The sequence below is a fragment of the Thalassobacillus devorans genome (assembly GCF_011761345.1).
Lineage (GTDB): Bacteria > Bacillota > Bacilli > Bacillales > Halobacillaceae > Thalassobacillus > Thalassobacillus devorans.
On record NZ_JAASRY010000001.1, the window covers coordinates 744,838 to 801,406 of the forward strand.

Below are 56,569 nucleotides of genomic sequence, written 5' to 3' on the forward strand. Positions count from 1 at the left end.
GGCGATGTTCATTGCCAGGATGATCAGCGGTGCGGTAATTGCAGGATTGTTAGGAAAAGCACTCAGTGACGCGCTTGCTAAAACCGGTGTGCTTTACAATTTTGCCCTTGGAAAAGAGCATAGGAGAAATAAGCATGGCGCCGCATGATTTAGTTGAAATAAAAGACCTTAACGTCAGCTATGAAGAAGCAAAACAGCCTGTTTTGCATGGCTTGAATCTTTCCCTATCTAAAGGAGAAACCACGTTATTGCTCGGCCCAAGCGGCTCTGGCAAAAGCACATTGATGTACACCCTCAATGGTCTGTACCCTGAAGAATTAGATGGAAAGCTGACGGGGGAACGTCTTTACCGGGAACGCCCTTATGAATCGTTTAATCCAGGGGAATTAAGCAGAGGGATCGGTGTCGTGTTCCAGGAGCCCGAAAGCCAGTTTTGCATGCTGACAGTCGAGGATGAAGTAGCATTTGGATTGGAAAACCTCGACACGCCTCCTGACGTCATTGCTGAAAAAGTCGACAGGGCACTGGGATTGGTGGGCTTGTCAGATGTAAAGGAAGCGACGATTACGTCCTTGTCCGGCGGGATGAAACAAAAGCTGGCCCTAGCCTGTGTCCTCGCTATGGAGCCGGAATTAATCATTTTAGATGAGCCGACATCCCTGCTCGACCCCCACTCGAGGCAAGCGTTTGTGGAGACCGTTATCTCCCTTCAGCAAGAAAAAGGACTTGGCTTGCTAATCATCGAGCATAACCTCGATGAATGGCTGGCCTATGTGGACCGCTGCCTGCTAATGAATCGTAACGGAAAACTTTTTTATGACGGACCATTGGCACAAGGATTCCACGAGCATTATGAGACGATTAAAAAAGAAGGGATATGGATGCCGCATCTGTTTCGGACCGCCTATCAGCTGATGCAACAGGGTGTAATCAATGATAGAAAAGCGTTCCCTTTGGAATTAGAAGCTATCTCCCGACATATTCCACACGGATTTTTCAAGGGGAAAATTCCACTTTCATCGGCGATGCCTCATCTTTCCCTGGAAAATGTCAGCTATAAACACATCATTCATCCAGTTACGTCCACCATCCACAAAGGAGAGTGGGTGGCTATTGTGGGAGCTAACGGAGCGGGGAAGACAACGCTAAGCCTGTTGCTGGCTGGGTTGATGATTCCTTCAGGAGGAACAATCACACTGAATGGCAACTGCTTGGAAGATTATCGAAGTGAATCCTTATGGCAGGAAGTCGGCTACGTATTCCAAAGTCCCGAGCATCAATTTGTGGCCGATACGGTCTTTGAAGAAGTCGCGTTTGGGCTTCGTCTGCAAGAGCGGCCAGAGTCCGAGGTGGAGGAACGAACCGAGGTCATGTTGGAACACTATGGTTTAACGGCGCACAAAGATCGCCATCCTTATACGTTGAGTCAAGGTCAGAAACGTCGTTTGAGTATTGCGACGATGATGGTGGAGAACCAGGGGCTGCTGGTTTTGGATGAACCGACGTTTGGACAGGATGAACATTCGGCACAGGAAATTATAGCGCTATTGCAGCAACGGCAGCAGGAAGGTGCGACCCTGGTGATGGTTACCCATGATATGGAACTGGTTGATCAGCATGCAGACCGTGCACTTGTCATGGAAAACGGGAGCCTGGCTTTTGATGGTTCACCGGAGGAGTTATGGGAAAAAGGGGAGCACTGGCTGACTCACCACCAACTACAGCCGCCATTTCGTGTCCGGCTGGAACAAGCGGCAAAGAAAGGAGCAGATACCATTGAATCTGCAAGAGCTTAATCCCAGTGTGAAAGCGATCACGCTGATTGTGGCTGTATTTTTGCTCGCTTTCGTTTTCGATCCGATTACGCCGCTAGTATTTTCGCTTGGAATCATAACCATCACCTTTCTTTTCGGACACGTCTCTTTTAAAAGGTGGGCACTTTATTTTATCCCTTTCTTTATCATCGCTTTCGGGTTCTTCTGGACGACGCTTGTCTTTAGTGACAGCAGTAATCATTCAGGGAAGTTGATAGAGGCTGGTTTTTTAACTTTTCCACTGGAAGGATTTCAAGTTGCCGTATCACTCGCCCTGCGCGTGCTCGGTTTCGCTCTTTTATCCTTACTGTTCATATTGACAACAAATAAAACCGATTTTCTGCTCAGCTTAATGCAGCAATTGAAGCTGTCCCCGAAGATCGCTTATGGAGTACTTGCCGGCTACCGGTTTTTACCGCTGATGTTAACCGAGTTAAAAACGATCCGCATGGCCCACCGCATCCGAGGGATCCATCGTGGAAAAGGGATCAGTGGGCGGGTACGTGAACTGAAGCGTTACGTCATCCCGCTGCTCGCTAGTGCCATCCGAAAAGCAGAACGGACAGCAGTCGCTATGGAATCAAAAGGATTCACAGGCAGCAGGCAGCGCACCTTCTACCGGACCATGAACATATCCTATAAAGACTGGGTATTCCTCGGTATGGTCCTGGCCCTTTATGGAGTCAGTGTGTATACTTCTGTAAGCTGGGGTTACTTTGAATGGTATAACGGCCAATTATAAAATTTCTTCTTATTTTGTCACGAGAGAAACTGCTTTTAGTTGCTTAAAAGCAGTTTTTTTGGTTTGACTGTCATCGTTGAAAATGAACAATCAGCGTTTTGACAGAAGCGGAGAACCAGCTTATTTTTGATAAAAAAGGAAGGTTTTCATGATAATTAAAAAGCATGAAATGCCTATGGCAGTACTGGATTTGACAGCTATTCAAAGGCGGCTGCCCCCTAATCATCCAAAGCTGGGCAACATCCAATCAGACTTATCTTTATACGAATCCGGCTATCGGGGAGAACTAGCTTTAGACTATCATTTGAATATGCTCCATGATAAAGAAACGTTCCTTCTGCATGGCGTCAGACTTCATTCCCGTAATAATTTTCAAATCGATACTATGGTAATGACACCTTACTTTTTCCTGATTATAGAAGTGAAGAATTTTACCGGCAGCGTTCGATTTGACCATGGATTCGGGCAGATGACGCAATCCTTTTATGGGGAAGAACGTTCTTTTAAAGACCCGGTCATACAGGCAGAAAACCAGGCATTCCACATGCAGAGCTGGCTGCTCAGCCAGGGAATTTCCGGAATTCCAGTCGAAACGCTCGTAGTCTTTGTCAGCAATCACGTTCAACTTACACGACAAGGCGAAGGAGCGGTTGATGAGCGCATCATTCATGCCGGTAAATTACGGGAAAAAATTAGCGCGCTTCGTGATGTTTTTTCGTACCGCTTGCTTGATACCTCTGAATTACGAAAGCTGGCCAATCGTATCAAGCGACATAATCAACCGCTGCGTATGGATATGAAGAAAAAATATAAACTTGCAGCGGATGATATTAGGCCGGGTATCCTTTGTACAGAATGCGGCTCCCTCCCAATGATAAGAAAGCACGGATCCTGGCAATGTACCTACTGCGGCCATATGGATAACCAAGCACATATTAACGCATTAAAAGATTACAAGTTGCTTTTTAACGATTCCATAACGAATAAAGAAGCGAGGTGGATGCTGCAAAGCACGGATCGTCATATTGTAGGGAAACTTCTAACTAGACATGGTCTCCGGCACAATGGTATGCGGAAAAACAGGAGGTATTACTTGGAGTTTGATTATCAAACCGATTACGCTTATTTGCTGAAGTGAAGTGTCTCATATAATCAAAAACATGCTCTCTTTTTTCAGAATTTGTCTCTCTTTTTCAAAAAATTGTCTCTCTTATTTTTAAAAGTGTCTCACATGGGGCCATCATTTTCGCTCTTATCCCATGCTGTGTCTCATATACCAGGTTATTGTCTCACTTATAATTCAAAACCCAACCACACAAAAAAGGAAAAATCCCGCAGTACGGGATTTCACGATTTAGAACTAATTTGGTTTGCTGCCCACCCATGGACGGCCTCCCATTCTTCGCGGAGCACACCCATCCGGATAGAATCATAATATTTTCCTTCATAGATGCGGCATTTCCGCATCCGGCCTTCCAGTTTCATGCCAAGCTTTTCAGCGACACGCATCATCCGCTCGTTTTTCGACCACGTCGTCAAGCCGACACGGGCAAGCGGAAGGGAAGAGAAGAGGTGATCGATCCACAACTTCAGCGCCTCGCTGCCATAACCACCATTCCAGTACTCCGCCCGGTAAATGCCGATGCCGACCTCAAGCCACCTGGAAGGCTTATGCTCCCAGTAATAGCTGACGGTGCCAATAATTTCTCCCTTTACTTCAATAATCAGGCGGGAGTCAGGTTCCTCCGCACCTAATCGTTCTTTCCGCGCCCGCTCATAACTTCTGAAACTGTCTAACGTGTGCGGCTCAAGCGGGTAATAGGGTGCATCCCACTTTTTCCATTCCGGGTCCGTCTTTTTATAAATCAATTTCCATAAGGATTCATGATCTTTGTCTGAAATGCTTCGCAATGTCACGCTTCTGCCTGCGAGCAAGGTATCTTCAGCAGTCATACCATCACCCCCGCAATAATCCTTCTTCTTTATCCTATCATACTTGCACGGGTAATTACCCCTGTGACAAAAAAGTGTTTGCCACCAGTCGAGTCGGGTAATATAAATAGAAGTCATATGTAGAATCAGGAAGGGTTTTTCAGATGTTGAAATTAATAGCTTATACGAAAGAGGGAGAGTTGATTGAAGATAATACCCTGAATCCATTGAAGAATCGAGAGGATATTGGCTGGTATTGGCTTGATTTCGATCGCCCGAGCCGGGAAGAAACAGATCTATTAGATAGTTATTTTCACTTTCATCCGCTCGCGATAGAAGACTGCATTCATGATCTGCAGCGGCCTAAAATGGATTATTATGAAGATCATACATTGATAGTCATTCATTCCATTGATGCTAACACATTAAAAAAACAGGAAATCGATATTTTCTTTGGTGAAGACTTCATCATTACCTATCATAAAAGTGAATTGCCGATGATGAATCACGTAATGCGAATGGTAAAGAAAGAGCGTCCGAAATGGGAAGAATATTATGTACTGCATTATATCTTCGATTTGGTCGTCGACAATTACTTTCCTATCATCTATGAAATCGAGGATCATATTAATGAAATCGAAGATAATACACAAAATCTATCCATCGACAAACTGCTGGAGCAATTGTTCGACCGGCGCAGTGAACTGCTGACAATGAGGCAGACGATCCATCCGATGCGTGATCTGTTGTACCGGATTCTCAATTCCCATCATCTGGACGGTATGAAACAGGGGAAGGAATACTTTGCTGATGTCCATGACCATCTGATCAAGCTGGCGGATGTGATTGCATCAAATCGTGACCTTACCCAGGATATAAGGGACAGTTATTTATCATTGACTTCCCATCAGCAAAATAAAACCATGCAGGTGCTGACGGTAATCTCGGTCATTTTCATGCCGCTCACGTTCATCGCCGGGGTTTATGGCATGAACTTTGAGAATATGCCTGAATTGGATGAACCTTTCGCGTATCCACTTGTCTGGTTTATCATGATTGCCCTGTCCGTCGCCATGATCATCTGGTTTAAGAAAAAAGGCTGGTTCGATTAATCGTTAAAAAAGGTGCCCGTTTCCTCATCAGGAGGAAGCGGGCACCTTTTTCAGTTGGAAAGAAAGTTCCGTCCAGAGGAGGATACGAAATCACTCGGCTGGCCGTTATGGAAAAAATGGAAAATACCTATAATTAAGTTAAGAAAAATAAACGGAGGAGATAGACATGAACTTCTTAAAAAAATGGGTCGATAACACGAAGCGGAATCCGTATCGCGACGTATGGCTCAAAATGCAACGCCGGCACATCTGATTATCAATTATCCGGAAAGGAAGTGATGTTATGTATTTCAATGAATATGAAATCTCCAAAGAAGTGGAAGAACGCCGCCCGCGATAATTGCACCTTTCCCTCTTGTTGAAAAATAAGAGGGATTTTGTCTGTCTACAAGGCGTTGTGCATGTCCACCCTCTCTTCTGCATAGGATGCTGTGGGGGGCGGTGGATATGATAGCATCCTGGATGGTGCTGATGGTTATTTTGCTTATCTTATCGATTTCTGTCATAGGAAAAATACGGGCGATGGAAGAAAAGAGGTACGTAAACGAAATACGTATGGCTGTCATCATTTTACTCGTTCTTTATGTAAGCAGCTTGTTATCGTTTCTAAATATGGCGCTCGTACCTGTGTTAATAATCGGCGCAGTGGCTGCGGGCGTGGTGAGCCTTGTTATCCGTGTGGAAGCGAGTTTACAGTGGGGGGCGATGGTCCACGGGGTCATGGCTGCGATTATGGGGTGGATGGTTATCCCGATGCTCGGAGCGAATCAACAGGTGCAGTATATGGAAGTATTGTCTCTCCTTCTATTTATTTTAATGTCGGGCTGGTTGTTTTTAACGTTGGGAAAAGAAAGTAAGTCGTATAATAAGTTATTTTTATTTTGTTTTGTTGTCCTGGTGTTTCATGAATTCCTCACTTATGTCGCCTGGCCGATATGAAACCTGGGTAAGTTCAATAGGGGAAAAAACAAAAACAGGGGGTTGATAGGATTCGCTATCACCCCCTATATACTGGATTATTTCAGAATATCATGGTCGACGTAGCGTTCACCGTTTAGTTCACTGATGACATTGATCGCGACGTGGGCGCCGTGTCCAGAGGTGATGATGGTATGGACGCTGACGCCGGCGACGGTACCAGCTGCCCAGACATTTTTCTTGTCGGTTTTGCCCTGAGCGTCAGCTTTGATGATCTTAGCCACGCGAGGTTCTGTACCATCTTGCACCGTCAAGCCGGTCTCTTCTGCCAGTTTTGCCGACATGCCGGTAGCGAAAATGACGTGTGTCGCTTCATAGCTGTTATTCTCAGTTTTCAATGTATACCCGGAACCACTTTCCTCGATTGCATTCACTTCTTCTTCTTTTAATTCTGCCCCGAACTTCGTTGCCTGCTCCTGACCTGTTTTCAATAATTCCGGACCTTCGATTTTTTTTACACCATAATGATTTTCCACCCAGGCTTTCGCTGTAATGCTTTTCCCATGGTCGAACATAACAACCTTTTTTCCGGCTTTGGCGGCGAACAATGCGGCACTGGCACCAGCCGGTCCTGCACCGATAATGGCAATATCAAACATTAAATTCCACTCCTTTTGAAAACGTATTCACCTGCTATTATAACGAAACGTTCGATTATTTTGAAAATAATTGCTCTTTAGCAGGAGGTGATTACAGAATCATAAAAAAATGAACAACGCCCGTCTGGATTTCCAGGCGGGCGTTGTCCTAAGATGGAGAAAAGGATGATTTATGTGATAATCCCCTCATCAGAGGAGTTATCGCTGAATTATAGCAAAGGTCCGACTACATAATTAATTAAAAACCATAAGATTCCGAAGAAAATAATTAAATACGTTATATATTTGATAGCTGCTACGCCGACCTTGCTGGAATCTTTCTTTTTTTCTTTCCGTTCAATGTCTACGTCGCGATCGTCTGCCATGTTCGATCACTCCTTTTTTGGAAAGATAGCCTGCAATTTTTACACAACGATAGAAATATGCTGTTCTGCCATGGAACCGGAATACTTCACGCGTTGATCGGACTGTTTGATTTGTTTGCTCAGAATCTGCTCGATTTTTTCATGAGCCTTTTCCGCGTTATTTCCATCAATAATCATCTTAATCGATTTTTTCGTGTTCGCCAGTAAAAAGAATGACATCAGCTTCGGCATGATGCTGGCATCCGCAATTAACTGCCCCTGGTGTAAGTAGATTTCACATTCACTTTTAGATACAAATTTATGAATATCGATGATTTCAGAAGTAGTAACCGATTGATTTAAATGTATTTGATAGGATGTTAGTTCTTTCAAGCTAATCACCTCATAATTTTTTTGTGTTGGTTAAAAGTTACCCTGCCCTGATGCCTATCAAACATTACTCCTGTCAAATAGTACTTTTGACCCTGTGAACCTACTGCTGTCACCATCTTCTGCTCGTTCGCATACACTTCAAAAGCAGAGACACGTTGAGGGAGGAAAAATGCTATGTTCCCTATTTCACAAAGATGTTTAAAGCCGGAGCAGGAGGGCATAGTGATAATACTTACTTGTATTTCTAATACCGAACTGCTATATTAGTCTATAAAAAAATTCAGGCGGAGGGGTTGCTATGTCGAAAGTATCATTGGTTACAATTTTCAAACATCGCGTTACACAAAAATATTTGCAGCGCTCCGGTGTCAACCATGCCGTCTCCGTTGCCTATAATGCATTTGACCTTGCTTCCAGGCGGGGAGTCGATGTCGATTTAGCTGCCAAGGCAGCACTACTCCACGATATGGGACATTATGAATGGTATCGGGATGGAAAGTGGGATTACGAAGAGTACCGGCGGCACGATATCCACGCGATCAAAGGGGCAGAGCGTGCACATAAACTGTTGATCCGGCTCGGGGAAGACCGTCTTGTCGCAAAGGACGTGTCTCTGGCTGTACTGCTTCATACGGACAGTTACCTTCCATTTGAACTGGACGGCAAACGGACGGATCTCCAGCAGGTGGTGACAGAAGCGGATAATATGGATGAACAGCCTGGAGGACTTCACCATTATAAAGAAATGTCCCGTTCGGAAGCGATTAGGCTGCTGAAGAAACTTGATCAAATGATCGCTGAATTCCAGGCGGGGGATGCCTCGAGATCAACGACCGGTTAAATAGTATAACTTATTTTCATACTTTAAAAAGGTTTAACTTTGTTAAAGGATAAAAGTATAAGAAACACTAAGGCTTTCGCTATTAGGACTTGGCGATAAGCCAAGTGTTTCTAAAAATAGGCTTTACTTTTGTTAGGACTTTTTATATAATTTCCAGTGTAGGAAAAAAATTCCGAGAAAGCGAGGTCGAACACAATGAAAATGATGACTGTTTATTTCAACCAATTGAATAACAACAATCGATCGACCTCTGCACTATACGTCAAGTTTTAATATTCTGACTATATTTCTTTCGTGCATATCTGCCACAGGTCGGTCATAGGATTGACTTGTGGTTTTTTTAATTTCGTGTGCCCTGGATCTCAGCTATAGGCTGTGCAGGCATGCAAACAAACGTGAAAGCCACAGGTGTCCCCCTGTGGCTTTTTCTCATGCAGTTAAAGAATGCATAAGCCATTCTTAACTATAAAAAACCCTTTTAAAGGAGGTGGGTAACCATGACGATACCGTTTTTTATCTTTACGATCAGAATTGAAAAAAGGAAGAAAGCAGCTGGGACAAAAGATCAGAAATACCATCGCACCCCGGAAGAAGAATGGTTTGACCGTAAGATGATGTATATGTCCAGATTCTAAAACATAAGGGAGAGGAGTTTTATCATGATTGGTTACATGTTGAAATTCACCAGCTGGTCGAACGAGGAGTTGGGTGCAGATCACTAGTCCCTGAAGAAGGGAGGGAAAACGATGAGGATTAATATGCTTTTTTTCACCATTATCATCAAAAAGAAATCAAAGGAAGAAATTTCACGGCAAGAACGCCGTCAGCAGGAAATCAAGCGGCACATGGATGAGATGAAACTCAAACATTTGCAACTATAAAAAACTGACAGAAAGGGTGAGTTACGATGATTAAGATGATCAGGTTCATGCAATGGTTAAATGTGGAGAAGGATAGCGCGTAGCTGAACTCACTAGGTAACTATGGAAGGGGAATAAACTAATGAAATTGAATATCTTATTTTTCAATAAATCGATTGTCAAACGTACGAAAGCGGAATTGGTCCGGGAAGAGCTACATCACCAGCGGATCCAGCGCCGCCTTGACGATATCAAATTGAAACAAATCAATTACTGACATTAAAAGCGGGATCCCTGTGACAGGGGTCCCGCTTATAGTTGTAATACTTAGTAACCGTACTAAAAAAAGCTTGGGATGTCGCTTTCTGCAGTTGGGTATCCCCAAAGGACAGAGGTCAAATCGTCTTTCGTCAGACCCTGCTGGATAGCGAGCGCAAACAGGTTGACGAGGTGCTCCGCTTCGCTGGATAAAAAGTGAGCACCGATAATTTGCCCGGTGGAAGGGTTCATTAAAATTTTGGCGTAAGCACCAGGCTCTTTTGTTCGCTGATACGTAAAAAACTTAGTAATTGTTTTGGATTCCGCCTCGTACGGGATGTGATTTTCCCGTGCTTCCTGCTGGCTCAGTCCGACCGAACCGAGCGCCGGATAGGTAAAGACAATCGACGGTACAGGTTTTCGAAATGGTTCCTGATTTTCTCCGTGCAGGAGATGACCTGTCAGTCTCGCAGCCTCTGCTCCGGCAGTTGGTGTCAGTGGAGGCAGCCCAGTATCGGCGCAATCACCGGCTGCATAGATGTGCTGATGGGGGACGGATTGATGGTTTTCATTCACCTTAATACCTTTTTGGGAGTATTCGATTCCTGCGTTCTCCAGCCCAAGGTGATCGATATTCGGAGCCCGTCCTGCCCCGTGAAAGACCATGTCCGCTTTCATCGCATGTTCATGGTTGAATTTCTTAACATCTATTTTATAGCCGCTATCGAGTTTCGTAATTTTAGTTACTTCCGTATTCGTGTGAATTTCTATACCCAAATCCTTCGTATGTTCGATCAGTTTGTTGGTAATCTCAAAATCATGATTTTCCAGGACATTCCTTCCCCGGTGAATAATGAGTACTTCTTTTCCGAGACGAGCCGCCAGCTGGGCGAATTCAAAGGAAATATACCCGCCGCCTACAAACATCAGGCGGTCCGGCAGCTGGTCCATTTCAAAAAAATGATCACTGGAAATCAGATGATCAGAGCCCTCAAAAGGTAGGTCAGCAGGTTTCGCCCCGGTTGCGATCACAATGTATTTTGCCGTGACATTTTCCTCGCCGATCTTTAATGTGTGAGGATCAAGAAAGGTTGCGGTCCCGTGATATTGCTTGATACCCAGTGCCTGAAACTTTTCTTCTGTTCCTTGTGGGACCGGTTCGGTGAATTCATTTTTAAACGCCAGCAGGTCTTTCCAATTCAAAGATACCTCGCCGTCCAGCCCAAGACCTTTCACCCGCCTGGCATCATCAACAATTCTGCTTATGCCAGTCATTACTTTTTTGGGATCACACCCACGTTGCGGACAGGTGCCGCCAAACGGACGTTCATCAACCACGGCCACCTCCATGCCTGCTTTTTGTGCTTTCGTTGCCACGGTACTTCCGGCTACCCCGGTACCGATGACAATCACATCGTATGTAGTATTCATGTTACATCCCTCCATCATTTAGCTATTCATTAATTTACCCCTAATCCATAAATAAAAAACAGCCCTCGTCTTTTAATAATAGTTCAACAAACGTTAAGATTTTGACGCGTAGAAGTCACATTCCTCTTGTTATAATAAGGGAAATTGTTCAAAGATAAGAAAGTATAAAATTTCGCTGCGAAGTGTTGGCTAGCTTCAGCGCCCAGACTCTCGCGACATAAGCAACCCGTCTTGCGGAAGGAAAAAACGCCTTCCTCCAGCCGTTTTGCTTATGCGTGTCGTGTCTTTCAGGGCGCTTGCGCTTTTCTAATATCAATCATAATTTTACAAAATAGGATGGATTTACGTTAGAATGACAGATAAGAAGATTTTCAATAGATGTGCGACACGGAAAGGATTGTTGATATGAAGTTCGACCGCAAACCGATTCCAGTAACCGATGCAGTAACGAAAGTGATGGAGTATGCCCGATTTGGCGGGACAGAAGAGGTTTCCATTAACGAATGCGAAAACCGCATCCTCGCCGAGGACATTACAGCTTCTCATCCAATACCGCCATTCCATAAGTCTCCATACGACGGATTTGCATTGAAAGCAGAGGATACGAAGGAGGCTGGCTCAGACAACCCGGTCACCTTCCATGTCATCGAACAAGTCGGTGCCGGTCATCGGGCAAGTAGGCCAATCGAAAGTGGGGAAGCGGTCCGGATTATGACCGGGGCAGAGATCCCGGAAGGTGCCGACTGTGTGGCGATGTTTGAAATCTGCCAGACACAGGAAGAGAATGGCAAAAGCTATATGACCATCAAACGGCAAATGGAAGAAGGCCAGAATGTCATCGAAAAAGGATCGGAAACGTCACATGGCGATGTGCTTGTAGAAAAAGGAACAAATATAAATCCCGGTGTAAAAGCGCTACTCGCGACTTTCGGCTATCCGACCGTAAAAGTCGGCAGGCGGCCGGTGGTTGGTCTTTTTGCGACCGGAACCGAACTGCTCGACGTGGACGAAAAGCTGCAGCCGGGTAAAATCAGAAACTCGAATGCTTATATGATTGCCGCCCAAATCGAACGTGCCGGCGGGATTGTCAAGTATTATGGCAAACTGGAAGACGATTTCGATACGTGCTACCAGGCTGTAACAAACGCTTTCGCAGAAGTAGATATGCTGATAACGACCGGGGGCGTTTCGGTCGGTGATTTCGATCTGATGCCGGAAATCTATGAAAAGCTGGAAGCGCAAGTATTGTTCAATAAAATCGCGATGCGCCCGGGCAGCGTCACCACTGTGGCGGAAAAAGACGGCAAGCTGTTGTTCGGTCTCTCCGGCAACCCATCCGCATGCTATGTCGGGTTTGAATTATATACATTTCCAGTCATCCAGCGCTATTCAGGTGTGGCAAAACCGTATCATAGGAAAATAGCTGCCATTCTTGGAAAAGACTTTCCTAAACCAAACCCATTTACCAGATTTGTACGTGGGTATATCCATTATGAAGAGGGAAAAGTGCTGGTGAGCCCGGCAGGAATGGACAAGTCAGCAGTCGTTACGACGCTCGCGAATACTGATGCATTGATAATGCTTCCAGGAGGAACAAGAGGATTCGCAGCAGGTAATGCCGTACAGGCGATTCTACTTGAGGATTCCACAGGCCAGGCAACGTTTGAATAGCTCCTGTTAACGGGAGTAAAGGAGAAGTGATTTACTCATGACAGATACCCAATATATCCGGGACCGATTGAACCGCCCAATGAAAGATTTGCGGATTTCGGTCATCGACCAGTGCAATTTCCGCTGCACCTACTGCATGCCAGCCGAAATTTTCGGGGAAGATTATCGGTTTTTACCATTCAAAGAACTGTTGAGTTTCGATGAAATTGTCCGTCTTACGGAAATATTTGCGAAGTTCGGAACAGAAAAAATCCGTATCACCGGTGGCGAACCGTTACTGCGGAAGAATCTCAATCAGCTGATCAAACGCTTGTATGCTATTGATGGCATCAAAGATATTGCCATCACCACCAACGGTGTATTTTTGACGAAGCAGGCGAAAAAGCTGAAAGAGGCTGGCCTTGACCGGGTTAACCTTAGTCTCGATGCTATTGAAGATGATGTCTTTAAGGAAATCAATGGCCGCGGCGTCAAAACAAAGCCCGTGCTGAAAGGGATTGAAGCGGCACAGGAAGCAGGACTCCAGGTCAAGATTAATATGGTCGTGAAAAAAGGCCTGAACGATAGCCAGATTCTGCCGATGGCCCGTTACTTCAAAGATTCAGACGTTATCCTCCGGTTCATTGAGTTCATGGATGTCGGCAACCATAACGGCTGGAACATGGATACCGTCGTTTCTAAACAGGAAATCGTCGATCGTATCAGTGGGGAAATGCCCCTCGAGCCGGTCGAGCAGAATTATTACGGGGAAGTCGCCTCACGCTACCGTTATCTCGATGGCGGCGGTGAAATAGGTGTCATTTCCTCTGTAACAGACTCCTTCTGCGGCAGCTGCACAAGAATCAGGCTTTCCGCAGACGGCAAGCTATACACCTGCCTGTTCGCAACCGAAGGCTATGATATCAAGACGCCGCTTCGGGAAAATGCCAGCGATCACCAATTGATCCTGGAGCTGATCAAACTCTGGAGCGGTCGCACCGACCGTTATTCCGATGAACGTGCAGAAGGAAAACCGCTCAAACGAGAAAAAATCGAAATGTCCTACATCGGCGGCTGACAACGTCCACCATCTAAAATATCAGTCAAACGTAGTGTCATAAAAATATCATGGAAAAGCTTAGAGGCTCTTTATGTCTCTAAGCTTTTTAAAAACGTAATTTTTATGCCAAAAGTATTCTATATAATGCTTCGGGAAAATTCACCGTAGCTTCCGTGAAACTATTAAAAGGCTAAAGGGGGGAGGAAAATGACGAGACTCCAGCGGGAAAGGAAGGGCTGGCAAGACCCCGCAGAGCTTTTAGCTCGAGGAGGCTTGCCGCCTTCCCCGCGGAAAGCGAGTTATTTCCCGGACCCCTTCCTCAACTTTTGGCAGCGGAAGCAGCCGCCTGTCAGAGAACCTAAAATAGAAACTTTTTGCCGAATAGGGCTTGCTACTCTATAATGAAATCAGATACATAAAGTGGGAGTGGATGGGATGAAAACGTTCAAGCTTGTTTCCCTCGATCTAGTAGAAGAAAAAGCGGAAGACATTACCCAACGCCGCATCAAACTCATCGACGGGCTGATCATCAACCGGGAAGACGATAAAGGTCGATGGGTGATTGAAGCCTATGTTGATCAAAGCTATCAATCGTTTTTCGAAGAATACGTAGAAAATGAAGAAGAGCTTCTGGTTCAGGTCAAAATCACGAAAGAAAGCAACCAGCCGGCAACCTTTTTAGTAAAGGCAATCGATACGAATATTATCAGTGATAATATGAACGTCCTGTTCATGGGGTCCATTGTCGATCGCAGACAGGATCAAATTGAAAAAACATTGAAGCTTTTGATTGAAGAAGGCTTCCAGGGAGAAGATCTGCTGGAAGAATTTAAAAAACGTGGAAGTAACAACAATAAAAAATGAGTTTTTGGCCGTATCCTTTTTAAGGATCGGCCGATATTTTTTGCTTTCCAATGACTAAACACGCCACCATTTTGTTTTCGCGCCAAAACAAAAAGTCCTGCGACCGGCAGGACTTTTTATGTTTAGGAACCAACCGGCTGACGTGTGTATTCGTACGCTTCCAGCAGTAAATCGACAATATGCACCGCCCGGATTGTGTCAGATAATCCTTCCCGTTCGATGCCGAGCTTCATTTGCAATAGGCATCCGGGATTTGCGGTGGCAATTGTTTTCGCTTGCGTTGTTTCTACCTGTTTCATTTTATAATCAAGAATCTGCATCGACATTTCCGATTCTACAATATTATAAATTCCGGCAGAGCCACAGCAACGGTCGGCGTCATTCATTTCCACATACTGGACACCATCAATCGCATGGAGCAGCTGACGGGGTTCGAGAAATGTTTTCTGGACATTTTTTAAATGGCAGGAATCCTGATAAGTGACAACCTGATCGGGTAATTGTAAGGGAAGTTCATCGAACCCAAGCTCGACCAGAACACTTGAGATATCTTTAATTTTGGCAGCGAAGTCTTTTCCCCGCTCGGCCCAAGCCGGATCATCTTTGAGCAGATGATCATAGTCGTGCAAAAACGCCCCGCAGCCGCCGGCATTGGTAATGATATAGTCGGCGCCAGTGTCTTCAAAAGCAATGATATTCCGCTTGGCGAGCTCTTTTGCCTGCTGTTTTTCTCCGCTATGTCCATGAAGAGCCCCACAGCAAGCCTGACTGTCAGGTATGACAATCTCGCAGCCGGCATACTGCAGCAATTTCATCGTGGCATCATTCGTCGACATGAACATCGAGTCCATAAGGCAGCCGGAAAAAAAGGCAGCCTTTTTCTTTTGTGGTACGAGAGAAGGCAGGTGGTCGGGACGGTTTTTCAATTGTTTCAGCGAAGGTACTTCGGGCAGAACTTTTTCCATCGTCGCCAGGTTATCGGGAAGAATTTTCATGATCCCGGTGAGTCGGGCTGCTTTTTGCAGCCCGCTTCGCTGGTAAAAGCCTAACAGCCCCGTCATCGTCCGCATCCGGCCCTGGTTCGGAAACAACCCTTTGAAGGCGATATTACGGATGGCCTTTGTGGTCGCTGACAAATCGTGATTCTGGTAGATGATGTCCCGTGCCTGTTCAAGCAGATGGCCATAATTGACCCCCGACGGGCACACCGGCTCACACGCCCGGCAGCCAAGACACATGTCGAGGGAGCGTTTCACATCATCGTCCGGCTCAATATCCCCGTCGACGACCGCCTTCATCAATGCTATTCTCCCGCGTGGAGAGTGGGCTTCGTCATAACCACTTTCGATATAGGTTGGACAGCTGGGAAGGCAGAATCCGCAGCGCATACAGTTAAGCAGTTCATCGTAATCCATCTTCTCCTGAAACTCTGTCTGGATCCGCTGTCTTTCTTGTTTGGTAATCATGTGTGAACCACCACCCGTTTTCGTTCCGATTTGGCAAACATTTTTCCTGGATTCATGATATTGTTAGGATCGAACGCCTGCTTAATCCCTTTCATCGCAGCTATTCCCTCATCTCCCAGTTTCAGATGGAGGTAAGGAGATTTCATGGCTCCGACGCCATGCTCCCCGGTAATGGTTCCCCCAAGTTCGACCGCCTGATGAAAAATGGCTTCAAAAGCTTGCTCAACCCGGTGGATTTCTTCTTTATTACGCACATCTGTCAGACAGGTAGGGTGGAGGTTCCCATCCCCGGCATGACCGAAGGTACAAATGTCCACCTTGTATTCTCGAGCGATGTCATTGATCGCACGCACCATTTCCGCTATTTTTGAGCGCGGAACGGTAGCATCTTCTAATATTGTTGTCGGCTTCAACCTTGCCAAGGCTGAAAGTGCCGTTCTTCTTGCGGTACGAAGCGCATCGGCTTCCAATTCAGACTTTGCCACATCGACGCGGATAGCCTGGTTGTCCCGGCACAGGGCGGCAATCTTCTCAATATCATGGTCGACCACTTCTTGAGGACCGTCCTGTTCAATCAGCAGTACTGCTTCAATATCTGTCGGAAGGCCGATTTGCGCATATTCTTCCACCACCTTCAACGTAGGCCGGTCGAGGAATTCCAATGTCGTCGGTATAATTCGATGGGCGATGATGCTGGACACCGCCTCGGCGGCAGCTTCAATATCTTCATATAATGCCAGGATCGTCTTTTTCGTTTCCGGCATCGGGACCAATTTCATTGTCGCTTCGGTAATCACACCAAGTGTACCCTCCGACCCGACAAACAAACGTGTCAAATCATATCCAGCGACATCCTTGGCAAGCTTGCCGCCAGTATGGATGATATCTCCGTTCGGCAGCACTACTTCGAGTCCCATAACATAATCCCGTGTGACCCCGTATTTTAACCCACGTAGCCCTCCGGAATTTTCATTCAAGTTGCCGCCCATCGTCGATATTTTCATCGAAGATGGGTCTGGCGGGTAAAATAAACCCCTTGCTTCAACCGCGTTGATCAAATCCAGCGTGATCAAGCCCGGCTGAACCGTCACCGTCAAGTTCTCTTCATCAATCTCGACGATATCCTGCATGTGTTTGAATAAGAGGACGATTCCTCCTTCCACAGGAGTCGTACCTGCCGAAAGATTCGTTCCGGAACCACGTGGAACGACCGGTATATGATGTTCATTGCACAATTTCAGTACTTCCGCTACTTCATCGGTATTCCGTGGTGCTACCACAGCGTCCGGCATGGATTGGAACTGAGGAGTTGCATCATAGGAATATACAAGCAGACTGGCTCTGCTATCCTGAACATTATCTGCTCCGACAATCGAAATCAGCTCATGTTTCACTTTATCGTTTAACATAATAGAAAACCCTTTCATTCTTTTCTGTAGGGGAGGTTTTCCATCCCCTTGCCACTGTCATTTAACTATGTACCTGGAAAATTAGATAGTACTAACTCCATTCTACATGGAATTAAGCAGGAAATTGTAGTTCAATCGATAAATTTTTATGATTTTCTAGGAATTTTTCTGAGCACACTGCTATAATGGGTAGAAGATTCTCGCAGGGAATGTGGCAGAATGTCTGAAAAGGAGAAAGTTTATGGCAATGAAGTACGGAAGGAATTTGCGGTCGATCAACAATCTATCTCCGTTTAAACTGATCGCCTTATTCTATTTATTCGCAGTAACATTTTCATCGATATTATTGGCCCTCCCGGTTGCGCATCAGCCGGGAGTGGAATTAACGTTCATTGATATATTATTTACCGCTGTCAGTGCTGTCAGTGTGACTGGTTTAAGCGTAATAACTGTGGCCGACACGTTCAGTACCACTGGAATTATTATGCTCGCATTTGTGCTGCAGCTTGGCGGAATCGGTGTGATGAGTATCGGGACAGCCATCTGGATGCTGCTGGGAAAAAAGATTGGTCTCAAGGAGCGGCGGCTGATCATGACCGATCAGAACCAGACATCTTTCCAGGGGGTGGTCCGGTTAATCAGACAGATTTTCCTGGTTGTTTTGCTGATTGAGTTTATCGGCTTTCTTACACTTGGCACTTATTTTTTACAATATTATCCTCCGCAAGAGGCTTACCTTCAAGGTTTTTTCGGTGCGATCAGTGCCATGACCAACGGGGGGTTCGATATAACCGGGGCGTCACTAATCCCGTTTGCGGATGATTATTTTGTCCAATTCATTAATATGCTGCTTATTGTTGCAGGTGCTATTGGTTTCCCGGTACTTATTGAAGTTAAGGAATACTTATTCAATAATTCCAAGGGCCTGGACGCCAAAAAGTTTTCTTTGTTTGCGAAACTGACCTCTTTTACTTTCTTAATGTTAGTGATCATTGGAATGGCGTTTATCATCCTGTTTGAAATGAATCATTTCTTCAGCGATAAAAACTGGCATGAAATTTTGTTCTATGCCTTATTCCAGTCCGTGACCACCCGTAGTGGCGGTTTGGCGACGATGGATGTCAGCTTACTGACAGAACAAACAAAATTGTTCCTGTCTTCCCTTATGTTCATCGGCGCTTCTCCGAGTAGTGTCGGAGGCGGAATTCGGACGACGACATTCGCGCTCCTGGTCATTTTTATGCTTACTTATGCCAGAGGGCAGACACGCGTTCGAGTGTTTCGCAGAGAAATTCATGACGAAGATTTGATCAAGGCAGTTGTTGTTACCATCATGGCGGTAATCATTTGTTTTGCGGCAGTGGTGGCATTGACTATTACGGAACCGTTCAGCCTTGGAGATATCCTGTTTGAAGTAACTTCCGCTTTTGGAACCGTTGGCTTGTCTACGGGTATTACCTCAGGGTTATCCACTTTTGCAAAATTTGTATTGATGATGCTGATGTTCATCGGAAGGATTGGTATCCTGACTTTCTTGTTTACTTTAAAACAGGAGAAGAAGAAAACAGGGAACTATCATTATCCTAAAGAACGCATCATTATCGGTTAAAGGAAAAAACACACAAAAAGCGCCTCCTGACACCAGGAGTGCGCTTTTTGTGTTTTCTCAACTGCTATTAGCAGTAGAATGCTGCTCCTACAATGATGAGCAAAATAAACAACACTACAATCAACGCGAAGTTGTTGCCATAACCACCTCGGCGTCCGTATGGGTAACATTGGTACATGAAAAGCTCACCTCCTCGGTTGGTACACTGATACTATATGCAACCGGGAGTTTCGCGTATGGTCATTTACCCAGATATCGGTCACTTATCTCGATTCAGTCGGTCTGATAAGAGGCATCATGCGTAGGGTGGGAGAAGTTTTTTCGCTTGGCATAATAATTTTCCTCCATGAGTTTGCGGTTATGAGATGTATTCCATCCGATATCATTGGTCTCATGCACCCACTCATCACCGGACATGACAGCTGGATCGATTTCTTCGCTCCAGTGATTGAGCGGCGAATTCATGGAGTCATAGTAACTGTCTCCGATCGTCACCCCATATGGGTTCACAAATGGAGCTTTCCTTTTTTTCTTATCAACATTCGGTGCATTCACTTGATGTGGAAACGAAGTGAATGCTTCCATCTGCTGTTCGATATTTTCTTCACGCATCAGACATCCCTCCTTATTTCTATCCTCCCCATCAGCCGGCAGATTATGAAAAAATGCTCATGTAATTTCCTCCTGCTCGTACCCTTCTTATTTCTGTTGTACATCAAAAGAATTTCTGTTCCGGTGTTACATATTGAAGTTTAGTGATGTTTTATAAATGTGTTTCATGGTTTCCTAAGAAAACATAATACAGTTATGACCTTTGTCACATACAAAAGCTGCAACCGTTTTTATAATGGATGTAGAATCAGCCTACGCGACATTTCAAACGAAATTTAAAAAGTTAAGGGGGATCTTATGTCTATTTTACCGAAAACCAATTCACTCGGTTTTTTTGAAATCCGTCTGGAATCAATCGGTGGTCTTGGCGCCAACCTTGCCGGCAAAATGCTGGCAGAAGCGGGTGTGTTAGGGCATGGTTTGAACGGCTCTAACTTCTCATCCTATGGCTCTGAAAAAAAGGGGACACCGGTTAAAGCATTCATACGTTTTTGTGAGCCAGAGGTGGAAATCCGTGCCCATTCTCCGATTGAAGAGCCTCATGTTATCGGAATTTTTCATGAAGCTTTGTACAAAACCGTCGATGTGACAAGCGGTTTGCAGCCGGATGGCATTGTGCTGGTCAACAGCGAACGCTCCATTGAAGAAGTGAAAAAAGAGCTCGATCTTGATCACAGAACATTGGCGGTTGTCGATGCCATGACCATTGCTGTAGAAGAGAACTCTCGTCTCAATACCGCTATGCTGGGTGCACTTTATCGCGTACTTGATTTTTTAGATGTCGATAATATGCGGGATATCATCCGCCAGACGTTCGAAAACAAATATCCCCACCTGGTCGAAGCTAATCTTCGTACATTCAATCGAGGTTATGAAGAAGTAAAGTTTCAAAGCTTTGAAGTGCTTGCGGCCGTACAAAAACCGTTTGAGCGGAATCTGCCGCGCCTGGGATATGAAACCCAGGAAATCGGCGGAATCATCAGTGCTCAGGCTAACAGCATTGAAAAAGACTTGAGTGGTTCGAGACAGGGATTTATTCCAGCTTTCGAACTAGAGAAATGCATCAATTGTACCCATTGCGATACGGTATGCCCGGATTTTTGTTTTGTATGGGAGGAAGGGGAAGACAAGCGGGGACGGAAACAGATGTTTCTTCAAGGTATTGACTATAACTATTGCAAGGGCTGCCTGAAATGTATAGAAGTTTGTCCGACTTCCGCTTTAACCGAAATCCGTGAAACGCTTGGTTTTAGCGATGAGCATCGCGTTAAACAACATTTCCCTTATGCAGAAGGAGTGATGAAATGAATCACGTCATAACAAAACAGGAGAAATTGCAGGCGCCTGTCAACCAGCAGGTAAGTTTTGAATCCGGCAATGAAATGGCGGCAAAAGCTGCCGCTCAGATCAATTATCACATCATGGGTTATTTCCCAATCACTCCATCAACTGAAATCGCTCAATACCTGGATCAGATGAAGACAAGAGGCGAGCATGATATCCAGCTGATTCCAGCAGATGGGGAACATGGGTCGGCAGGCATCTGTTACGGTGCCTCTGTCAGCGGCGCTCGGGTTTTCAATGCGACAAGTGCGAATGGCTTCCTGTTCATGCTGGAGCAGCTGCCGGTACAGTCTGGCACCAGGTTTCCGATGGTATTGAATCTCGTCACCAGAGCCGTGAGCGGCCCGCTTGATATTCGTGGTGACCATTCGGATTTATACTATGCTCTCAATACGGGTTGGGTCATATTAACTGCTAACACACCACAGGCAGTTTACGACTTGAACATCATGGCATTGAAAGTGGCAGAGCACAGAGCTGTCCGTCTTCCGGTTATTGTCGCTTATGACGGTTTTTTTACCTCCCATCAAAAAAGAAAAGTCCTATCGTTCAAGGATAGAAAAATAGTAACCGAATTTATTGGCGAACGTCCGGCAGATTACCCGAATGCCATTGATAAAAATAACCCGGTCACCATCGGGGCTCATATGAATGGCGACGATTTGATCCATAATAATTACCAGCAGTCCCAGGCGATGTACAATGCAGAGAAGGTGTTTGAAGAGATCCGGGAAGAGTATGAAAAATTGTCAGGAAGGTCCTATCCGACAATTGAAACCTATGCCATGGAAGACGCAGAGGCCGCAGTATTTTTAATCAACTCAGCGGCTGAGACCGCAAAAGATGTGGTGGACCGTTATCGCAAACAAGGAAAAAAAGTCGGAGTCATCACTCCTAACATGATTCGCCCATTTCCAAAAGAAGCGATGAAAGTAGCATTAAAAAACGTGAAAGCGGTCCTCGTTGGAGAGCGGGCAGACAGTTATGGTGCTAATGGTGCCAATATGACACTCGAAATTAAATCAGCCCTCCAGGAGCTATCAGGAGCTCAACCGGTTGTGTTAAGCCGTATCTTTGGTGTCGGAGGAAAAGATTTTTATGAACAAGACGCAGAAGTATTTTTCGATGACGTATTAGAAGCAGCAGCAACCTCTGTTGCTGTGAAGCCGTTTGATTATCATGGCATTCATGCTGGTGATCAGAAAAAACGGCTGCTCCCGGTTATCAAGCCGCAGACAGGTTCTTATGATTCCGGACTGATCACAGTTATGCAAGACGCGGAAACCGAAAAATTGAAAGTGAAAGTTCCGCCGCTCCGACAACTGATGAGTAAACCGAAGCGGATTGCCTCAGGGCACGGCGCGTGCCCAGGCTGTGGGATATTCCCTGGTCTTGAATTATTTTTCAAAGGAATTGAAGGGGACGTGGTGGTTTTATTCCAGACAGGATGCGGTTACGTCGTCAGTGCGGCCTATCCACATACATCCCATAAGCAGACGTTCATCCATAACTTATTCCAGAATGGTGCAGCCACGCTATCCGGAACGGTGGAAGCCTTTTATGAAATGAAACGCCGGGGCGAAGTTGAAATCGGTGATGATTTCACATTCGTCATGGTAACCGGTGACGGCGGGATGGATATCGGAATGGGATCGGCTATTGGGACCGCCCTGCGCAACCATGGAATGATCATCGTGGAATATGATAACGAAGGTTATATGAATACAGGGTCCCAACAGTCTTATTCGACCCCAATCGGTCATATGACGTCCACTTCGAATGTCGGCAAGAACCAAAAGGGGAAAGCATTCCATCATAAAGACACGCCGCAAATCATGGCAGCAACGAACATTCCCTATGTGTTCACAGGAACAGAAGCATACCCGCAGGATCTCATCAAAAAAGCAGCCAAAGCCCAGTGGTATGCCAAACATGAAGGATTGGTCTATGGCAAGCTTCTGATTACCTGTCCGTTGAACTGGAAAAGTGAAGAGCGCTATGGTCAGACGATCATCAAAGCGGCCGTTGATTCCTGTTTCTTCCCTTTGTATGAAGTAGAAAAAGGGAAAACGACAATCACTTATAATCCGGAAGCCACAAACAAGCGCGAACCTGTCAGTGAATGGCTGAAGTATCTCGGTAAAGCGAAGCATATGCTGAAACCGGAAAATGAACAGCTCTATCACGCATTTGAAACAGAAGTAGATAAACGATGGAATCGTCTCAAAGCAAAACATGAATGCGAATACCTTTAAATAACTTTGCTCCGCAGGTCTTGTTCCGTAAAAAACCTATACCGTACAAACAAAACGCTTGGACTCCAATTTCCAGGCGTTCTGTTTTTATGAAAAAATACAAAGTCCTTCGCCATAAATACTTAGAAGGCATCCCAGGTTTTTCTAACATGAGGAAAGGAAAGAAAAAATATATATTAACGAACAGGGAAGGAGGGGAGCAATGAAAAAGGCAGCTGCAACGATCAAATTGACGGAGGGCTCTGTCTTGATAAATGCTGGCAAAAGATCTGTTTCAGTAGAAGTGGATGGCAAGAATCATGAGCTGCGGGCAGGACAATGGACCCTAGTGAGGTCAACATTCCACTTTGGCAGAGAGAAACATAACGTTTCTACCTCCCATATATATTGCTTTATTGAATGTTCTGGAGGAGCTCGCGTGGAAACCTATCCAATAATACGGCCTCCAAAAGGAGAAGCTACACTCCGCCTCATCCATGCGAATCCTCGTTATTCTAAGTTAAATGCAAAAGCGCGCTATGGCGATGCATTTCCTCCTATAAACCAAGGCGAATCGACGGAAGCTACCACCTTATACGTCCCCGTGGACATAGTGATCGACTTTTTTGACCAACGAGGGCGATTACTGGATTACTTTCATTACGTTACGGAAGCTGATCATACTTCTTTTCTTATCTTCGGACACCATCGGATTATGCTTGTTACGATAAAGGATAAATAGCAAACAGGCGATTCTCCTTATTGAGAATCGCCTGCTATGGTGGAAGTGAACTGGTTGTGGTAATGAAAAGCTGTTTCATTATTTAAGCTGCCGGTGCTGTTGTGGCTTCTTTTTTAGTAGTATATTGGCGGATAAAAGGAATTACCCAGCGATCCAAACCAATTTTTCCTGCGTTGTATCCAGCTACGGCGATGAAGACTGTCAATAAAACCATTTGAGCGTTCGTACTTACTGTTCCACTGAACAAGAAGGCAAAGTTCATAACTAATCCCATGATTGCTGCGAAGTTAGTGAAAATTCCTAGAATAAGTGCGATACCTACTAATACTTCACCCCACATGACAAGGAACGTAAAAATCTCTGCGTTAGGAAGTGCTACGCCTTCTAAGAAACTTGCCCACCAGGCCTGAACAGCAGGGTGTTCTCCGCTTGCATTACCGATAGCGCCCTGGATGAATCCGGCAGAATCGAAACCTCCGCCAGTCAATTTTCCCCAGCCTGCAGTCAGCCATGCATATCCAAGATAAACCCGAAGCACCGTAAGAATAGCTGCCGCAACATTGTTTTCTCTTAAAAAGTTATTAATCATGATTCCCACTCCTTAAATAGTGTTTTGTTCAACATTTCACATGATTAGCTAAAAGAAGAACACCTTAGCCGGCTGTTTGTGTTGGTGTTATCTTTTACAGTTACATCATATCACCTTTTATCAATCTTGAGATAACTTTGTGATGGATTTCACATTTTGGTAATAAAGTTGTGGCAAAACTGTGAATTGCTGGCAACGGTTGCACACATGAGAAATGGGGGGGACATATGAATTTGCTTGATTTAGAAGGAAAAGGCAGGTAAAATCTTAATAGACATATCTTCTGATGAAGAGCAATGATTGATTACTTATTTTATGAGCACACTGTTAAAGAGAATGGATTTGGACGATCCTTTCTACAGTTTCGGAGGTGAAGCAAATGTGGGAGGTAACATTTTTTATTATTTCAGCACTTATCATCCTTTTGAACATCGGATATTGTATCTTTGATAACGGTTGATTCCTGACAAGGAAATCGCAGCGAAAGTAGTTCAGTTTAGGAGTACAAACAAGCATTGTACCCCACAGCTGAACTACTTTTTTATTTGTAAAAGATAAAAGCTAAAGCTCCCTTTAACTGAAGATCAGTTTCGTTACTTTTACGGGAGAAAATGGGGACTTGGAAATAACTCGCTTTCCGCGGGGAAGACGGCAAGCCTCCTCGAGCTAAAGCTCTGCGGGGTCTTGCCTGTCTATCCTTTCCCGCAGGAGTCTCGTCATTTCCAAGTCCCCATTACCATAAAAAGAGTAACGAAACCATCCTAGTATATACAATTAGACCATTCATAAAAAAAGGAGCGTTATTTTTACAACCCTGCGCAAATTGTTGTAAATCGATTTTAAATATACTTTTATGGCAAAGGGGCGTAGGGAAACGGTGAGACTCCTGTGGGATAAGCGGGAGCGCTGAGGCCCCGCAAGGCGAAGCCTGAGGAGACTCAGCACACGCCCACGGAAAGCGAATCGTTTCCCGAAGCCCCTAAACTCCAATAATCATTTTGAAATTGAGTCTTCCACAATTCGGCCATTTTATTGAAAATGGTTCTTGTGAGTAAAGTTTTTTAAATAGACCAGCACCACTTTCCTTCTCCTTTCGATTATAGAATTGAAAGGAGGTGAGGGACATGGCAGTGACAAGCGAAAAAGTAGGCTCCCTGTTGCGTATGGTACTGGAGAACGGACAGGACGACCGAGGAAATTTTATTTTCAAAAGCAAAAACTTTAATAACGTTAAAACAGAAGCAACAGCAGAACAGTTGTATACGGTAGCTAAATCGTTAGAGCCGTTACAGCAGCGCGAACTCTATGCGATCGAACGCAAAGACGATAACAAAATCATGAACATCTAAGCAGATTCAAATAATAAGAGAGGAGGAGAATCATGAAGAAACTCGAATTGAAATTCCAAAACGAAGAGGACAAGACGGTGACCATCACACTGGATGAGCCTGTCGAACCGGCTGACCCGGCATTGATCAATGCTGCGATGGATGCCATCATTGCTGCTAATTGTTTTTATTCAAACGGCGGTGATCTAGTTACTAAAAAAGAAGCTCGGATCGTCGAACGTAACGTCGAAGAAATACAATTGTAAATCCAAAGGGGTTGTCCGGCAGGGCAGCCTCTTTCTAGTTAGGAAAGGAGGGCAATAGGAGATGGACCATTGGGTAGCATTGCTCACAGATGTCGGTTTCCCGATCGCGGTGACTTTTTATCTGCTTCACCGAGTGGAAGGCAAACTTGATATCATGATAGAGACCTTACACCAACTGCCGGAAAAAATGAATTCATAATTTTAAAACCATCCTGTATTTTAGGCAGGATGGTTTTAAAAATGTCCGTCATTATCGGGTCATGCCCCATTCGTTGAAAGGATAGATGACAAGTTCGGAGCGTCCGATAATTTCACTTTCCTCTATGAAGCCTAGTCCGTTACGGCTATCTTTACTTATTGACCGGTTGTCACCCATTACAAAATAGTGATCCTCCGGTACTTTGACCGGACCATAATTGGTCGTTCCTTGAATGGAAGATTCATCCAGATAGCTTTCATCTTGCTCTTGGCCATTGATATAAAGCTTGTGATCCCGCACCTCGACAATATCATTTGGGAGGGCGATGATTCGTTTAACATAACTTTTAACAGGTCTATGAATAATGACAATTTCACCATACGAAGGTTCTTCCAGGTAATAGATGATTTTATTGAACATGACACGCTCGCCGCTCTCGAGTGTTGGATTCATGCTCACACCTTCGACAATCGAGGTGGCAAAGAAAAAAGTACGTAATAAGAATGCAAGGAGAATAGCGATGATGATCGCTTTCATCCATTCCCACCACTCATTTTTAGCTTCTTCTGACAATCTTGATCTTCCCTTCCTAATGATAGCCGGTTTGGTATAGCTCTTCTTGGGCATTGAGAAGAGGGGGGACGTGATTGTCCTGCGAAGCACGTGTCCAGCACGGCTTCATCCATCCTTATTTTAACACATTTGTCAGTCATCATGAGCAGAGCTTGCAATTTTCCTTTATCTCTGTCTGGAAAAATTGAATTTTCTGTCTTAGGAAAATTATCCGAGTTAAAATGTATAAATACGAGTGTATTTACCATAATAGACCAACTAATTTTGCCGATGTTTGTCTAGTTTTGCGAATTTATTTACAAGCCTCTGATTATCGGTCATAATTTATCTCGTTGAAAAAAATAGTTGGAGGTTTTTTTTCGTGGAACAAACAGAAAAGGAAGTCACATTAGTGGAATTGGAAGGAAAGATCAACCATTCTCAAAAAAAGATGTTGTCCTTAGCTGACCAGTATGGAAGGGATAGTCTATATACCATTAAGCAAAGTCAGGTTTTAGATACGCTTATCATCGAGTATATGAGACGTAAAAGAAAAATCAGCTAGCTTGAAAACGGATCCGTGTCAATCCATTTCTGCTATGGTAAACTATCTTTAAAAGCAGGGATTGGAGGTAACCTTGTGTCCAATTTCAATCATGCTGAACAACTACTGGAGAAAATTGAACGCTTACGTAACAAAATGGCCAGGGTTGCCTTAGCGAAAGGCTTTTCAAGCCCTGAATCGGTCCGTATCAGCCAGGAGCTGGACGAACTATTGAACATCTATGACAATTATACAAACAAATATAAAAAAACATAAAAAGGCTGTCCTGTTTGGTGGGAGAGCCTTTTTATAATGGGCTATATGGCTGGTTTTTCTATTGCTCTTTCTGCTATCATGATAGAAAGGGCAAAGGAGGAATGCTGCATGAACATCGGTTTTATCGGTACAGGAGTTATGGGGAAAGGCATGATCGGCCAGCTGCTTTCTAAAGGTTATGAGGTTTGTATACATACTCGGACGAAATCAAAAGCTGAATCGTTGATAGAAGCTGGGGCAGAGTGGTGTAATAATGTTGCGGACTTGGCAGAAAAAAGTGATACGATCATCACGATAGTCGGCTATCCTTACGATGTCAAACAGGTTTATTTTGAGGAAAACGGTTTGCTGGATAATGTACGTGAGGGAATGCACCTGATCGATATGACAACGTCGACCCCAAGCCTGGCTGAGGAAATAGCGAAGGCTGCCAGTGAGAAGGGGGCAGAAGCATTAGATGCACCGGTGTCCGGCGGGGATATCGGAGCAAGAGAAGGCAAGCTGTCCATCATGGTTGGCGGCTCTGAACAAGCATTTGCAACGGTCAAACCAATTTTCGAAGCGATGGGAACAAACATTGTCTACCAGGGACAGGCTGGTGCAGGGCAGCATACGAAAATGTGTAACCAGATTGCGATAGCTTCTAATATGTTAGGAGTGGCAGAAGCGGTGGTATATGCAGAGAAATCTGGCTTATCTCCGGAAAATGTGTTGAAAAGCATTTCCACAGGGGCAGCAGGCAGCTGGTCGTTAAGCAACCTGGCTCCGCGAATGATCGGCGGAGATTTCGCTCCTGGTTTTTATATTAAGCATTTTGTGAAGGATCTGAGAATCGCCATCGAAGAAGCTGACCGGATGGGACTGGAACTTCCGGGCCTTAAGCTGTCGGAGTCCATTTATGAGCGTCTGGTTGAACTAGGCTATGAAGACAATGGCACACAGGCTGTCTACAATTTTTACAAGTAAGCAAAACACCGCTGGCAGCTGCCAGCGGTGTTATTAATTTGACCTCTTTTCATTTCTTGTGTTGTCTCTATTAGGAATTTTATTTCTCTCTTATTTTCAAATGTGTCACTCATAACTTCGATTTTGTCTCTCATAATTTCAAAAACTTCTCTCTTCCCCTTATTATTGTCTCTCTTAATCAAAATAGTGCTCATTTAACGTGAAATTGTCTCACAAAAGAGGTGAAATTTACTTTTTCATAAATGCGGCCAGACGGTCCATTCCTTTCTCCAACGTCTCCATATCATAGGCGTAAGACAGCCGCATATATCCTTCACCGTAATCGGAAAAAGCATCCCCCGGCACTAACGCAACTCCCGCCTCACGCACCAGTTCGAGACCAAGCTCAAAGGAAGTCAGCTCCCCTTTTGCAAGTTTTGGGAAAATATAAAAGGCTCCGCCAGGCTGGATGTATTCGAGCCCCATTTCATCCATCCGCTCCATCACATAATCACGACGTTTTCGATATTCTTCGCGCATGGCAACCGGGTCGTCTGCTCCTTTTTCAATCGCTTCCAGTGCTGCATACTGACTGATCGAGGTGGCACACGAGACGTTATATTGGTGCACTTTTAAAATGTGTTTCATCAATACTGCCGGCCCCAGCAGATAGCCGATCCGCCAGCCGGTCATGGCGTGGGATTTGGAGACCCCATTAACGACAATGACCTGATTCCTTACTTCAGGGAACGAAGCAATGGATACATGCTCCTGTTCATAAACGAGCTCACTGTAGATCTCATCCGCAAGCACAATCAGATCTTTGCCAGCAATGAGTGTTGCGATTTCTTTCAGCTCTTGTTCGGTCAACGTAACTCCGGTCGGGTTGGACGGGTAGGGAAGGATGATGCACTTAGTCCGGTCGGTCATTGCCTGTTCGATTAAATCAGCTGTCATTTTGAACCCGTTACCTGCTATATCAATATGGACCGGAACACCGCCAGCCAAGCGGATCAATGGTTCATATCCCGGGTAAACCGGTCCTGGCAACAGAACTTCATCTCCTGGGGAAAGCAGGGTCCTTAAGGTAATATCAATGCCCTGAGATGCCCCGACCGTCACAATCACTTCTTCTGCCGGGTCATAGTCCAGGTTATATTTACGGGACACAGAGCTACTGATTGCATCCCGCAGTTTTAAAATGCCAGCATTGTGGGTATAGGTAGTATAATTTGAATCGATTGCCTGCTGGGCAGCCTGTTTCACGTGCTCCGGGGTGTGGAAGTCAGGCTGGCCGATTGATAGGGATAGGACATCCTCATAGTCACTGACCATGTTAAAAAATTTACGGATGCCGGAAATTTCGATGTCTTTGATATTTTTGTTCACTAAATGTTCCATAAGAAGGCCTCCAATTATTAGAAAAATCAAAAATGTTAACAAAATGTTCAAACAATTTAGATAAGTGAGTTAATAACTTTGATATAATAATAACGTAAACTTCATGAAAGGAGCATACGACATGCGACCAAATTTACCTTCCTTTGATGAACTTGTCAACAAAAACAAGGAAGAACTTTTAAGAGATCCGCGCGCCATGCAGGAAATTGAGAAGAATCTCGAAGAAAAGCAATCCAAAAATGTCAAACTGAATGTAAACTGATTATACCATTAGAAAAACTTGGCCTGTAGCCAGGTTTTTTATGGCGGAAGACTCCACTTTATATCAATAAACAGACAGCTGCCTATAACCAGGCAGCTGTATTGCGTTTTGAGTGGATACGTTTGACCGCACCCTGAAAAATGTTAAAATTTCCATATCAGCAAAAAGAAGGTGTTTTGGTATGGAAAAGACAGGCCTTGTGTTAGAAGGCGGGGGCATGCGCGGAACTTATACTGCCGGTGTACTGGATTATTTTCTTGATATGGATCTTCATTTTCCCTATGTAATCGGAGCATCAGCAGGAGCGTCAAACGGAAGCTCCTATGTAGCGAAGCAGCGGGGGAGAAACTATGATGTGCTCGTCGGCTACGGCGATCACCCGGAGTATATTTCCTTTAAACGGGCGTTCCGTCAGAAAGAACTGTTCGGCATGGACTTTATTTTCGACAAACTGCCGAATGAGCTTGTCCCATTCGATTATGATACATTTGAAGCAAGAAAGACGATGTTTGCGGTTGCTACAACAGATATGGAGACAGGGATGCCCCACTATTATGATGATTTTCCAGACCGGAACAGTTTACTTACGATCATGCGGGCATCCTGTTCGATTCCTTTGATATCGCCAAGCATTCCCTATGATGGTAAATATCTGATGGATGGTGGGATAGCCGACCCTGTGCCGATTGAACGTTCTATCGAACAGGGGAACGAAAAACATGTGGTCGTACTGACGAGAAATCAAGGATATATGAAGAAAAGAATGCGGCTTGGCTGGTATATCCAGCGCAAGTTCAAACAGTATCCTAAATTCGTGGACAGTCTCCTTAATCGTCATGATAAATACAACCAGTTGACAAGAAGGCTGTATGAGCTTGAAAAAGAGGGGAAAGTATTTATTATCCGTCCGGATGAGCCGCTTGCGGTCGGGAGAGTAGAGCGTAACAAACGAAAGCTTCATAACCTGTACATGCAAGGCTATAACGAAATGAGACAGAAGGAGAAAGCCTTGGAAGACTTTTTGAAAGCATAGAATAATCCACCAGGACCAGGTCCTGGTGGATTTTTTAATTTAGTCTAGGAAATTAGGTTACATCCTGCTTCTACGCACAGGACGTGCCGTTTTTAGTCGAACGTCATTACTAGCAAGGCGCATGCGCTTTTATACTTTAAATTCGCTTGAACAAAATATTATTTTCTAAATGAATATGCTGGAATGTATCGGCTTCGAGTTCTGCCAGCCGCTTGTAAGTGATCCGGTACGAGTTACAAGCGTCCAAAGGCGGTTCAAACCCATTGGTCAGGTTATGCATTTCTTTTAAGAGATCCCCGGCCTGGTCGTGTTCATCCTCTAATCCGCCATTCGCTTCGTGAATCCGCTGCCGCAACTCTTCACTTGGCTCTAAGTCATATTGCTTGATCAGCGGGAATACTTCCATTTCTTCTTTGATCAGATGGGACTCCAATTCGACTTTCAGATTATTATACAATCGATGTAATTCTTGCAAATGCGGTTGGTTAGCACCGTGGACCCTGTAGATTTTTGTGACAAACTGGCCTAATGCCGGCAGTTCATCATTCAAAAATGCATGATGGGTGTAAACGATGTGATCAACGAGTTCGGTGTTGGAAACTTTGCTCCAATCCGGACCTTGATTTCCTTTTGTAATCCATTCGGAGTAATCTTCATTCAACTGGTGTAAAATCATGTCTTCATCCATTTTCTTTTCATCGAATACTTCTCCGAGCGGACGATCTCCTCCACAGCAGAAGTCGATCCGGTTCTTTTTGAATAAGTCGCTCGCCTTCGGATATATATTTACGATCTCAGCAGGTGTGTTTTCTCTTGTAAAAGTGGTCATTTCATCAACCTCCTTAATTGGTTACCTCTATCATACAAGGTATCCACTATGGAGATAATGATATAAATCACACCCTGGCTGTGATTTTCACACGTTTACGACTTTTTGAAATGACGACTACCGCAGAAATGATAGCAAGCATGCCAGCCATTTGCCATCCATTAAAAGCATCATCAAAAACAGTAATACCGATAATGATAGCCACTACCGGTTCGATGGTGCTCAATATGGAGGCTTTCGATGCTTCCATTTCAAATAATCCGAGTGTGTAGGAGATATAGGCAACAGCTGTCGGCAACAGCCCAAGTCCGATGCCTAGCATGAGCGGACCGGGAGACAACAGCGTCACCAATTTTTCCTGATATGGAAAAAATGGAAGCAAAGCTGCCGTCGCCGTAATGAATGTATAAAAGGTGATGGTCAGGCTGTCATATTTTACAAAAGCGAATTTGCTGAAAATGCTATATAAAGCATAGCCGAAGCCGGATCCGATCCCGAGTAAAATACCGGCAGTAGATAAACTTGCATCCGGTGCTGGGAAGGCACCAACCGCAAAAGCAGCACCGACCAGTGTCAACCCAAGGGCCAGCCCTTTTTTAGCCGTGTACGGCTCTTTAAATAGAATAATAGATAGAATCATGACAAAAGCGGGGCCAGTATATAAGAGGGCAGTGGCAATCGGGATATTGGTTTCAGCCATACTGGCAAACAGGCAATAGTTGAAGAACACGATACTCCCGATTCCGGTGCCTAAAAAATACCGGATATCTTTCCAGTTTTTCAGTTTCATCTGTTTACGATACCGGAGCAGCATGTAGCCAAGGAGAAATACGCTGGCGAAAAAAACCCGGATCGTCACAATTTCCATAGGGGTAAAGCCTGCTTGTTCCAGCAGTTTTACATACAACCCGATCGTTCCCCAAAGCGAGGCGCCGATCAGTACGAGTAGGATAGCTTTTTTCATTGAAATTCCTCCTGATGAACGAATTATATCAGAAGTAAAAGCAGACCGGCTATCATTCTTTCAGATTTCTTTAATGGGTTTAAAATCTCGCAGTCCTGACCACACTGGTGGTGAATGGAAAGGGGACGTGATGAAATGAAAGACTGGTTTAATTGGAGCATTATAAGTAAGTGGCTGGAATTCGATCTCGACACTTTTGCAATCCTTGGAATCGATCCGACTTATATACATTTTCTCCTGCCATTTATGTTACTGGCTGCCGGAGTCTGGTTATTCGAACCGGTTACACTATGGCTCATGCACGCTAACTGGAAGCGGCTGCTTACTTTTATAGTGATCAGCCTGGCGGTAACCAATTTGTTGATCAGTATTCAGTTGTACCGGGTGGTGAAATTGAATGGAAGTATCGCGGAGGAAGCGTTGGCCGTGCAGCTGCTCGCAGTCGTGGTATTTGGGGTATGTTATACGCTGTATGGAATCCTCAGGCAGGTGTTCCGCTTTTTCAGAAAATCATCAAAGCCCGCCGTCAAGCGATGGTGAAAATTTGACCTGTTGCCAAAAAGGCAGCAGGTTTTTTTCATGTTTTAAAAGAGAGGAGCCGCAAATAAACTGCCGAAGCATGCAAAAAATATTTTCCCCTTATCCTGAACAATCTGTGATGTATGTCATAGAGGAAGGTACAGTTGTTTGCTAGTATCAAGGTGGAAAATGAATTTTCTGTCATCATCTAATCTGAATGGATAGAATTCATCCCCGTTATCTGTCTTGCTATTGGGAACATTCGCCTGTTCATCCAATTTTGCAAGCGCTGACAAATGATTGGCAGGAAATTTTACTATCAGGCTTTGCGCCCCCTTGTTGATTAGGGAATGGGAACAAGGCCGTTTAAAAGAAAGGAGGTTGATATTGTATGCACATTGTTGTTTGTGTCAAACAGGTGCCAGATACGAAAGTCATTAAGATCAATCCGAAAACGAATACACTGGACCGGCGAGGCGTCCCCTCAATCATGAATCCTTATGATGCTCATGCGGTACAGGAGGCAGTACGTCTGAAGCGCGAGTACGGCGGCAAAGTATCTGTGTTATCGATGGGACCACCCCAGGCCGAGGCAGTTATCAAAAAAAGCATCGAAATCGGTGCTGATGAAGGTTATTTGATCTCCGACAGGGCATTTGCAGGAGCCGACACATTAGCCACCAGTTATGCCCTGACAAAAGCGCTCGAAAAAATAAGCTCAGCATCCCCGATCGATATGATTTTCTGCGGAAAACATGCGATTGACGGAGATACCGGGCAGGTAGGACCCGGCATTGCCAGCAGGCTCGATATCCCGCCAGTAACAAACATCACTTCCATCACAAAAGTCACCAAAGACTATGTAGAACTCCAACGTAAGCTTCAAGACGGGTATGCCCATATCCGTACCACACTTCCTTGTCTGATAACCATAGAAAAAGAAATTAACGAGATTGAATATGCACCGTTCCCGAATATGTTGAAAGCAGTCTCTTGTCAACCGGTCGTTTGGAATGTCGACCAGTTAGGAGAAGTCGACCGAAAACAACTAGGACTGAAAGGATCGCCGACCGTAGTAGGAAAAATGTTCGCACCTCCGAAGCAGGAAGGCGGACACAGGTTGGAAGGTAGCCCCCAGGAGCAGGTGGACCAGCTGCTTCATGTATTGCAGGAAAAACGTCACTTGTTCCATAAGAAAGGGGGAGCAGCGGTATGATAGAAGACCATCGAGGTATCTGGGTGTTTGCTGAAGTCGTCGATGGCAATATAGCAGGTGTATCGCTTGAGCTTCTCGGCGCAGGAAGAGAATTGGCAGATAAGCTGGAAACGCCGCTTGCAGCGGTACTGTTAGGACATGAAGTCCGGCATCTGACTGATCCGTTGATCCACCATGGTGCTGATGAAGTATATGTCATCGACGCACCGGTGTTAAAGGACTACAGAACCGAACCTTATTTAGCAGGAATGGGAAAATTAGCGCGCATGCACCTGCCGGAAATCATCCTCTATGGAGCTACTCCCAATGGAAAAGACATTGCATCTGCAGTCGCAACCGACTTGAAGACTGGGCTTACGGCCGATTGTACGATGCTTGATGTCGATGTGGATAAAAGGCTATTAGAGGCAAGCAGACCCGCGTTTGGCGGCAACATCATGGCGACAATTCTTTGTAAAAAACATCGCCCGCAAATGGCCACTGTACGCCCCAAGGTGATGAAAGCATTAGAACCGGATGCTTCCAGGAAAGGAACGGTTATGGAGGAAAGTCTGGACATGAAGGAAGCGGATATCCGCACGAAGGTGCTTGAAATTGTCAAAGGACCAGGTAAGTCGGTAAACCTGGAAGATGCTGATGTCATTGTTTGCGGCGGCAAAGGGATGGGAGATGAACAAGGATTCCAGCTCATTCATCAATTTGCTGAAACAATCGGTGCCACGGTTGGCGGTACCAGGGATGCTGTCGAAGCAGGCTGGCTTTCCCATGATCACCAGGTCGGGCAGACGGGTGAGACAGTGACTCCGAAAATTTATTTCGCCATTGGAGTCTCCGGTGCGATCCAGCATACAGTAGGGATGAAAAACTCCGAAATGATCATCGCCATTAATAAAGATCCGGAGGCTCCTATCTTTGAAGTCGCCACCTATGGGATTGTAGGAGATGCCAGGGAAATCCTGCCGGTTCTGATCCATGCTTTTGATGAGCTGCTGAAGGAAGAGGTGGTTTCCCATGCCTGAAAAATTTGACGTCATCGTCGTTGGTGCCGGCCCTGCCGGAACCAGCTGTGCCTATTTATGTGCGAAAAACGGACTGAAGGTACTCCAAATTGAACGAGGGGAATACCCTGGCGCTAAAAACGTCATGGGCGGGGTGCTGTATAAGCAGCAGTTGGAAGAAATCATTCCCGAATTCTGGAAGGAAGCCCCCATTGAACGACCGATAGTGGAGCAACGGATGTGGCTGCTCGATGAGGAATCTGCGATTACACTTGGCTATAAGGGCCAGGCATGGGCTAATGAGGAAAACTATAATAACTTTACGATATTGCGCGCCAAGTTCGATCAATGGTTTGCAAAAAAAGCACAGGAACAAGGAGTAACCTTAATCAACGAAACGGTAGTGGATGCTTGTCTCGTCGAAGAAGGCAAAGTAATCGGGGTAAGAACTGATCGTCCTGATGGGGATGTATATACTGATGTCGTCGTACTGGCAGACGGTGTCAATTCGCTGCTTGCCAAACAACTCGGATTCCATGAGGAAATAGAGCCTGCTCAAGTAGCATTGACGGTGATGGAAGTACTCAACCTGCCAGCGGAAACCATCAATGAGCGGTTCAACCTTGAAGATGGGCAGGGGTGTACCATTGAAATGTTCGGTGATGCCACAAAAGGGCATCTCGGGACGGCCTTCCTGTATACAAACAAGGAAAGCCTGAATATCGGAGTGGGAACCACATTGTCGAGCCTCGTAAACAGTAAAATGAAGCCTTATGACCTTTTGGAATATGTGAAAAATCATCCGATCGTCAAACCGCTGATTAAAGGAGCAGAGGAAGCGGAATATCTCGCACATTTAATACCTGAAGGAGGGTATCACGCCATCCCGAAGCTGGTTGGAGACGGCGTGATTGTTGCCGGCGATGCCGCCCAGCTTGTCAACGGCATTCATCGCGAAGGTTCCAATATGGCGATGAAATCCGGCAGTTTTGCTGCTGAAGCCATCTTGCTGGCGAAACAAACCGGTAAGTATACCGAAGAAGTACTGGATATCTACCGGGAAAAAGTCTACGAAAGCTTTATTGGCAAGGACTTGGAAAAGTATAAAGATGCCACGGAAACATTGGAAAACCATCCGCAATATTTGAAAGAGTATATTCCGATGCTGAACCGGGCTGCACGCACCTTCTTTACCGTGGACGGAATAAGTAAACAGGAAAAGCAAAGAGGGATTTTCAATATGTTTATGGAACGCGGAAAAATCCGGACCGTACAGGATATGTACCGGGCATGGAAGGTGATGAAATAATGGCGAAAGCGACGATTGAAGAAAAACAGTATCTCGTCAGGTTCAGAGCGGATAAGGAATCCCATTTGAAGATTCTTGACCAGACGCTTTGCCTGGAAAAATGCCCGGATAAGCCTTGTACTTATTTTTGTCCGGGAGAAGTGTATAAGTTTGAAGGAGACCGAATTCAGGTGGGGTATGAAGGCTGTCATGAATGCGGCAGCTGCAGGATTGGCTGTCCCCACGATAATATTGAATGGAAGTACCCAAAAGGCGGGTATGGCGTCGTATTCCGACTGGCATAGTTAAAAGTGCTGCTCTTAATTTAATCATAGGAGCAGCACAACATTTTTGAGTATTAAATTCAGAAAATTCAAATTACCATTATGATTTCAGGAGAGGGGGAAGGCTGGGATGAATTATGTAGAATACTATACGAGAAAAGCGATTTCGATTGGAGAAAGAGATTTGAAAGTATTAAGAAGTTTAGCGAATAGTAATGATAGGGAGACAGAGTACTGGCTGATCGTATTAAGAGGAGCCGATGCTGAAGATGTAAAAGTAAAATGGAAGGTTGCCTTAATGACAGCAAGGCGTGATAGAAATTATGACTGTCATGCCAGGCCTGTTAGTGAAAAAGACTGTACTTCTTTCCAGGCCGGTCTCGATCTTATCAAAGAGTGGGAGTACAGGTTATGGGAAGATCGCTGGTTTGAAGAAGGGCAAGCTACATGAACACGTCTAAACCATAGACGTGTTTTATTTTTTGCAGGAAAATCATCAAATTGGCTTCAGGCGTGGTTTTCAAATTCTTGAAACATAAACGCAGGAAGCCGATAATAGAATGGGAGAAACAGAAGGGAGCGTATATTGATGGTGGAAGTGGGGAGCATTTTTGCTTTATTCCTGTTATTTGGGGTGCTGGTCTTTGTGCTGAATATTGTAACCAGCATTTGGGCTTACCGCGATTCACGGAGAAAAGGTAAAAGCCAGGAGTATGCCTTACTCATTTTAATCGGCACTTTATTTTTTCCGGTTATCGGCTTGATCATTTACTTAATCATCCGTAATGACGTCTGATTTCTGAAATTGTCTAGTAATCGGTGGTTGTGTCCAGTAAGTGTTCAGAAATGTCTAGTAAAAAATAATAAGTGTCCAATATTATTCAGAAACTGTCTAGTAAGTTCATAAAGATGTCCAGAAGGCTATACCTTCTGTCTAGTAAACAAGCTGCGCGTCTGGAAAAATCGTATAATACATAACCAAAAGGCTGCACCCAGTTGGGTACAGCCTTTTCTATTTCGGGGAGAGATTCTATTTGTCAACCACCTTGAACAGGTTGTCGTGCCATTGATAGGCATGCTTGGATAGATCCTCTGGGGATTCCTTTCGTGGGGAAGCATTTTTCACGATTTCTTTTTGCTCGACTGGCAATTTTTCGTAAGCATCCCTGAGTTCACTTGTGTATTGCATATGCCGTTTCAATTGATAGAGAAAATCATTCATTTGATCCATCATATCTACCTCCTCTATCATCTATCTTCCTCTTATCGGAAAAAATAAAACCTGCAGTCAGCGTAGAGCTGATTGCAGGTGGTCCTAGCGACTCCTTAATTTAGCAAGCAGCCGGAGCATTTCAATATATAACCAGACAAGGGTGACCACAAGTCCAAATGCTCCATACCATTCCATGTGCTTTGGAACCCCGCGATTCGATGCACGTTCGATAAAATCAAAATCAAGTACGAGATTCAAGGCGGCAATCGCTACAATAAAAAGACTGATGCCGATCCCGAGCAGACTGGATTCATGGAGCAGGGGCACGTGCATGGATGATGTAAAGACACGAAGGACAATATCCACTAAATAGACAAGGAAAATTCCGAGGGTAGCAGCCATCACACCCATACGGAAATTCTTCGTAACCTTAATAATACGCAGTTTATAGATAATCAATAGACCGAATAAAGTCATAATCGTAAGCAGTGCAGCCTGGACGACGATGCCTTCGTACAGACTGGCATACTGCGCTGAAATCGCTCCGATGAATAAACCTTCCAACGCGGCGTATACTGGAGCGGTGACAGGAGCTGCTTTTGGTACAAAAGCGGTGATCAAAGCGAAAATCAACGAGCCGATGATGCCAACCCAAATATAGATTCCGACGGGCTCACCTGCAGCATAGAGGTTCCAGGTGTAATAGGCAGTAGCCATCAAAAGGAACAGCAGAATGAATACTCGGTTGACGGTCCCCTGTAAAGTCATCGTGCGCTTACCAGTGGCAGCACGCTGTTTATTGAAAGTCCGGTCATTCAAAGTAGGATTAGCAGTTCGCAAGGTATCCCTCCTCCTATATCGTTAAGCTAGTCTATGTTTCTTCCTTCTTATTCTATGCCTCTCTGTTAGCTATGTAAAAGAAAACAATGTCTTACCACCATAGAAACAATCTGCGAACTAGTGAAATCCTTAATGGTTCTGTCCATAATACCGCTGCAGAAATACACTACGCTTTCCGCGGGCGGCTGATGAGCCTCCTCGAGCTAACGCTCTCCGGGGTCTCATCCAGGCCTCTGCTCCCGCAGGAGTCTCCGTGTATTTCTTCCGCTGATAGTGAGCTTATTGTTTTTAATTATCTTTTTTATACTGAAGCGTTCGTAATAGCACCCTAAGAGTCGAAATAATAAAACTTTCATTAGAGAATTTATAATAGCGTAGGCAGAATACGTAGACTCCTTGGGGAACAGCACGAGTCCGAAGACCCCACAGCGGTGGGTTTCCGCGAGGAGGCTGAGGCCGTGCCCCAGGAAAGCGAAGTGTTCTGCCGAAGCGGGTGAGCAGCACTCACGAAAAAAATCATTGTCTCGCAGTTTATATATATAGGGTGTTAAAGGGCGACAGTGCATTTGTAAAGGGAAAATGAAAAAGACCCCTGGGGAAAGGGGTCCTTTCAGAATGAATTTTGGTTAAACGGTGCCAAGTTCTTTATTACGTACGACTAAGACAGCGTGGATGGCACCTGGAATCCAGAAAATCGCTGTCAGAATCAAGTTGAATAAAGCTGTCATTGGTCTGCCTGCCATGAATACTGCTAAAGGCGGCAGTAGTACTGCCAGAATGTATTTTAACATAATCAAATGCCTCCTTTTAATGTATAACATACCACTAGAAAGCAGGCATTAATCATCTCATTGAAAAATGAGTAAAATAGTTCACGAAAACAGGCAGCCCCAAACCGTGGGCTGCCTGTACGATCATACGACTTTATATTTGTTTTGCTGAGACAAGGACTGGATGGCAGGGAGTTTTGCAATATCCATGTTACCTCCACTGACGATGACACCACAGTTATGGGAGTTGATTTTTTTATGATAGGAAAGGAGGGCTGCTAATGCTGTAGCGCCGGCGCCTTCTACCATAGTTTTCTCCCGTTCCAGCAGCTGGACCATGGTGGCCGCAATCTGCTGATCAGAAACCGTGATCATCTTATCGACATAGTTTCGGATGATCGGATACGTTTTTTCTCCCGGACGTTTTACTGCAATTCCATCAGCAATCGTCGAAACAGATGGAAGGGAAGTAGCCCCTTTGGAGTGAAACTGATTATAAGTGGCACTTGCACCTTCTGCCTGAACGCCGATTATCTGAATGGCCGGGTTGATGCTTTTCGCGGCAAAAGCAATGCCGCTGATCAGGCCGCCTCCGCCGACCGGGACGATAAGTGTATCCAGGGAAGGCTGGTCCTCAAGCATCTCGATGGCAATCGTTCCTTGTCCCGCCATGACATCGGGATCATCAAATGGGTGGATGAATACAGCTTTGGATCGCTTCTGTTCTTCGATAGCCGCCTCATAGGCTTCCTGAAACGACTCGCCCGTCAGCACGACTTTTGCTCCGTAGCCTTCTGTAGCTTTGGTCTTTGCTTTCGGTGTGTTGGCTGGCATGAATATCTTCGCTTCGATGCCGCGTTTAGCGGCCGCCAGAGCGACACCTTGGGCATGGTTGCCGGCAGAAGCGGCAATTACCCCACGCTTCATTTCATGCTTGGTCAATTGCGAGATTTTATAGCTGGCACCTCTGATTTTAAATGCGCCTGTTTTTTGCTGGTTTTCCATCTTCATAAACACATTTTTTCCTGTTTGTTCATTTAATGTCGCTGAAGTGGTGAGCGGGGTACGATGCACAACAGAGGATAGCTGTTCCATAGCATCCGCCACCTTGGTTAATAATAACGAATTCCCAATGTCTTCACACTCCTTGGTATTTTTATTTTATTACTTATGATTTTCTAATGGTGGTAGATAAATCTGTATCCACTTTCATCATCCAATAATTTGCTGGCGTTCTTCGTAGGCGGTGATTTTTTCTTCGTTCGTTAATGTGACGGCGATTTCATCCCAGCCGTTCAACAGCATCTGTTTATGGTAATCCGAAATGTCGAAGCTGAAGTTGAATTCATCTTCATCGACGACCAGCTGCTTTTCCAGATCAACCGTCAAATGAAGCTTTTGCTGCTCAGCTTTTTTAATGATTGCCTGTGTTTCATCTTCTGTCAGTTTGACAGGGAGGATGCCGTTCTTGACACAGTTATTATAAAAAATGTCTGCGAAGCTTGGTGCGATTATAACTTTGAAGCCGTAATCCAAAATTGCCCAAGGTGCGTGTTCCCGGGAGGAACCGCAGCCGAAATTATCTCCGGCGATCAAAATGGAAGCGTCATTATACTTCTCATCATTCATCGTAAAGCTGTCACGTTTTTCTCCTTCTTCATCAAATCTCCAGTTATAAAAAAGGAATTGGCCGAAGCCCTGGCGTTCGATTCGTTTCAGAAATTGTTTTGGAATGATTTGGTCTGTATCGACATTTGAGCGATTCAATGGGTAGACAAGCCCGGAATGAACGCGAATCGGTTCCATGGAAAGACCTCCTATCTGTTTACTGTTGTATTGGTAATTTTTCTTACATCAACAAAATGACCTTCAAGTGCAGCCGCTGCCGCCATTTCCGGGCTGACCAGGTGGGTGCGGGCACCATTTCCTTGTCTGCCTTCGAAGTTACGGTTGGAAGTAGATGCGCAGCGTTCGCCAGGAGGTACGATATCGTCATTCATCGCCAGGCACATGCTGCATCCTGCCTCACGCCATTCAAAGCCGGCTGTTTTGAAGATGACATCCAAACCTTCTGCTTCCGCTTGTTCCTTGACTGTTCTCGAGCCTGGAACCACTAGGGCAGTGACTTTGTCATCTACTTTTCTGCCTTGAATGACATCTGCTGCCTTTTTCAAATCACTCAACCGGGAGTTGGTACAGGAGCCGATAAAAACATAATCGATTTTAACAGAGTCGATCGGCTGATTGGCTTTCAGTCCCATGTAGTCAAGTGCCCGCTGGACAGCGTCCTGCTCATAATCTTTTTCCTGGCTGGCAGGGTCCGGTACATTGGAGCTGACTGGAATACACATGGATGGATTCGTTCCCCATGTTACCTGGGGTTCGACTTCATTGGCATCGATTTCAACGGTGGCATCGTAGCTTGCACCTTCATCGGTAGCCAGGGCACGCCATTTATCGGCAGCTTCATCAAAAGCTTCTCCATCCGGAACATGGCGTCTGCCGCGAAGGTACTCGATAGTCGTATCGTCTGGTGAAATCAGACCGGCGCGGGCACCTGCTTCAATAGACATGTTACAGACCGTCATCCGTTCTTCCATGGAAAGGTTGCGGACAGCTTCACCTGTATATTCGATAACATAGCCAGTTCCGAAACGGACGCCGTGCTTGGCGATAATAGCCAGAATCAAATCCTTAGCAGTAACGCCAGTGCCAAGTTTGCCATTCACTTTAACCTCAAGCGTTTTCGGAGCTGCCTGGCCAAGTGTCTGGGTGGAGAGCACATGTTCCACTTCACTGGTTCCAATTCCAAAGGCCAATGCCCCGAATGCCCCGTGAGTTGAAGTGTGGCTGTCACCACAGACTATTGTTTTACCTGGCTGGGTAAGACCAAGCTCCGGTCCGATAACATGGACGATACCTTGATCGGGATGGTCAATGTCAGCAAGCGGGACACCGAACTCTTCACAATTTTCTTTTAAGGTATGCATCTGTTTTTTTGAAACTTCATCTTTGATGATATGGCGTTGCTTTGTCGGGACATTGTGGTCCATCGTGGCAAACGTCAATTCAGGACGGCGCACTTTCCGCCCTTTCATTCTCAGTCCTTCAAAAGCCTGGGGAGATGTGACTTCATGAATCAGATGCAAATCGATATAAAGCAGATCAGGCTTGCCAGGCTCCTGATGGACAATATGATTTTCCCAAATTTTTTCGATGATTGTTTTTGGCTGGGTCATTTTTTTCACTCCTAGCGTCCGTAATCAGGCATATGCACTCATGATACAGCTGGCTGCATCACTTTCTGTCAGATATTCCACGACTTTACGAGTCATGTTAGTCGTATCCGTTTCAATGCCATTTGCTACTTTCAAATCTTTTGTATGATAGCCGGTGTCGATGACTTCTTCTACCGCTTTTTCAATGCAGGCTGCTTCTTCCTCCATACCGAAAGAGTGGCGTAGCATCAATGCCGTAGATAAAATCATCGCCAGCGGGTTGGCGATATTCTGCCCGGCAATATCCGGTGCAGAACCATGTACTGGTTCGTAAAGTCCGACACCATCGGAACGAAGGCTGGCAGAAGGAAGCATGCCCAGTGATCCAGTCAGTACAGAAGCTTCATCACTCAGGATGTCACCGAACATATTTTCTGTGACGATGACATCGAACTGTGCAGGGTTCTGAATCAGCTTCATAGCCGCCGCATCAACAAGCATATGCTCGACCGTAACATCCGGGTAATCAGCCTTTTTCTCTTCGACGATTTCGCGCCAAAGCTTACTGGATTCCAGTACATTGGCTTTATCGACCGAAGTCAGATGGTTGCGGCGCAGACGAGCGCTTTGGAATGCTTTATCTACGATTCTTTCGATTTCATGGCGTTCATAGTAAAGTGTATCGACAACCGACTGCCCGTCTTCGCTGCGTTCTGATGGAGTACCGAAATAAAGCCCTCCCGTTAATTCACGGACAATCAACAGGTCGCTGTCTTCGACAAGTTCTTCCTTCAGCGGGGAAGCGCCAAGCAATTTCTTGAAACCTTTGACCGGACGAAGGTTGGCAAACAGACCAAGTTCTTTCCGGATGCCAAGCAATCCTTTTTCAGGACGAAGATGGGAAGGGAGGTCATCCCATTTTGGACCACCTACCGCACCCAGCAATACAGCATCCGCTCGTTTACTAGCAGCGACTGTCTCCTCCGGAAGGGGAGTGCCATGCTCATCGACAGCCGTACCGCCGATGGCATGAGTTTCAAACGTAAACGAATGACCGTATTTTTCAGCAACTTCTTCCAGGACGGAACGGGCGGAACCGATGATTTCCTGACCGACTCCATCTCCAGGCAGCAATACGATATGTTTGTTCATAAAATTTCCTCCCTCAATAATAGTAGTGGTCCTTTCACGTTTATACGTGCGCTTGTTTTTGTTCCTGCACGTGCTGGGTGACAAATACGCGGTTGACCGCATTCAAAAATGCATTGGCGGAAGCTTCTAATACGTCCTGAGCAGTACCGCGGCCGCTTGTTTCTGTGTCATTGACCGTCATTTTTACATGAACTTCTGCTAAGGCATCGCGTCCTTTGCCAATCGAGCTCAATTGATAGTCCTCCAGATGAATTTCTTCATGGACAAGACTTTCGAGCGTATTATAGATGGCCTCGACACTTCCTTGACCGGTGCCGGCATGTTCGAGTCTTTTTCCTTCTGGCGTAGTCAAAGCTACTGTCGCTGTTGGCAGGTTGGCAGAACCATATTGGACCTGGAATGCTTCCAGCTTATATTTTTTGATAGCAGCACTGTCGACCTGCGTATCCATCAGGATCGTAAACAAGTCCTCGTCGGTGACTTCTTTTTTCTTGGCTGTCAGCTGTTTAAAGGCTTTGAATGCTTCTTTCATTTTTGCATCGTTGAAGCGATAGCCAAGCTCATGAACTTTTTCTTTGAAAGCATGGCTGCCGGAATGCTTACCAAGCACCATGTTGTTTGATTTCACTCCGACCATTTCCGGTGTGATGATTTCGTAAGTGGAGGCTTCTTTTAAGACGCCATCCTGATGGATTCCTGATTCATGGGCAAACGCATTGCGGCCGACCACTGCTTTGTTTCCAGGAATCATCATGCCGGTCAGCTTACTGACCATGTCACTCGTCCGTTTGATTTCTTTCAAGTTCAGGCTGTTTGTAAACGGGTAGACATCCTGGCGAATTTTCATCGCGACTGCAATTTCTTCAAGAGAAGCATTGCCGGCACGTTCGCCGATTCCGTTGATCGTACCTTCCACCTGAGTTGCACCATTTTCAATCGCTGCGATCGAGTTGGCTACTGCCATGCCAAGGTCATCATGACAATGGGCAGAAAGGGAGACTTTATCGATATTTGGAACGTTTTCTCTCAGATGGCGGAACAGACTGCCGTATTCTTCCGGCGTCGTATAGCCGACTGTATCCGGAATGTTGATGACGGTGGCCCCGGCATCAATGACAGCTTCGATGATTTTAACAAGAAAATCTTTGTCCGTTCTGGTAGCATCTTCTGCTGACCATTCGATGTGATGAAATTTCTCTTTCGCGTAAGCGACTGTCTCGACTGCTGTCTGCAAAACTTCTTCCGGTGTTTTTTTCAATTTATAAGTCATGTGAATGGGGGAGGTGGCAAGGAAGACGTGGAGGCGAGGCTCCACACCATCCTTTAAAGCTTCCCATGCTGTATCGATATCACTTTTTACTGCACGAGCCAATCCTGTTACCGAAACGTTTTTGATCGTACGGGCGATTTCCCGAACAGCTTCGAACTCTCCTTCTGAGGAAGCCGGAAAACCGGCTTCCATGATATCAACACCGAAACGTTCCAGCTGCTTGGCGATTTCGATTTTTTCCAGTTTGTTCAGATTGACTCCGGCTGATTGTTCACCGTCACGAAGGGTGGTATCAAACACCTTCACATGGGTCATATACTTACACCTCCTGTTTTTGTTTCTTCTGCTGCTTGACAAAAGGCATCAATTCGCGTAATTCACGTCCTACTTTTTCGATTTGGTGATTGTTTTCCAGGTTGTTGGTTGCATTAAATTCTGGACGGTTGACCTGGTTTTCTGTAATCCAGCCTTTCGCGAATTTGCCTGTCTGGATATCACTTAGCACTTCTTTCATGCGGGCTTTTGTTTCTTCGTTGATGACACGTGGTCCGGAAACGAAGTCGCCCCATTGTGCTGTATCGGAAATGGAATAACGCATGCCTTCCAGTCCGCCTTCATACATCAAGTCGACGATCAATTTCAGTTCGTGCATACATTCGAAGTAGGCAACTTCCGGCTGGTAGCCTGCTTCAGTCAATGTTTCAAAACCGGATTTGACAAGGTTGGAAAGCCCGCCGCAAAGGACCGCTTGCTCACCGAACAAGTCTGTTTCTGTTTCTTCCTGGAACGTGGTTTCCAATACGCCTGCACGGCCAGCGCCGATGCCTTTTGCGTAGGCAAGTGCTAATTCTTTTGCTTCACCAGTATAATCCTGTTCGACACCGATCAATGCTGGAACGCCTGCGCCTTCTTCGAATGTACGGCGTACCAAATGTCCTGGTCCTTTAGGTGCTACAAGGAATACGTCAACGTCAGAAGGAGGGACGACCTGGTTGAAATGGACGTTGAATCCATGAGCGAAAACGAGAGCATTGCCTTCCTGCAGATTCGGCTTGATTTGTTCTTCGAAAACTTTCGGCTGGTGTTCATCTGGAAGGAGCACCATTACTACATCTGCTTCTTCAACTGCTTCTGGTACGGTTTTGACTTCCTGACCGTCCTGTTCTGCTTTGTCCCAGGACTTCCCTGGTCTCAGACCGACTACTACCTGATGGCCGCTTTCTTTCAAGTTTTGGGCGTGAGCGTGACCTTGAGAGCCATAGCCTACAACCGCTACCTTTTTATTCGTCAATACCTGTTCGTTAATGTCGTTGTGATAAAGTACCTTTGCCATAATTAATCATCCTCCAAATTTGTTTTAGTAATTAAATTAATAATCTTGCTATTGATGGAGATGGAATTCACTCCCTTTCCTGCGGACGAACGGTCAAGCCTCCTCGCGAAACCCACGCTGCGGGGTCTTGACGCATTCGTTTTTCCGCGGGAGTGTCGCAAATTCCATCTCCATCAATGCTATAAGAGAGTAAGAATTATCTAATAAATTAGTAATCTTTCTGCTTAGCTATCCTGGTAGGTTCCATTTACCTCTAATTAATTAGAGGGGAGGGGAAACGGGGAGACTCCTCGAAATTGCATCCGCACTTTCTTCGTGCGTGGGTTAATTCTAGATGCTATTCAAAGTTCTGCGGGAAAGGTAAGACTGGAAAGACCCCGGAGGGCGAATGCCCGAGGAGGCTTGCCGTCTTCCCCGCGAAAAGCGAGTCGTTTCCCTGACCCGTTCCTACTATCACGGTAATGGAACCAGGAAAATCATTTTAAAATTGAGTAGTTTTTCATTTCTGCTACTTGTGGCTGCTGGCCGCGGAGGAAGGCGGTGAGGCCGGTCCGTGCCAGTTCTTTAATGCCGTATGGGCGAAGCAGATCGATCAATGCTTCAATCTTCTCATGCTTGCCTGTCACCTGAACGGTCAGACTGTCTTTGCTGATATCGATGATCGACGCCCGGAATGGTTCGATGATACCCTGAATTTCATTTCTTATCTGTGCATTGCTGACTACTCGGATCAATGCAAGTTCACTTGCAACAATCGCTTTATCGGTGATATCGGAAACCTTGAGAACATCAATTTGTTTATTCAGTTGCTTGGTCAGCTGTTCCAGTTTCCGTTCGTCTTCAACGTCGACAACAAATGTCATTTTGGAAATACCTTCTGCTTCCGTGCGGCCGACCGAAATACTTTCGATATTGAACTGTCGTTTCGCTAACAGCCCTGTTACCCGGTTCAGTACACCGCTTCGGTTTTGGACGGTTGCTGTCACAATTCTTCTCATGGTTTCACCCCGATCATTTCATGAATTCCTTTTCCTGGTGCAATCATCGGATAGACGTTTTCCTGCTGGAGTACCCGGCAGTCTACGACAACAGGTTCATCATTTGAGAGTGCTTCTGGAAGTTTTTCTTCCAGGTCCTGCTGTGACTCGATTCTCATGCCTCTTACATTGTAGCTTTCGGCAAGCTTTACAAAGTCAGGCTGTGTCGACAGGATGGATTCGGAATAGCGTTTTTCATAAAAGCTTTCCTGCCATTGGCGGACCATTCCAAGTGCCTGGTTGTTGACGATGATTACTTTTACCGGAAGTTTCATTTCCTGAAGGAGGGACAGCTCCTGCAATGTCATTTGGAAGCCGCCATCGCCGACAACAGCTACGACTTTTTCATCAGGAGCAGCAAGCTGAGCTCCAATGGCTGCCGGGAAGCCGAAGCCCATGGTTCCAAGTCCTCCGGAAGTGACCCAGCGATTCGGTTTTTCCAGTTTGTAGTACTGAGCTGCCCACATTTGATGCTGGCCTACATCTGTAGTCACAATAGCATCTCCACCCGTATAGCTGTGGACCTTTTCCATCAGCCATTGTGGCACCATGTCCGTTTCCGGCTTGTTGTACCAAAGTGGATATTCTTCCCGGTAGTTATCCAGCTTTTTGTACCATTCTTCCGTTGATGGGGCAGCAGCAGCATTTTTTAATAGAGCTTCCAATGCCGCTTTTGAGTCGGAAACAATCGGTATTTGGGTTGGTACATTCTTTCCGATTTCTGCCGGATCGACATCAATATGAGCGACGGTTGCTTTCGGTGCGAAATGTTCTAATTTTCCGGTTAGACGGTCATCGAAACGAGAACCGATATTGATAAGCAAATCACATTCATAAAGCGCCATGTTGGCTGCGTAGGTGCCGTGCATTCCTGCCATTCCGAATGAAAGGGAGTGGCTGCCAGGGAAAGTACCCAGCCCGTGCAGTGTGTGTACGACAGGGAGGGAATGCTGTTCAGCAAATGCTTTCAACTCTTCTGAAGCTTTCCCATGATGGATGCCGGCTCCAGCGAGCAGCACTGGTTTTTTAGCCTGCGCCATGGCATCTGTCAGCTTTTTGATTTGGAGCGGATTCGGTTTCAAGTTCGGTTGATAGCCCGGCAATGAGAACTCAACGCTTGGAGGATTGTCATCCACCTCGGTTGAAATATCTTTCGGAATATCAACCACAACAGGACCTGGCCGTCCGGTAGAAGCGATGTGAAAGGCTTCTTTTACAATTCTAGGCAGGTCGGACAGCGACTGTACCTGGTAGTTGTGCTTGGTGATTGGCGTTGTAATACCCATAACATCCGCTTCCTGAAAAGCATCGGTTCCGATAACGCCGCGAGCCACCTGACCGGTGAAAACAACGACCGGAAGGGAATCCATCATGGCATCCGCAATGCCGGTAATCAGGTTTGTCGCCCCTGGCCCGGAAGTGGCAATGACAACGCCTGGCTTCCCTGTTACTCTGGCATAGCCTTCAGCAGCATGGATTGAACCTTGCTCATGTCGGGCTAAGACGTGATGGAATGCATCACCGGAACGATACAACGCATCATAAATCGGTAAGACTGCCCCTCCCGGATATCCAAAAATGGTTTTGACTTCTTCCTGGATCAATGCATCCACGAGCAGGTCCGCACCTGACTTTGGTTTCGTTTGGGTTTCATAGTGCGGCTTCGCTTCTACCTTCATTTTTTAAATCCCTCCTAAGTGATATTTGAGTTTTTTAATCTAAACATTTTTAGCAATGAAAAAAGCCTTTTCATCCAACTCTTGTTTCCACATGGAACTAACGTGTGGAGCAAGAGGGGAGAAAAGACTTTGGCTTTTCACGGTACCACCCTCGTTTACAGTATCCTCGCAAATACTGCCTTGGGAAGCTGCCTATTCAACCAGTACAGCTTCTTTTGATAACAGGTGCTTAGGAAGGCACCTGGACGGACCTAATGGATGAATCGTTCAGCCCGACACTCAGGGAGGATGTCGGAATAAGGTGTATTTCCGGGCTTCCAGCAACCCCGGCTCTCTGTGAATACAATAACTTATCCCTTTGTTCCCGTCATGGAGTTAAATATAAAGTTGTCAGTTTCAGCTTACTTGAACTTTCGCATCAGAATCATATACTTTCACACCGTCTTCGGTAGTGAGTTTACGGAATTCAGACAACAGATGGTTGGTGACCTTACCAGGTTTACGGTTGTTAATCACCCGGGAATCTACTTCATTGACAGCAATGACTTCCGCCGCTGTCCCTGTCAGGAATACTTCATCTGCTACATAAACATCGTGGCGGGTGAATGGCTCTTCCCGCATTTCGTACCCTAAATTCTTCGCTAACTCAATGATCGTATTTCTTGTAATGCCTTCCAGTGCTCCCAGGTAGACGGGAGGAGTTTTGATGACCCCTTTTTTTACGATGAAGACATTATCGGCGGATCCTTCTGTGACATATCCCTGGTCGTTCAGCATCAATGCTTCATCGACTCCAGCCTGGTTCGCTTCCATTTTCACTAAAATATTATTTAAATAATTCAATGATTTCACTTGTGGAGGAAGAACATCGGCACGGTTCCTTCGGCTTGCGACCGATGCCAGCCGGACACCTCGTTCATAAAGTTCTTTCGGGAAGAGAGCGAGTGCTTCCGCGATGACTACGATTCGAGGTTCTGAGCACTTATTTGGATCTAACCCGAGATCTCCTGGACCGCGGGAAACAACGACGCGAATATAAGCTGTTTCCAACTGGTTCTTACGGACAGTCTCGACAATAATGTTCTGAAACTCCTCTTTTGTGTATGGGATATTCAGCATGATCGATTTTGCTGAGTCATATAAACGGTCAAGGTGTTCATCGAGTTTGAAGATGTTCCCGCTGTAGACACGAATACCTTCGAACACCCCATCTCCGTATAGGAAACCATGATCATAAACAGATACGACTGCGTCCTGTTTGGTGACGTATTCGCCGTTGAGATAAATCCATTGGTTACTCATCCTTTTGCACACTCCTCTCTTTAACTGATTATTTTTTAAAATTCATAAAATATTGTTGTGAAATTTATGAGCCCGGCTAACAAAATATGTGTAAGTTTCGGGGCCCAAAACTTCCTGCCTTTCAGCTTTCAGAAAATTATTTTTTTTTGAATTTGACGATTACTATACGCCCTTATTTGCAGGGCGTCAACAGGGTAAAAGTAAATTTTCTGATAGTTTAGATAAATCAGAAAAACAGTAAACGCTTACATTGTTGAAATGACAACATTTCGTTTTTAAAAAAATTTTCTAAAAAATTTTATCAGTATATTCCGAATGGTGGGTGAATACCTGTTCAGAGCGGGTTGGGGAAGTTTCGGCCTGGATGTTAATGGAAAAAATATTGACAAAAAAATAAAAACTTCCAGACAAAAATGGCTGAAAGTTTTTAGGAGATTTCATTTGATTTTCCCTTTAAATATATATCAAGAGCGTTTGCCACGCTGATTCCAGGGGCGGAAGTTCATACTTCCAAGATAGGAGGAGGTATAGGAGCTTTTTTGAAAAGATTTGTTTTTGGAGGGGGCCGGTTTCCGATCCAAATAACGATACAAATTTTTCTTCGCCCGGGAAAGAGACAATCGTGGTTTAGGGTTGCGGTAATCTTTGTCCAACTTCCCTAAATGGCGAAGTTCCTGAAAATCCTTTTTCTGCGCTGGAATATGAAAGTAATAGTTTCCTATCTGGATCAACAGGGTGGAATGCTGTTGACTTAATTTAGGATGATCAGAAAAGTGGAGGCCGAGTTTTCTGGCGCGGCTTTCCTTGAGAAGCTTCGCGATGGTATGTTTTTTTAAATCATACAATTCTTTTGGTTCAGGTGCTGTCTTAGCGTGGCGGTTGATAATAAATAACGATTCGGCTAATTCCTGGTCGGTCAACGCATGTTTTTCTTTCAACGTATACACTCCTTTCTTGTAACACTATAGGCAACGGTAAAGTTAAAGGCGCACAATAAGGTGCGCCATTGGATTATTGTGTTTTCTTAAGGTCCTCTAAAATCTCTTCCATGGATCCCGATTCTGTACCACTGTAATGTTTGATTGCTTCTCCATCAGGATTCACCAAATAAAAGCGTGTACCATGCATCATTTGATCGGAATTAGGTTCTTCTTCCAGCATGGACTGGAACGACTTGATGGAAAGCTGACGAATTTCATCAAAATCATAGCCAGTTAAAAAGTCCCAGTTGGCAAAGTCTGCCTGGAATTTATTCCCGAATTCTGTTAATACCTCAGGATCATCATTTTCAGGGTCGACACTGAAAGAGACTAACTGCACATCTTTAATACCTTCTTCTTCCATCATTGTCTGAAGGCGTGCCATATTAGCAGTCATTGGCGGACATACGGTATCACAATTGGTGAAAATAAAATCAGCTACCCAATATTGCCCCTGGTAGTCTTCTAAACTTTTTTCTTCACCTTGCTCATTGATTGCTGAGAATTCTCCCACATCCCGGGACATATTTTCCTCAATTTCCTGACCGCATGCAGCCAAGAATAACAACACAGCAAAAAAAGGCAAGGACAGTTTGTACATAAGTTTCATCCTGTTCCCTCCAACCTGAAGCTGTCAATCTTCTTTAACATTCGAAATTTATTGTAACATGAAGGCTGGCGTGTTGCTATTTTTGGCTCATTTGTCATAAAAATGTCGTAATTTCCTCAACTATTTTTTAACGTATGAACAGTAAATTCCGGTTTACACAAGAATCGGTAAGGAAGCCTGGTGGTACCGAGACCACGGCTGACATAGAGATCGAGATTACCGATCGTATGCCGTCCTTCTACATACTTTTCAGCATAGGGCGGTGTTACAAGGTACCCGAAAAAAGGAATCTGGACTTGACCGCCATGGCTGTGCCCTGATAATTGCACGTCTACCGGGTAGTTAGCTACCTCATCCGCATAATCCGGTTCATGAACCATCAGGAGTACGAAGGAATCGCGATCAGTTCCCTGCAGTGTTTTTTCCATATCCGGTTTACCAAGCATGAGATCGTCAACTCCAGCAAGAATGAAGGAAGCTCCTTCTTTTTTTATAACAGTATGTTCGTTTTGAAGCAGTTGAAAGCCGCTTTCGTCCATCTTTTTCTTAACGATATCTGTACCATAACCACCATGATCATGGTTGCCGTAAATCCAGTACTTCCCATGAGGAGCTTGCAGCTTTTTTAATACCTCGACAATATTGCCACCCCACTCGTAGGCGTTGGGACGATCGACAAGGTCTCCGGTGAAAAGTATCAGATCCGGCTTGATACGGTTAATTCGATCAACGACTTCTTTCAATTGCTCCAATGTATAGTGAAAGCCGACATGGGTATCGGAAAACTGTACGACCTTAAAGTCACGGAATGACCCGGGAATTTTACTATTTATCAGTGTTTCTTCTTGGATAGTGAGCATATCCGGCTCCATGTATCTCGCATAATAGTATGTTCCACCGCTTAAGCCCAGTAATGCAAGAAGACTGCCGAATGCTTTTTTTAAGAAAGCTCGCCGATTTATCTTCATATAAATTTCCTTTCTATCTCCATGTAAGTGTCTTTGGTTGCAGCATATATTCCCTCAGTCTAGGTTATTATAGCAGAAAGTAGGATATGTGCTAGATTTATGATGAAAATGATAATAGATTGATATATTTTGAAAAATGAACAGGAATTCAGTTTTTGATATGGAATACATACATAGTGAAGGAGGAGTTGTTATGGAAGGACAAGTTGTAATAGTTACCGGCGGTTCCAGCGGGATGGGGAAATACATGGCAAAGAAGTTCGTCCAGGAGGGTGCGAACGTTGTCATTACCGGTCGTAATGAGGAACGCCTGCAAGCGGCAAAAGAGGAGATCGTGGGGGATGACCCGGCTCAAGTACTTACAATTGTTATGGATGTAAGAAATATAGAAGATGCCGAACGGATGGTGATAGAGACAGAAGCAGCATTCGGACGAATTGATCACCTGGTCAATAATGCTGCCGGTAATTTTATCACCCCGGCAGAAAAGCTGTCTGCAAATGGATGGAAAACCGTCATTGATATCGTTTTGAACGGAACATTTTATTGTAGTCATGCCGTCGGAAATTACTGGATTGAAAATAAAACAAAGGGTACGATTTTGAACATGGTGGCTACTTATGCCTGGAATGCAGGAGCCGGTGTCATTCATTCTGCAGCGGCAAAAGCAGGTGTACTCAGTTTGACGCGGACATTGGCAGTCGAATGGGGTTCTAAATATGGGGTGAGGGTAAACGCGATAGCGCCTGGGCCTATCGAACGAACCGGAGGAGCAGATAAACTGTTTGAGTCAGAAGAGGCAGCAAAGCGGACGCTTCAATCGGTTCCATTGAGAAGATTGGGGACTCCCGAAGAAATTGCTGATTTGGCGCATTTCATACTTTCGGAAAAGGCGTCCTATATGAATGGCGAGGTCGTCACCCTGGACGGCGGCCAATGGCTTAACCAATTCCCTTTTTAAGGTTCTTAGAACATATACGGGGAGAATCGTTGTAATGATATGCAAGAAGCACCACCATGGCGGGTGGTGCTTCTCTTTTCTCTCTTATATAGGTTGGTGTCTCTCTTTAACTTATTTCATTCTCAAATAATGCAGGTATTGTCTCTTTTATTTTCAAAATTGTCTCTCATAATTAAAAAATTGTCACTCTTATGATGTAGGCTGTCTCATATACGCTATTACTTTCTCTTATATAGATGAAATTCTAATGGTTACGCATATTGCCTGTTCTCGTTATATCAATGGATATAAAAGAAAATGGTGAAGAAGTGGAACAGTGACCCTCCTAGCACGAACAGATGCCACACCATGTGGTGAAATGGAAAACTCCGCCACACGTAAAAAACACTGCCGATCGAGTACAGCACGCCGCCGACAACAAGATACGTAATCCCTTGTGCCGGTAACTCCGCAGTCAGGGGTCCCCACGCCAGAATAATCAGCCACCCCATCAAAATATAGAACAAAGTCGACAGCATGACGAAGCGTTTGACAAAGAAAACTTTGAAAACAATGCCCAGAATAGCTATGCCCCAAACGGTGCCGAACAACGTCCAGCCCAGGGTGCCTCTCAATGGAACGAGCATAATTGGAGTGTAAGTTCCAGCTATAAATAAATAGATGGTCGAGTGGTCAAAAATTTCAAAGAGATCTTTCATTTTCCCTTTTGGAAAACCATGACATAATGTTGAAGAAACGTACATTAATACCATGGTCGCCCCGTAAATAGCTACGGAGACAATGTGCCACGGGTTCCCCTCCATACTGGCAAACACTAAAAGTAAAACAAGTGCCGCCACACTTAATATCGCTCCGATCCCATGGGTGATCGTATTGGCTATCTCTTCCGGTTTTGTAAAGGTATGTGTTGACATTTTTGGACGAACATCTCCTTGTTTTCTTTCATTAACATACATTATCTCATGTTTTAATTTTCCTGGCTAGAGAACACCCCGGCTCTAATTGGTACATAAACTGTTAAAAAGGGTGTTTTTCTTATGTTTTTTAAATGTCCTAATTGCTGTTTGCTTTATAGAAACCCGGGGTATTGTAAGAAATGTAATAAAATTACATTGGTGGAAATTATCATTAATGTCGATAAAGAACCTGTCAGTGAGGAATAGGAAGGATCAGTCAGACGCGAACGTAAAAAAAGTTTTCTTCCATAAAAGTCTACTCGCTTCACCGGAGTATGTTAAAATATGAAGTAGCATATCCTGTGGTTCTATGTAATATCCATGAACAATGGGAGGGAAGGCTTTGATAAAAAAAGCCTTTTTGCTATGTATTGTGTTTTCCGTTTGCTCCTTCGACTGCTGGATGATAAGGGAGTGTTGAAGAATGATTAATGTACCAAACGATGAGTTGCTCCACACAACAGTAAACGAACTGATGATTCCTGCTGATAAA

At 45.0% G+C, this 56,569-nt stretch carries 64 protein-coding genes (2 of these 64 running past the window's edge); 34 read left to right on the plus strand and 30 right to left on the minus strand.

The genetic code is table 11. The features are described 5' to 3' along the window. From FHS45_RS03695 to FHS45_RS03710, 4 genes are all read left to right on the plus strand, one after another. Positions 1-148 carry the end of an ECF transporter S component gene (locus FHS45_RS03695; RefSeq protein ID WP_062445481.1) on the plus strand. 437 nt of this gene lie to the left of the window's left edge, so 148 of the gene's 585 nt are visible here — the last part of the coding sequence; the start codon falls outside the window, past its left edge; it ends in the stop codon at positions 146-148. Beyond that, the gene (locus FHS45_RS03700) at positions 135-1,796 is read left to right on the plus strand and encodes an ABC transporter ATP-binding protein (protein ID WP_062445483.1); all 1,662 of its coding nucleotides are present in this window, start codon (positions 135-137) and stop codon (positions 1,794-1,796) included. The genes FHS45_RS03695 and FHS45_RS03700 overlap by 14 nt, the downstream gene beginning before the upstream one ends. Continuing rightward, a complete protein-coding gene (locus FHS45_RS03705) occupies positions 1,777-2,556 on the plus strand; it encodes an energy-coupling factor transporter transmembrane component T family protein (protein ID WP_062445485.1) in 780 nt (259 codons plus the stop codon). The genes FHS45_RS03700 and FHS45_RS03705 overlap by 20 nt, the downstream gene beginning before the upstream one ends. A gap of 148 nt (positions 2,557-2,704) precedes the next feature. Beyond that, entirely contained in the window at positions 2,705-3,694 is a 990-nt protein-coding gene (locus FHS45_RS03710) for a nuclease-related domain-containing protein (RefSeq protein WP_062445487.1), read from the plus strand. A 209-nt stretch (positions 3,695-3,903) separates the two neighbouring features. Here the strand turns inward: FHS45_RS03710 and FHS45_RS03715 are convergent, their stop codons facing one another. Next, entirely contained in the window at positions 3,904-4,509 is a 606-nt protein-coding gene (locus FHS45_RS03715; RefSeq protein WP_062445489.1) for a GNAT family N-acetyltransferase, read from the minus strand. A 143-nt stretch (positions 4,510-4,652) separates the two neighbouring features. Here FHS45_RS03715 and corA point away from each other — a divergent pair, with 143 nt between their 5' ends. Together corA and FHS45_RS03725 are read left to right on the plus strand one after the other, a co-directional pair. Beyond that, positions 4,653-5,600, plus strand: a complete 948-nt coding sequence (gene corA, locus FHS45_RS03720) for a magnesium/cobalt transporter CorA (protein WP_062445491.1) — start codon at positions 4,653-4,655, stop codon at positions 5,598-5,600. Between the two features lie 447 nt (positions 5,601-6,047). After that, positions 6,048-6,539, plus strand: a complete 492-nt coding sequence (locus tag FHS45_RS03725) for a hypothetical protein (RefSeq protein ID WP_062445493.1) — start codon at positions 6,048-6,050, stop codon at positions 6,537-6,539. Positions 6,540-6,616: 77 nt separating this feature from the next. Here the strand turns inward: FHS45_RS03725 and FHS45_RS03730 are convergent, their stop codons facing one another. The 3 genes from FHS45_RS03730 to FHS45_RS03740 all read right to left on the minus strand — a co-directional run bounded on the left by FHS45_RS03730 (position 6,617) and on the right by FHS45_RS03740 (position 7,914). Then, positions 6,617-7,177, minus strand: a complete 561-nt coding sequence (locus FHS45_RS03730; protein WP_062445495.1) for an FAD-dependent oxidoreductase — start codon at positions 7,175-7,177, stop codon at positions 6,617-6,619. 209 nt (positions 7,178-7,386) lie between these two features. Next, positions 7,387-7,542, minus strand: a complete 156-nt coding sequence (locus tag FHS45_RS03735) for a hypothetical protein (RefSeq protein ID WP_166761355.1) — start codon at positions 7,540-7,542, stop codon at positions 7,387-7,389. Between the two features lie 39 nt (positions 7,543-7,581). Further along, positions 7,582-7,914 carry a hypothetical protein gene (locus tag FHS45_RS03740; RefSeq protein WP_062445497.1) on the minus strand — a complete coding sequence of 111 codons (333 nt, stop codon included), beginning with the start codon at positions 7,912-7,914 and terminating at the stop codon, positions 7,582-7,584. 298 nt (positions 7,915-8,212) lie between these two features. Between FHS45_RS03740 and FHS45_RS03745 the strand changes: the two genes are divergently transcribed. The 4 genes from FHS45_RS03745 to FHS45_RS20310 all read left to right on the plus strand — a co-directional run bounded on the left by FHS45_RS03745 (position 8,213) and on the right by FHS45_RS20310 (position 9,892). Further along, a complete protein-coding gene (locus tag FHS45_RS03745; protein ID WP_062445498.1) occupies positions 8,213-8,755 on the plus strand; it encodes an HD domain-containing protein in 543 nt (180 codons plus the stop codon). Positions 8,756-9,252: 497 nt separating this feature from the next. Further along, complete coding sequence (locus FHS45_RS03750; protein ID WP_157620188.1) at positions 9,253-9,390, plus strand: hypothetical protein; 138 nt, start codon at positions 9,253-9,255, stop codon at positions 9,388-9,390. 111 nt (positions 9,391-9,501) lie between these two features. Then, positions 9,502-9,636: a YrzI family small protein gene (locus tag FHS45_RS03755; RefSeq protein ID WP_148350106.1), complete on the plus strand. Its 135-nt coding sequence runs from the start codon at positions 9,502-9,504 to the stop codon at positions 9,634-9,636. A gap of 121 nt (positions 9,637-9,757) precedes the next feature. After that, positions 9,758-9,892 (plus strand): hypothetical protein, encoded by a 135-nt coding sequence (locus tag FHS45_RS20310; RefSeq protein ID WP_258953977.1) that lies wholly within the window; start codon positions 9,758-9,760, stop codon positions 9,890-9,892. 62 nt (positions 9,893-9,954) lie between these two features. On the opposite strand, the gene FHS45_RS03760 is transcribed toward FHS45_RS20310, so the two are convergent. Then, complete coding sequence (locus FHS45_RS03760) at positions 9,955-11,304, minus strand: dihydrolipoyl dehydrogenase family protein (protein WP_062445500.1); 1,350 nt, start codon at positions 11,302-11,304, stop codon at positions 9,955-9,957. Positions 11,305-11,709: 405 nt separating this feature from the next. On the opposite strand from FHS45_RS03760, the gene FHS45_RS03765 reads away from it, so the two are divergent. From FHS45_RS03765 to FHS45_RS03775, 3 genes are all read left to right on the plus strand, one after another. Continuing rightward, a complete protein-coding gene (locus FHS45_RS03765) occupies positions 11,710-12,975 on the plus strand; it encodes a molybdopterin molybdotransferase MoeA (protein ID WP_062447888.1) in 1,266 nt (421 codons plus the stop codon). 37 nt (positions 12,976-13,012) lie between these two features. Continuing rightward, a complete protein-coding gene (gene moaA, locus FHS45_RS03770; RefSeq protein ID WP_062445503.1) occupies positions 13,013-14,032 on the plus strand; it encodes a GTP 3',8-cyclase MoaA in 1,020 nt (339 codons plus the stop codon). Between the two features lie 417 nt (positions 14,033-14,449). Continuing rightward, a complete protein-coding gene (locus FHS45_RS03775) occupies positions 14,450-14,878 on the plus strand; it encodes a YwpF-like family protein (protein WP_062445508.1) in 429 nt (142 codons plus the stop codon). A gap of 122 nt (positions 14,879-15,000) precedes the next feature. Here the strand turns inward: FHS45_RS03775 and FHS45_RS03780 are convergent, their stop codons facing one another. Beyond that, positions 15,001-16,344 carry a (Fe-S)-binding protein gene (locus FHS45_RS03780; RefSeq protein WP_062445510.1) on the minus strand — a complete coding sequence of 448 codons (1,344 nt, stop codon included), beginning with the start codon at positions 16,342-16,344 and terminating at the stop codon, positions 15,001-15,003. Beyond that, positions 16,341-17,753 (minus strand): glycolate oxidase subunit GlcD, encoded by a 1,413-nt coding sequence (gene glcD, locus FHS45_RS03785; RefSeq protein WP_062447891.1) that lies wholly within the window; start codon positions 17,751-17,753, stop codon positions 16,341-16,343. Before glcD ends, FHS45_RS03780 begins: the two co-directional genes overlap by 4 nt. 241 nt (positions 17,754-17,994) lie before the next feature. On the opposite strand from glcD, the gene FHS45_RS03790 reads away from it, so the two are divergent. Continuing rightward, complete coding sequence (locus FHS45_RS03790) at positions 17,995-19,362, plus strand: TrkH family potassium uptake protein (RefSeq protein ID WP_062445512.1); 1,368 nt, start codon at positions 17,995-17,997, stop codon at positions 19,360-19,362. Positions 19,363-19,429: 67 nt separating this feature from the next. On the opposite strand, the gene FHS45_RS03795 is transcribed toward FHS45_RS03790, so the two are convergent. Both FHS45_RS03795 and FHS45_RS03800 read right to left on the minus strand, forming a co-directional pair. Further along, the gene (locus FHS45_RS03795) at positions 19,430-19,540 is read right to left on the minus strand and encodes a YjcZ family sporulation protein (protein WP_082412038.1); all 111 of its coding nucleotides are present in this window, start codon (positions 19,538-19,540) and stop codon (positions 19,430-19,432) included. 95 nt (positions 19,541-19,635) lie between these two features. Continuing rightward, a complete protein-coding gene (locus tag FHS45_RS03800) occupies positions 19,636-19,974 on the minus strand; it encodes a DUF3905 domain-containing protein (protein ID WP_062445514.1) in 339 nt (112 codons plus the stop codon). 297 nt (positions 19,975-20,271) lie between these two features. Here FHS45_RS03800 and FHS45_RS03805 point away from each other — a divergent pair, with 297 nt between their 5' ends. The 3 genes from FHS45_RS03805 (at position 20,272) to FHS45_RS03815 (ending at position 24,294) form a co-directional block, all read left to right on the plus strand. After that, the gene (locus FHS45_RS03805; protein ID WP_062445516.1) at positions 20,272-21,282 is read left to right on the plus strand and encodes a 2-oxoacid:acceptor oxidoreductase family protein; all 1,011 of its coding nucleotides are present in this window, start codon (positions 20,272-20,274) and stop codon (positions 21,280-21,282) included. Next, positions 21,279-23,573 carry a thiamine pyrophosphate-dependent enzyme gene (locus tag FHS45_RS03810; RefSeq protein ID WP_062445518.1) on the plus strand — a complete coding sequence of 765 codons (2,295 nt, stop codon included), beginning with the start codon at positions 21,279-21,281 and terminating at the stop codon, positions 23,571-23,573. The genes FHS45_RS03805 and FHS45_RS03810 overlap by 4 nt, the downstream gene beginning before the upstream one ends. Before the next feature lie 202 nt (positions 23,574-23,775). Then, positions 23,776-24,294: a hypothetical protein gene (locus FHS45_RS03815; protein ID WP_062445519.1), complete on the plus strand. Its 519-nt coding sequence runs from the start codon at positions 23,776-23,778 to the stop codon at positions 24,292-24,294. An 82-nt stretch (positions 24,295-24,376) separates the two neighbouring features. On the opposite strand, the gene FHS45_RS03820 is transcribed toward FHS45_RS03815, so the two are convergent. Then, the gene (locus tag FHS45_RS03820; protein WP_062445521.1) at positions 24,377-24,883 is read right to left on the minus strand and encodes a DoxX family protein; all 507 of its coding nucleotides are present in this window, start codon (positions 24,881-24,883) and stop codon (positions 24,377-24,379) included. Positions 24,884-26,007: 1,124 nt separating this feature from the next. Between FHS45_RS03820 and FHS45_RS03825 the strand changes: the two genes are divergently transcribed. From FHS45_RS03825 to FHS45_RS03835, 3 genes are all read left to right on the plus strand, one after another. Next, the gene (locus FHS45_RS03825) at positions 26,008-26,232 is read left to right on the plus strand and encodes a DUF1659 domain-containing protein (protein ID WP_062445523.1); all 225 of its coding nucleotides are present in this window, start codon (positions 26,008-26,010) and stop codon (positions 26,230-26,232) included. Positions 26,233-26,264: 32 nt separating this feature from the next. After that, entirely contained in the window at positions 26,265-26,477 is a 213-nt protein-coding gene (locus FHS45_RS03830) for a DUF2922 domain-containing protein (RefSeq protein ID WP_062445525.1), read from the plus strand. 61 nt (positions 26,478-26,538) lie between these two features. Then, on the plus strand, positions 26,539-26,676 hold the full coding sequence (locus FHS45_RS03835) for a YvrJ family protein (RefSeq protein WP_082412039.1): 138 nt from the start codon (positions 26,539-26,541) through the stop codon (positions 26,674-26,676). 51 nt (positions 26,677-26,727) lie between these two features. Here the strand turns inward: FHS45_RS03835 and lepB are convergent, their stop codons facing one another. Further along, the gene (gene lepB / locus FHS45_RS03840) at positions 26,728-27,249 is read right to left on the minus strand and encodes a signal peptidase I (RefSeq protein ID WP_062445527.1); all 522 of its coding nucleotides are present in this window, start codon (positions 27,247-27,249) and stop codon (positions 26,728-26,730) included. A gap of 361 nt (positions 27,250-27,610) precedes the next feature. Between lepB and FHS45_RS20150 the strand changes: the two genes are divergently transcribed. The 3 genes from FHS45_RS20150 (at position 27,611) to FHS45_RS03855 (ending at position 29,014) form a co-directional block, all read left to right on the plus strand. After that, positions 27,611-27,793, plus strand: coding sequence for an aspartyl-phosphate phosphatase Spo0E family protein (locus FHS45_RS20150; RefSeq protein WP_062445529.1), 183 nt, complete (start codon positions 27,611-27,613; stop codon positions 27,791-27,793). Positions 27,794-27,868: 75 nt separating this feature from the next. Next, positions 27,869-28,048 carry an aspartyl-phosphate phosphatase Spo0E family protein gene (locus tag FHS45_RS03850; RefSeq protein WP_062445531.1) on the plus strand — a complete coding sequence of 60 codons (180 nt, stop codon included), beginning with the start codon at positions 27,869-27,871 and terminating at the stop codon, positions 28,046-28,048. A 108-nt stretch (positions 28,049-28,156) separates the two neighbouring features. After that, positions 28,157-29,014 carry an NAD(P)-dependent oxidoreductase gene (locus FHS45_RS03855; RefSeq protein ID WP_148350108.1) on the plus strand — a complete coding sequence of 286 codons (858 nt, stop codon included), beginning with the start codon at positions 28,157-28,159 and terminating at the stop codon, positions 29,012-29,014. A 228-nt stretch (positions 29,015-29,242) separates the two neighbouring features. Here FHS45_RS03855 and FHS45_RS03860 read toward each other — a convergent pair whose 3' ends face one another. After that, positions 29,243-30,394: an aminotransferase A gene (locus tag FHS45_RS03860; RefSeq protein WP_062445535.1), complete on the minus strand. Its 1,152-nt coding sequence runs from the start codon at positions 30,392-30,394 to the stop codon at positions 29,243-29,245. A gap of 121 nt (positions 30,395-30,515) precedes the next feature. On the opposite strand from FHS45_RS03860, the gene FHS45_RS03865 reads away from it, so the two are divergent. Together FHS45_RS03865 and FHS45_RS03870 are read left to right on the plus strand one after the other, a co-directional pair. Beyond that, a complete protein-coding gene (locus FHS45_RS03865; RefSeq protein ID WP_139823822.1) occupies positions 30,516-30,656 on the plus strand; it encodes an FbpB family small basic protein in 141 nt (46 codons plus the stop codon). A 181-nt stretch (positions 30,657-30,837) separates the two neighbouring features. Further along, positions 30,838-31,689, plus strand: coding sequence for a patatin-like phospholipase family protein (locus FHS45_RS03870; protein ID WP_062445537.1), 852 nt, complete (start codon positions 30,838-30,840; stop codon positions 31,687-31,689). 136 nt (positions 31,690-31,825) lie between these two features. Here FHS45_RS03870 and ric read toward each other — a convergent pair whose 3' ends face one another. After that, positions 31,826-32,518 (minus strand): iron-sulfur cluster repair di-iron protein, encoded by a 693-nt coding sequence (ric, locus tag FHS45_RS03875; protein ID WP_062445539.1) that lies wholly within the window; start codon positions 32,516-32,518, stop codon positions 31,826-31,828. A 67-nt stretch (positions 32,519-32,585) separates the two neighbouring features. Further along, entirely contained in the window at positions 32,586-33,482 is an 897-nt protein-coding gene (locus FHS45_RS03880) for a DMT family transporter (protein WP_062445541.1), read from the minus strand. 135 nt (positions 33,483-33,617) lie between these two features. Between FHS45_RS03880 and FHS45_RS03885 the strand changes: the two genes are divergently transcribed. The 7 genes from FHS45_RS03885 (at position 33,618) to FHS45_RS03915 (ending at position 38,583) form a co-directional block, all read left to right on the plus strand. Next, on the plus strand, positions 33,618-34,022 hold the full coding sequence (locus tag FHS45_RS03885) for a hypothetical protein (protein ID WP_062445543.1): 405 nt from the start codon (positions 33,618-33,620) through the stop codon (positions 34,020-34,022). A gap of 370 nt (positions 34,023-34,392) precedes the next feature. Next, entirely contained in the window at positions 34,393-35,217 is an 825-nt protein-coding gene (locus FHS45_RS03890; protein ID WP_062445545.1) for an electron transfer flavoprotein subunit beta/FixA family protein, read from the plus strand. Continuing rightward, on the plus strand, positions 35,214-36,236 hold the full coding sequence (locus FHS45_RS03895; protein WP_062445547.1) for an electron transfer flavoprotein subunit alpha/FixB family protein: 1,023 nt from the start codon (positions 35,214-35,216) through the stop codon (positions 36,234-36,236). Before FHS45_RS03890 ends, FHS45_RS03895 begins: the two co-directional genes overlap by 4 nt. Next, on the plus strand, positions 36,229-37,524 hold the full coding sequence (locus FHS45_RS03900) for an FAD-dependent oxidoreductase (RefSeq protein WP_062445550.1): 1,296 nt from the start codon (positions 36,229-36,231) through the stop codon (positions 37,522-37,524). The genes FHS45_RS03895 and FHS45_RS03900 overlap by 8 nt, the downstream gene beginning before the upstream one ends. Next, a complete protein-coding gene (locus FHS45_RS03905; protein ID WP_062447895.1) occupies positions 37,524-37,808 on the plus strand; it encodes a ferredoxin family protein in 285 nt (94 codons plus the stop codon). Before FHS45_RS03900 ends, FHS45_RS03905 begins: the two co-directional genes overlap by 1 nt. A gap of 109 nt (positions 37,809-37,917) precedes the next feature. Continuing rightward, positions 37,918-38,238 (plus strand): hypothetical protein, encoded by a 321-nt coding sequence (locus FHS45_RS03910; RefSeq protein WP_062445552.1) that lies wholly within the window; start codon positions 37,918-37,920, stop codon positions 38,236-38,238. Positions 38,239-38,376: 138 nt separating this feature from the next. Continuing rightward, complete coding sequence (locus FHS45_RS03915) at positions 38,377-38,583, plus strand: PLDc N-terminal domain-containing protein (protein WP_062445554.1); 207 nt, start codon at positions 38,377-38,379, stop codon at positions 38,581-38,583. A gap of 234 nt (positions 38,584-38,817) precedes the next feature. Here the strand turns inward: FHS45_RS03915 and FHS45_RS03920 are convergent, their stop codons facing one another. The 15 genes from FHS45_RS03920 to FHS45_RS03990 form a co-directional block, all read right to left on the minus strand. Beyond that, positions 38,818-39,039 carry a hypothetical protein gene (locus tag FHS45_RS03920; protein ID WP_082412041.1) on the minus strand — a complete coding sequence of 74 codons (222 nt, stop codon included), beginning with the start codon at positions 39,037-39,039 and terminating at the stop codon, positions 38,818-38,820. 63 nt (positions 39,040-39,102) lie between these two features. After that, on the minus strand, positions 39,103-39,840 hold the full coding sequence (locus tag FHS45_RS03925; RefSeq protein ID WP_062445556.1) for a Bax inhibitor-1/YccA family protein: 738 nt from the start codon (positions 39,838-39,840) through the stop codon (positions 39,103-39,105). A 626-nt stretch (positions 39,841-40,466) separates the two neighbouring features. Further along, the gene (locus tag FHS45_RS03930; RefSeq protein ID WP_082412042.1) at positions 40,467-40,631 is read right to left on the minus strand and encodes a YqaE/Pmp3 family membrane protein; all 165 of its coding nucleotides are present in this window, start codon (positions 40,629-40,631) and stop codon (positions 40,467-40,469) included. A gap of 123 nt (positions 40,632-40,754) precedes the next feature. After that, complete coding sequence (gene ilvA, locus FHS45_RS03935; protein ID WP_062445558.1) at positions 40,755-41,705, minus strand: threonine ammonia-lyase; 951 nt, start codon at positions 41,703-41,705, stop codon at positions 40,755-40,757. Between the two features lie 117 nt (positions 41,706-41,822). Beyond that, positions 41,823-42,416 carry a 3-isopropylmalate dehydratase small subunit gene (leuD, locus tag FHS45_RS03940; RefSeq protein WP_062445560.1) on the minus strand — a complete coding sequence of 198 codons (594 nt, stop codon included), beginning with the start codon at positions 42,414-42,416 and terminating at the stop codon, positions 41,823-41,825. Positions 42,417-42,427: 11 nt separating this feature from the next. Then, on the minus strand, positions 42,428-43,849 hold the full coding sequence (gene leuC / locus FHS45_RS03945) for a 3-isopropylmalate dehydratase large subunit (protein ID WP_062445563.1): 1,422 nt from the start codon (positions 43,847-43,849) through the stop codon (positions 42,428-42,430). A 24-nt stretch (positions 43,850-43,873) separates the two neighbouring features. Continuing rightward, entirely contained in the window at positions 43,874-44,980 is a 1,107-nt protein-coding gene (gene leuB / locus FHS45_RS03950) for a 3-isopropylmalate dehydrogenase (RefSeq protein ID WP_062445565.1), read from the minus strand. 40 nt (positions 44,981-45,020) lie between these two features. After that, complete coding sequence (locus FHS45_RS03955; protein ID WP_062445567.1) at positions 45,021-46,565, minus strand: 2-isopropylmalate synthase; 1,545 nt, start codon at positions 46,563-46,565, stop codon at positions 45,021-45,023. Between the two features lie 4 nt (positions 46,566-46,569). Beyond that, positions 46,570-47,583: a ketol-acid reductoisomerase gene (gene ilvC / locus FHS45_RS03960; RefSeq protein WP_062445569.1), complete on the minus strand. Its 1,014-nt coding sequence runs from the start codon at positions 47,581-47,583 to the stop codon at positions 46,570-46,572. 476 nt (positions 47,584-48,059) lie between these two features. Further along, entirely contained in the window at positions 48,060-48,581 is a 522-nt protein-coding gene (ilvN, locus tag FHS45_RS03965; RefSeq protein ID WP_062445571.1) for an acetolactate synthase small subunit, read from the minus strand. Beyond that, positions 48,578-50,299: an acetolactate synthase large subunit gene (ilvB, locus tag FHS45_RS03970; RefSeq protein ID WP_062445573.1), complete on the minus strand. Its 1,722-nt coding sequence runs from the start codon at positions 50,297-50,299 to the stop codon at positions 48,578-48,580. The genes ilvN and ilvB overlap by 4 nt, the downstream gene beginning before the upstream one ends. 396 nt (positions 50,300-50,695) lie before the next feature. Beyond that, a complete protein-coding gene (ilvE, locus tag FHS45_RS03975; protein WP_062445575.1) occupies positions 50,696-51,601 on the minus strand; it encodes a branched-chain-amino-acid transaminase in 906 nt (301 codons plus the stop codon). Between the two features lie 464 nt (positions 51,602-52,065). After that, positions 52,066-52,539, minus strand: a complete 474-nt coding sequence (locus FHS45_RS03980; protein ID WP_062445577.1) for a YkyB family protein — start codon at positions 52,537-52,539, stop codon at positions 52,066-52,068. Positions 52,540-52,612: 73 nt separating this feature from the next. Further along, a complete protein-coding gene (locus tag FHS45_RS03985) occupies positions 52,613-53,191 on the minus strand; it encodes an SCO family protein (protein ID WP_166761356.1) in 579 nt (192 codons plus the stop codon). A gap of 116 nt (positions 53,192-53,307) precedes the next feature. Continuing rightward, on the minus strand, positions 53,308-54,159 hold the full coding sequence (locus FHS45_RS03990) for a metallophosphoesterase (protein ID WP_062445578.1): 852 nt from the start codon (positions 54,157-54,159) through the stop codon (positions 53,308-53,310). A gap of 193 nt (positions 54,160-54,352) precedes the next feature. Between FHS45_RS03990 and fadH the strand changes: the two genes are divergently transcribed. Next, positions 54,353-55,120, plus strand: a complete 768-nt coding sequence (gene fadH, locus FHS45_RS03995; protein ID WP_062445580.1) for a 2,4-dienoyl-CoA reductase — start codon at positions 54,353-54,355, stop codon at positions 55,118-55,120. Between the two features lie 278 nt (positions 55,121-55,398). Here fadH and trhA read toward each other — a convergent pair whose 3' ends face one another. Further along, a complete protein-coding gene (gene trhA, locus FHS45_RS04000) occupies positions 55,399-56,034 on the minus strand; it encodes a PAQR family membrane homeostasis protein TrhA (RefSeq protein ID WP_062445582.1) in 636 nt (211 codons plus the stop codon). Positions 56,035-56,500: 466 nt separating this feature from the next. Here trhA and cbpB point away from each other — a divergent pair, with 466 nt between their 5' ends. Continuing rightward, positions 56,501-56,569 carry the start of a cyclic-di-AMP-binding protein CbpB gene (gene cbpB / locus FHS45_RS04005; protein WP_062445584.1) on the plus strand. 399 nt of this gene lie beyond the right edge of the window, so the window shows 69 of its 468 coding nt (coding positions 1-69); it begins with the start codon at positions 56,501-56,503; its stop codon lies off the right edge, out of view.

Coding starts and splice junctions, on each gene's coding strand:
- FHS45_RS03700 (WP_062445483.1), top strand. CDS start 135: ATGGCGCCGCATGATTTAGTTGAAATAAAAGACCTTAACGTCAGCTAT.
- FHS45_RS03710 (WP_062445487.1), top strand. CDS start 2,705: ATGATAATTAAAAAGCATGAAATGCCTATGGCAGTACTGGATTTGACA.
- FHS45_RS03715 (WP_062445489.1), bottom strand. CDS start 4,509: ATGACTGCTGAAGATACCTTGCTCGCAGGCAGAAGCGTGACATTGCGA.
- corA (WP_062445491.1), top strand. CDS start 4,653: ATGTTGAAATTAATAGCTTATACGAAAGAGGGAGAGTTGATTGAAGAT.
- FHS45_RS03725 (WP_062445493.1), top strand. CDS start 6,048: ATGATAGCATCCTGGATGGTGCTGATGGTTATTTTGCTTATCTTATCG.
- FHS45_RS03730 (WP_062445495.1), bottom strand. CDS start 7,177: ATGTTTGATATTGCCATTATCGGTGCAGGACCGGCTGGTGCCAGTGCC.
- FHS45_RS03735 (WP_166761355.1), bottom strand. CDS start 7,542: ATGGCAGACGATCGCGACGTAGACATTGAACGGAAAGAAAAAAAGAAA.
- FHS45_RS03745 (WP_062445498.1), top strand. CDS start 8,213: ATGTCGAAAGTATCATTGGTTACAATTTTCAAACATCGCGTTACACAA.
- FHS45_RS03750 (WP_157620188.1), top strand. CDS start 9,253: ATGACGATACCGTTTTTTATCTTTACGATCAGAATTGAAAAAAGGAAG.
- FHS45_RS03755 (WP_148350106.1), top strand. CDS start 9,502: ATGAGGATTAATATGCTTTTTTTCACCATTATCATCAAAAAGAAATCA.
- FHS45_RS20310 (WP_258953977.1), top strand. CDS start 9,758: ATGAAATTGAATATCTTATTTTTCAATAAATCGATTGTCAAACGTACG.
- FHS45_RS03760 (WP_062445500.1), bottom strand. CDS start 11,304: ATGAATACTACATACGATGTGATTGTCATCGGTACCGGGGTAGCCGGA.
- FHS45_RS03765 (WP_062447888.1), top strand. CDS start 11,710: ATGAAGTTCGACCGCAAACCGATTCCAGTAACCGATGCAGTAACGAAA.
- moaA (WP_062445503.1), top strand. CDS start 13,013: ATGACAGATACCCAATATATCCGGGACCGATTGAACCGCCCAATGAAA.
- FHS45_RS03775 (WP_062445508.1), top strand. CDS start 14,450: ATGAAAACGTTCAAGCTTGTTTCCCTCGATCTAGTAGAAGAAAAAGCG.
- FHS45_RS03780 (WP_062445510.1), bottom strand. CDS start 16,344: ATGATTACCAAACAAGAAAGACAGCGGATCCAGACAGAGTTTCAGGAG.
- glcD (WP_062447891.1), bottom strand. CDS start 17,753: ATGTTAAACGATAAAGTGAAACATGAGCTGATTTCGATTGTCGGAGCA.
- FHS45_RS03790 (WP_062445512.1), top strand. CDS start 17,995: ATGGCAATGAAGTACGGAAGGAATTTGCGGTCGATCAACAATCTATCT.
- FHS45_RS03795 (WP_082412038.1), bottom strand. CDS start 19,540: ATGTACCAATGTTACCCATACGGACGCCGAGGTGGTTATGGCAACAAC.
- FHS45_RS03800 (WP_062445514.1), bottom strand. CDS start 19,974: ATGCGTGAAGAAAATATCGAACAGCAGATGGAAGCATTCACTTCGTTT.
- FHS45_RS03805 (WP_062445516.1), top strand. CDS start 20,272: ATGTCTATTTTACCGAAAACCAATTCACTCGGTTTTTTTGAAATCCGT.
- FHS45_RS03810 (WP_062445518.1), top strand. CDS start 21,279: ATGAATCACGTCATAACAAAACAGGAGAAATTGCAGGCGCCTGTCAAC.
- FHS45_RS03815 (WP_062445519.1), top strand. CDS start 23,776: ATGAAAAAGGCAGCTGCAACGATCAAATTGACGGAGGGCTCTGTCTTG.
- FHS45_RS03820 (WP_062445521.1), bottom strand. CDS start 24,883: ATGATTAATAACTTTTTAAGAGAAAACAATGTTGCGGCAGCTATTCTT.
- FHS45_RS03825 (WP_062445523.1), top strand. CDS start 26,008: ATGGCAGTGACAAGCGAAAAAGTAGGCTCCCTGTTGCGTATGGTACTG.
- FHS45_RS03830 (WP_062445525.1), top strand. CDS start 26,265: ATGAAGAAACTCGAATTGAAATTCCAAAACGAAGAGGACAAGACGGTG.
- FHS45_RS03835 (WP_082412039.1), top strand. CDS start 26,539: ATGGACCATTGGGTAGCATTGCTCACAGATGTCGGTTTCCCGATCGCG.
- FHS45_RS03855 (WP_148350108.1), top strand. CDS start 28,157: ATGAACATCGGTTTTATCGGTACAGGAGTTATGGGGAAAGGCATGATC.
- FHS45_RS03860 (WP_062445535.1), bottom strand. CDS start 30,394: ATGGAACATTTAGTGAACAAAAATATCAAAGACATCGAAATTTCCGGC.
- FHS45_RS03865 (WP_139823822.1), top strand. CDS start 30,516: ATGCGACCAAATTTACCTTCCTTTGATGAACTTGTCAACAAAAACAAG.
- FHS45_RS03870 (WP_062445537.1), top strand. CDS start 30,838: ATGGAAAAGACAGGCCTTGTGTTAGAAGGCGGGGGCATGCGCGGAACT.
- ric (WP_062445539.1), bottom strand. CDS start 32,518: ATGACCACTTTTACAAGAGAAAACACACCTGCTGAGATCGTAAATATA.
- FHS45_RS03880 (WP_062445541.1), bottom strand. CDS start 33,482: ATGAAAAAAGCTATCCTACTCGTACTGATCGGCGCCTCGCTTTGGGGA.
- FHS45_RS03885 (WP_062445543.1), top strand. CDS start 33,618: ATGAAAGACTGGTTTAATTGGAGCATTATAAGTAAGTGGCTGGAATTC.
- FHS45_RS03890 (WP_062445545.1), top strand. CDS start 34,393: ATGCACATTGTTGTTTGTGTCAAACAGGTGCCAGATACGAAAGTCATT.
- FHS45_RS03895 (WP_062445547.1), top strand. CDS start 35,214: ATGATAGAAGACCATCGAGGTATCTGGGTGTTTGCTGAAGTCGTCGAT.
- FHS45_RS03900 (WP_062445550.1), top strand. CDS start 36,229: ATGCCTGAAAAATTTGACGTCATCGTCGTTGGTGCCGGCCCTGCCGGA.
- FHS45_RS03905 (WP_062447895.1), top strand. CDS start 37,524: ATGGCGAAAGCGACGATTGAAGAAAAACAGTATCTCGTCAGGTTCAGA.
- FHS45_RS03910 (WP_062445552.1), top strand. CDS start 37,918: ATGAATTATGTAGAATACTATACGAGAAAAGCGATTTCGATTGGAGAA.
- FHS45_RS03915 (WP_062445554.1), top strand. CDS start 38,377: ATGGTGGAAGTGGGGAGCATTTTTGCTTTATTCCTGTTATTTGGGGTG.
- FHS45_RS03920 (WP_082412041.1), bottom strand. CDS start 39,039: ATGATAGAGGAGGTAGATATGATGGATCAAATGAATGATTTTCTCTAT.
- FHS45_RS03930 (WP_082412042.1), bottom strand. CDS start 40,631: ATGTTAAAATACATTCTGGCAGTACTACTGCCGCCTTTAGCAGTATTC.
- ilvA (WP_062445558.1), bottom strand. CDS start 41,705: ATGGAACAGCTATCCTCTGTTGTGCATCGTACCCCGCTCACCACTTCA.
- leuD (WP_062445560.1), bottom strand. CDS start 42,416: ATGGAACCGATTCGCGTTCATTCCGGGCTTGTCTACCCATTGAATCGC.
- leuC (WP_062445563.1), bottom strand. CDS start 43,849: ATGACCCAGCCAAAAACAATCATCGAAAAAATTTGGGAAAATCATATT.
- leuB (WP_062445565.1), bottom strand. CDS start 44,980: ATGAACAAACATATCGTATTGCTGCCTGGAGATGGAGTCGGTCAGGAA.
- FHS45_RS03955 (WP_062445567.1), bottom strand. CDS start 46,565: ATGACCCATGTGAAGGTGTTTGATACCACCCTTCGTGACGGTGAACAA.
- ilvC (WP_062445569.1), bottom strand. CDS start 47,583: ATGGCAAAGGTACTTTATCACAACGACATTAACGAACAGGTATTGACG.
- ilvN (WP_062445571.1), bottom strand. CDS start 48,581: ATGAGAAGAATTGTGACAGCAACCGTCCAAAACCGAAGCGGTGTACTG.
- ilvB (WP_062445573.1), bottom strand. CDS start 50,299: ATGAAGGTAGAAGCGAAGCCGCACTATGAAACCCAAACGAAACCAAAG.
- ilvE (WP_062445575.1), bottom strand. CDS start 51,601: ATGAGTAACCAATGGATTTATCTCAACGGCGAATACGTCACCAAACAG.
- FHS45_RS03985 (WP_166761356.1), bottom strand. CDS start 53,191: ATGAAACTTATGTACAAACTGTCCTTGCCTTTTTTTGCTGTGTTGTTA.
- FHS45_RS03990 (WP_062445578.1), bottom strand. CDS start 54,159: ATGAAGATAAATCGGCGAGCTTTCTTAAAAAAAGCATTCGGCAGTCTT.
- fadH (WP_062445580.1), top strand. CDS start 54,353: ATGGAAGGACAAGTTGTAATAGTTACCGGCGGTTCCAGCGGGATGGGG.
- trhA (WP_062445582.1), bottom strand. CDS start 56,034: ATGTCAACACATACCTTTACAAAACCGGAAGAGATAGCCAATACGATC.